General features: G+C 69.8%; 38 protein-coding genes and 2 tRNA genes (2 of these 40 cut by a window edge). 24 read left to right on the forward strand and 16 right to left on the reverse strand.

What is annotated here, in order from left to right; all coding sequences use genetic code 11:
- The 6 genes in view from AC1DQC_RS03750 to AC1DQC_RS03775 are tightly spaced (at most 2 nt apart) and all read right to left on the reverse strand, a layout consistent with a single transcriptional unit that may run on beyond the window.
- Positions 1 to 683 carry the 5' portion of an aldo/keto reductase gene (locus tag AC1DQC_RS03750; protein WP_477049876.1) on the reverse strand. It extends 304 nt beyond the left edge of the window, so 683 of the gene's 987 nt are visible here — the first part of the coding sequence; the start codon lies at positions 681 to 683; its stop codon lies off the left edge, out of view.
- A complete protein-coding gene (locus AC1DQC_RS03755) occupies positions 680 to 1,525 on the reverse strand; it encodes an amidohydrolase family protein (protein WP_477049877.1) in 846 nt (281 codons plus the stop codon). The genes AC1DQC_RS03750 and AC1DQC_RS03755 overlap by 4 nt, the downstream gene beginning before the upstream one ends.
- Positions 1,522 to 1,848 carry an L-rhamnose mutarotase gene (locus AC1DQC_RS03760; protein WP_477049878.1) on the reverse strand — a complete coding sequence of 109 codons (327 nt, stop codon included), beginning with the start codon at positions 1,846 to 1,848 and terminating at the stop codon, positions 1,522 to 1,524. Before AC1DQC_RS03760 ends, AC1DQC_RS03755 begins: the two co-directional genes overlap by 4 nt.
- Positions 1,849 to 1,850: 2 nt before the next feature.
- Positions 1,851 to 2,798, reverse strand: a complete 948-nt coding sequence (locus AC1DQC_RS03765) for a carbohydrate ABC transporter permease (protein WP_477049879.1) — start codon at positions 2,796 to 2,798, stop codon at positions 1,851 to 1,853.
- The gene (locus AC1DQC_RS03770; RefSeq protein WP_477049880.1) at positions 2,785 to 3,726 is read right to left on the reverse strand and encodes a carbohydrate ABC transporter permease; all 942 of its coding nucleotides are present in this window, start codon (positions 3,724 to 3,726) and stop codon (positions 2,785 to 2,787) included. Before AC1DQC_RS03770 ends, AC1DQC_RS03765 begins: the two co-directional genes overlap by 14 nt.
- Position 3,727: 1 nt before the next feature.
- On the reverse strand, positions 3,728 to 5,110 hold the full coding sequence (locus tag AC1DQC_RS03775; RefSeq protein ID WP_477049881.1) for an ABC transporter substrate-binding protein: 1,383 nt from the start codon (positions 5,108 to 5,110) through the stop codon (positions 3,728 to 3,730).
- Positions 5,111 to 5,330: 220 nt separating this feature from the next.
- Between AC1DQC_RS03775 and AC1DQC_RS03780 the strand changes: the two genes are divergently transcribed.
- From AC1DQC_RS03780 to AC1DQC_RS03800, 5 genes are all read left to right on the forward strand, one after another.
- Complete coding sequence (locus AC1DQC_RS03780) at positions 5,331 to 6,305, forward strand: zinc-dependent alcohol dehydrogenase (RefSeq protein ID WP_477049944.1); 975 nt, start codon at positions 5,331 to 5,333, stop codon at positions 6,303 to 6,305.
- A complete protein-coding gene (locus AC1DQC_RS03785; RefSeq protein WP_477049882.1) occupies positions 6,302 to 7,057 on the forward strand; it encodes an SDR family oxidoreductase in 756 nt (251 codons plus the stop codon). Before AC1DQC_RS03780 ends, AC1DQC_RS03785 begins: the two co-directional genes overlap by 4 nt.
- Before the next feature lie 765 nt (positions 7,058 to 7,822).
- The gene (locus AC1DQC_RS03790; protein WP_477049883.1) at positions 7,823 to 9,700 is read left to right on the forward strand and encodes a right-handed parallel beta-helix repeat-containing protein; all 1,878 of its coding nucleotides are present in this window, start codon (positions 7,823 to 7,825) and stop codon (positions 9,698 to 9,700) included.
- Positions 9,701 to 9,916: 216 nt separating this feature from the next.
- Positions 9,917 to 12,049, forward strand: a complete 2,133-nt coding sequence (locus AC1DQC_RS03795) for a beta-galactosidase (protein ID WP_477049945.1) — start codon at positions 9,917 to 9,919, stop codon at positions 12,047 to 12,049.
- Positions 12,050 to 12,466: 417 nt separating this feature from the next.
- A complete protein-coding gene (locus tag AC1DQC_RS03800; RefSeq protein ID WP_477049884.1) occupies positions 12,467 to 15,844 on the forward strand; it encodes a PxKF domain-containing protein in 3,378 nt (1,125 codons plus the stop codon).
- A gap of 407 nt (positions 15,845 to 16,251) precedes the next feature.
- Here the strand turns inward: AC1DQC_RS03800 and AC1DQC_RS03805 are convergent, their stop codons facing one another.
- The 5 genes from AC1DQC_RS03805 to AC1DQC_RS03825 form a co-directional block, all read right to left on the reverse strand.
- Positions 16,252 to 17,265 (reverse strand): LacI family DNA-binding transcriptional regulator, encoded by a 1,014-nt coding sequence (locus AC1DQC_RS03805; RefSeq protein ID WP_477049885.1) that lies wholly within the window; start codon positions 17,263 to 17,265, stop codon positions 16,252 to 16,254.
- A 40-nt stretch (positions 17,266 to 17,305) separates the two neighbouring features.
- The gene (locus AC1DQC_RS03810; protein WP_477049886.1) at positions 17,306 to 18,442 is read right to left on the reverse strand and encodes a LacI family DNA-binding transcriptional regulator; all 1,137 of its coding nucleotides are present in this window, start codon (positions 18,440 to 18,442) and stop codon (positions 17,306 to 17,308) included.
- 69 nt (positions 18,443 to 18,511) lie between these two features.
- A complete protein-coding gene (locus tag AC1DQC_RS03815; RefSeq protein WP_477049887.1) occupies positions 18,512 to 19,630 on the reverse strand; it encodes an ABC transporter substrate-binding protein in 1,119 nt (372 codons plus the stop codon).
- Positions 19,631 to 19,809: 179 nt separating this feature from the next.
- Positions 19,810 to 20,631 carry a carbohydrate ABC transporter permease gene (locus AC1DQC_RS03820; protein WP_477049888.1) on the reverse strand — a complete coding sequence of 274 codons (822 nt, stop codon included), beginning with the start codon at positions 20,629 to 20,631 and terminating at the stop codon, positions 19,810 to 19,812.
- A complete protein-coding gene (locus tag AC1DQC_RS03825) occupies positions 20,628 to 21,494 on the reverse strand; it encodes a carbohydrate ABC transporter permease (protein ID WP_477049889.1) in 867 nt (288 codons plus the stop codon). The genes AC1DQC_RS03820 and AC1DQC_RS03825 overlap by 4 nt, the downstream gene beginning before the upstream one ends.
- Positions 21,495 to 21,779: 285 nt before the next feature.
- Here AC1DQC_RS03825 and AC1DQC_RS03830 point away from each other — a divergent pair, with 285 nt between their 5' ends.
- The 7 genes from AC1DQC_RS03830 (at position 21,780) to AC1DQC_RS03860 (ending at position 33,502) form a co-directional block, all read left to right on the forward strand.
- Complete coding sequence (locus AC1DQC_RS03830) at positions 21,780 to 24,104, forward strand: beta-galactosidase (protein ID WP_477049890.1); 2,325 nt, start codon at positions 21,780 to 21,782, stop codon at positions 24,102 to 24,104.
- Positions 24,101 to 26,575, forward strand: coding sequence for a family 78 glycoside hydrolase catalytic domain (locus tag AC1DQC_RS03835; RefSeq protein WP_477049891.1), 2,475 nt, complete (start codon positions 24,101 to 24,103; stop codon positions 26,573 to 26,575). The genes AC1DQC_RS03830 and AC1DQC_RS03835 overlap by 4 nt, the downstream gene beginning before the upstream one ends.
- A 65-nt stretch (positions 26,576 to 26,640) precedes the next feature.
- Positions 26,641 to 27,750, forward strand: a complete 1,110-nt coding sequence (locus AC1DQC_RS03840; RefSeq protein WP_477049892.1) for a LacI family DNA-binding transcriptional regulator — start codon at positions 26,641 to 26,643, stop codon at positions 27,748 to 27,750.
- Positions 27,751 to 27,962: 212 nt separating this feature from the next.
- Positions 27,963 to 30,167: an alpha-galactosidase gene (locus AC1DQC_RS03845; RefSeq protein ID WP_477049893.1), complete on the forward strand. Its 2,205-nt coding sequence runs from the start codon at positions 27,963 to 27,965 to the stop codon at positions 30,165 to 30,167.
- The gene (locus tag AC1DQC_RS03850) at positions 30,164 to 31,099 is read left to right on the forward strand and encodes a carbohydrate ABC transporter permease (RefSeq protein ID WP_477049894.1); all 936 of its coding nucleotides are present in this window, start codon (positions 30,164 to 30,166) and stop codon (positions 31,097 to 31,099) included. The genes AC1DQC_RS03845 and AC1DQC_RS03850 overlap by 4 nt, the downstream gene beginning before the upstream one ends.
- Before the next feature lie 25 nt (positions 31,100 to 31,124).
- Positions 31,125 to 32,063, forward strand: coding sequence for a carbohydrate ABC transporter permease (locus tag AC1DQC_RS03855; RefSeq protein ID WP_477049895.1), 939 nt, complete (start codon positions 31,125 to 31,127; stop codon positions 32,061 to 32,063).
- A gap of 89 nt (positions 32,064 to 32,152) precedes the next feature.
- Positions 32,153 to 33,502: an ABC transporter substrate-binding protein gene (locus tag AC1DQC_RS03860; protein ID WP_477049896.1), complete on the forward strand. Its 1,350-nt coding sequence runs from the start codon at positions 32,153 to 32,155 to the stop codon at positions 33,500 to 33,502.
- Positions 33,503 to 33,589: 87 nt separating this feature from the next.
- On the opposite strand, the gene AC1DQC_RS03865 is transcribed toward AC1DQC_RS03860, so the two are convergent.
- Together AC1DQC_RS03865 and AC1DQC_RS03870 are read right to left on the reverse strand one after the other, a co-directional pair.
- A complete protein-coding gene (locus AC1DQC_RS03865) occupies positions 33,590 to 35,071 on the reverse strand; it encodes an arabinofuranosidase catalytic domain-containing protein (RefSeq protein ID WP_477049897.1) in 1,482 nt (493 codons plus the stop codon).
- A 180-nt stretch (positions 35,072 to 35,251) separates the two neighbouring features.
- Positions 35,252 to 36,580, reverse strand: coding sequence for a family 43 glycosylhydrolase (locus AC1DQC_RS03870; RefSeq protein WP_477049898.1), 1,329 nt, complete (start codon positions 36,578 to 36,580; stop codon positions 35,252 to 35,254).
- 599 nt (positions 36,581 to 37,179) lie between these two features.
- Between AC1DQC_RS03870 and AC1DQC_RS03875 the strand changes: the two genes are divergently transcribed.
- The gene (locus AC1DQC_RS03875) at positions 37,180 to 38,829 is read left to right on the forward strand and encodes a lectin (RefSeq protein ID WP_477049946.1); all 1,650 of its coding nucleotides are present in this window, start codon (positions 37,180 to 37,182) and stop codon (positions 38,827 to 38,829) included.
- A gap of 586 nt (positions 38,830 to 39,415) precedes the next feature.
- Here the strand turns inward: AC1DQC_RS03875 and AC1DQC_RS03880 are convergent.
- A tRNA-Gly gene (locus AC1DQC_RS03880) sits at positions 39,416 to 39,486 on the reverse strand.
- 107 nt (positions 39,487 to 39,593) lie between these two features.
- On the opposite strand from AC1DQC_RS03880, the gene AC1DQC_RS03885 reads away from it, so the two are divergent.
- The 9 genes from AC1DQC_RS03885 (at position 39,594) to AC1DQC_RS03925 (ending at position 48,408) form a co-directional block, all read left to right on the forward strand.
- Positions 39,594 to 39,667: transfer RNA gene (locus AC1DQC_RS03885), tRNA-Pro, on the forward strand.
- A 70-nt stretch (positions 39,668 to 39,737) separates the two neighbouring features.
- Positions 39,738 to 40,700, forward strand: a complete 963-nt coding sequence (locus AC1DQC_RS03890; RefSeq protein WP_477049899.1) for a DUF389 domain-containing protein — start codon at positions 39,738 to 39,740, stop codon at positions 40,698 to 40,700.
- Positions 40,701 to 40,773: 73 nt separating this feature from the next.
- Positions 40,774 to 42,063 carry a glycosyltransferase gene (locus AC1DQC_RS03895; protein ID WP_477049900.1) on the forward strand — a complete coding sequence of 430 codons (1,290 nt, stop codon included), beginning with the start codon at positions 40,774 to 40,776 and terminating at the stop codon, positions 42,061 to 42,063.
- A 197-nt stretch (positions 42,064 to 42,260) separates the two neighbouring features.
- The gene (gene tig, locus AC1DQC_RS03900; RefSeq protein WP_477049901.1) at positions 42,261 to 43,667 is read left to right on the forward strand and encodes a trigger factor; all 1,407 of its coding nucleotides are present in this window, start codon (positions 42,261 to 42,263) and stop codon (positions 43,665 to 43,667) included.
- 220 nt (positions 43,668 to 43,887) lie between these two features.
- Positions 43,888 to 44,505 (forward strand): ATP-dependent Clp protease proteolytic subunit, encoded by a 618-nt coding sequence (locus AC1DQC_RS03905; RefSeq protein ID WP_477049902.1) that lies wholly within the window; start codon positions 43,888 to 43,890, stop codon positions 44,503 to 44,505.
- Positions 44,506 to 44,547: 42 nt separating this feature from the next.
- Positions 44,548 to 45,252: an ATP-dependent Clp protease proteolytic subunit gene (locus AC1DQC_RS03910; RefSeq protein ID WP_477049903.1), complete on the forward strand. Its 705-nt coding sequence runs from the start codon at positions 44,548 to 44,550 to the stop codon at positions 45,250 to 45,252.
- A 210-nt stretch (positions 45,253 to 45,462) separates the two neighbouring features.
- Positions 45,463 to 46,743 (forward strand): ATP-dependent Clp protease ATP-binding subunit ClpX, encoded by a 1,281-nt coding sequence (gene clpX, locus AC1DQC_RS03915; protein ID WP_477049904.1) that lies wholly within the window; start codon positions 45,463 to 45,465, stop codon positions 46,741 to 46,743.
- Between the two features lie 31 nt (positions 46,744 to 46,774).
- Complete coding sequence (locus AC1DQC_RS03920) at positions 46,775 to 47,089, forward strand: chorismate mutase (RefSeq protein WP_477049905.1); 315 nt, start codon at positions 46,775 to 46,777, stop codon at positions 47,087 to 47,089.
- Positions 47,090 to 47,211: 122 nt separating this feature from the next.
- A complete protein-coding gene (locus AC1DQC_RS03925; protein WP_477049906.1) occupies positions 47,212 to 48,408 on the forward strand; it encodes a baeRF2 domain-containing protein in 1,197 nt (398 codons plus the stop codon).
- A gap of 121 nt (positions 48,409 to 48,529) precedes the next feature.
- On the opposite strand, the gene AC1DQC_RS03930 is transcribed toward AC1DQC_RS03925, so the two are convergent.
- Entirely contained in the window at positions 48,530 to 50,335 is a 1,806-nt protein-coding gene (locus AC1DQC_RS03930; protein ID WP_477049907.1) for an AMP-dependent synthetase/ligase, read from the reverse strand.
- 2 nt (positions 50,336 to 50,337) lie between these two features.
- A complete protein-coding gene (gene valS / locus AC1DQC_RS03935) occupies positions 50,338 to 52,977 on the reverse strand; it encodes a valine--tRNA ligase (RefSeq protein WP_477049908.1) in 2,640 nt (879 codons plus the stop codon).
- 172 nt (positions 52,978 to 53,149) lie between these two features.
- On the opposite strand from valS, the gene AC1DQC_RS03940 reads away from it, so the two are divergent.
- The gene (locus AC1DQC_RS03940) at positions 53,150 to 56,986 is read left to right on the forward strand and encodes a Pls/PosA family non-ribosomal peptide synthetase (protein ID WP_477049909.1); all 3,837 of its coding nucleotides are present in this window, start codon (positions 53,150 to 53,152) and stop codon (positions 56,984 to 56,986) included.
- On the forward strand, positions 56,983 to 57,671 hold the 5' portion of the coding sequence (locus tag AC1DQC_RS03945) for a M1 family metallopeptidase (RefSeq protein ID WP_477049910.1). Its footprint extends 613 nt past the window's final position; 689 of the gene's 1,302 nt are visible here — the first part of the coding sequence; it begins with the start codon at positions 56,983 to 56,985; its stop codon lies beyond the right edge, outside the window. The genes AC1DQC_RS03940 and AC1DQC_RS03945 overlap by 4 nt, the downstream gene beginning before the upstream one ends.

Consider the following 57,671-nt stretch of genomic DNA (forward strand, 5'->3'; position numbering starts at 1 on the left):
AACACGCCCGCCACGACAACTGCGACGCCATGCTCGCGTGCGGGCTCCAGCGCCGTGGCGAGTCCGCCCTGCTCGAGCAAGGTGTAGCGGCCGGCCACCATCACGACGTCAGCCAGGCCGCTGTCGAAGAGCCCCGGCACCTTGTCCGGCGCGTTGGTGCCGACACCGATGGCGCGCACGACGCCCTCCGCGCGGAGCTCGGCGAGCGCCTCGAGCGCCTGCCTACCGGTCGACGGGCTCACGAGGTCCGGGTCGTGGGCATACGCGATGTCGATCCGGTCCAGGCCGAGGCGCTCGAGGGACTCCTCGATCGACGTGCGCACACCCTCGACGCTGAAGTCCCACTCGCGTCTCAGGTCGCCGGGCACCGCGAACCCGTCGTCGTCGAGTTCTGTCGGCCGCGGGTTCGGACGGATCAGACGACCGACCTTGGTGGACACGACGAACTCGTCTCGCGGGAGTCCTCGCAGCGCCGCTCCCAACCGGCGCTCGGACAGGCCCAGGCCATAGTGCGGCGCGGTGTCGAAGTAGCGCACCCCCCGCTCCCACGCACGCTCGACGGCCCGGGAGGCCTCGTCCTCGGTCATCGGTCGGTGCAGGTTGCCCAGGGTCGACGCACCGAACCCGATCTCGGAGATGTGCAGACCGGTGCCGCCGAGCTGGCGAGCAGGGAGGGCCGTCACGACAGCCCGTAGACGCGGGTCGCGTTGACACCGTCGATCGCGTCGCGCTCGGTCTGCGACAGCTCGTCGGTGAGCTCGAGGTAGGCCGCGAGCCAGGGGCCGTAGCCGCCGGCCAGCTCGACGACCGGCCAGTCGGAGCCGAAGAGCAGCCGCTCGGGCCCGAAGGTGGCGAGCGCGTGGTCGACGACGGGCCGCAGCCTCGGTGTGGACCACCCGGACCAGTCGTCCTCGGTGACGATGCCGGACACCTTCACGACGACGTTCGGGCACTGCGCGAGCTCGGTGAGGTGGCGGGCCCACGAGGCCAGCTCGGTGCTCCTCATGGGCGTCTTGCCCAGGTGGTCCAGGACGAAGCTCGTGCCCGGGAGCGAACGGGCCACCTCGGCCGCCAACGGGAGCTGGTGGTGGGTGATCAGCAGGTCGAACACCAGCCCGGCGTCGCCGATCGCGGACAACCCTCGCCGGACGTCGTCGCGCGCGAGCCACCGCTCGTCCGTCTCCACGAACGTGACGTGGCGGATTCCCACGAGCAGGTCGCCGCCCGGCGACCCACGCAGCGTCCGGATCTGCTCCGGGACGTCGGCCGTGAGGTCGAGCCAGCCGACGACGCCGCGAATCGTTGCCGACTCGCGGGCCGCCTCGAGCAGGTCGACGGTCTCCGAGAGGTCGTTGACGGCCTGCACGACGACGCAGCCCTCGACCCCGTGGACCGAGAGCTCGGCGACGGCCGCGTCGGGCGGGAAGTCCCGGTCGATCGCGGCCATCGGCTGGGCGTCGAGCCACGGCTGCGGGTGCTTGGCCCGCTCCCACATGTGCAGGTGGGAATCGAGGAGGTGCCTCACGGGAGGTGCCAGAGCTCCTCGAGCCGGCGCCACCCGTCCGTCGGGGCGGCGGAGCGCCCGAACGGGGTCTGGCACGGGCCCGTGAGCGCGAGCCACTCGCGGGTGACGGGATCGTCGTCCACGACGGCCAGGTCGGCCTCGTGGTCGTCGCCGGTGTACTCGTAGTACCCGAACAGCGTGTTCTCGATCAGGAAGATCGAGTAGTTGGTCACGTGGTGGGCCGAGAGGAGCGCCTCGACGCCCGGCCATACGTCCGCGTGCAGCCGGACGTACTCGTCGCGCTTCTCGGGGACCACGTCGACCACGAAGGCGAATCGCTGCATGCTCACTCCTTCGTCCCGCCTGCCGTCAGCCCGGCAACGAGGAACCGCTGCGAGAACAGGAAGATGAGCAGGACCGGCAGGACGGACAGGACCGTCGCGACAGCGAGGGTCGGCAGCTGGATTGCGGTGACCCCTGCGGACGTCGGGTTGAACGACGGCACGTTCGAGAGCAGATCGGTCAGGCCGACCTGGATCGGCGACCGGGGGCCGGGGACGGTGAGGAACGGCAGGAAGAAGTTGTTCCAGTTCGCCACGAAGCTGAAGAAGCCCACCAGCGCGATCACCGGTGTCGCGAGCGGCATCGCGACGCGCAGGAAGACCGCGAGCTCGCCGCAGCCGTCGATGCGGGCAGCGTCGAGGAGGTCGCGCGGGACGCTCGTCGAGAAGTAGATGTAGGTCAGGTAGACCCCGAACGGGAAGAAGGAGAACGGCAGGATCGCGGCGAGCGGCTTGCCGATCAGGCCTACCGCGGACAGCTCGAGGAAGATCGGCAGGACGAGTGCCGTGTTCGGGATCAGCATGACCACCAGCGTCGTGGTGAGCAGCAGCTGTCGGCCCCGAAAGCTGCTCAGGGCGAGCGCGTAGCCGGCCGGGATCGTGGTCACCAGGGTGATCACCAGTGCCGCGACCGAGTAGTACGCCGAGTTTCCGAGCCACCGGAAGACGATGCCGTCCTGGAACGTGACCAGTTCGTGCCAGTTCGCCGAGAGGTCCGAGAACGTCCCGGCCGTGAACGGGCCGGTGGTGATCAGGTCGTGCGGTGACTTGGTCGAGGCCAGGAGCAGCCAGACGATCGGGATGACGAAGAAGAGGACGAAGAAGACCGCGATGACGATCTTCACCACATCGGCCAGCCAGGCACCGGGCGTCTTGTCGAGTCTCGCCTGCCGACGCCGTCCCTCCCGGGTGGCGGGCGTGCGGGCGTCGAGGGCGAGATCAGTCGCGCTCAAAGAGTCCTCCTCGGATGACGAAGAACACGCTCAGGCCGAGGGAGACGACGAGCAGCATCACCGCGATCGCGGCCGAGCCGTTCAGGTCCTGCTGCTTGAACGCGTACAGGTAGGCGAGCTGGTTGAGCGAGTAGTCGTTCGGCACGACGCCGTGGCTGGCTTGCGAGAGCACCTTCGGCTCGACGAACAGCTGCGTGCCGGCGGCGAGCGACATGATCGCCATGTACGAGATCCACTTGCGCAGCATCGGCAGCTGGATGTGCACCGCGGTCCGCACCACACCGGCGCCGTCGATGCGGGCGGCCTCCAGCACCTCGGTCGGGATGCTGTTCAGGGCGCCGTACATCACGACGATCCAGCCGCCGGCTCCCGTCCAGAACGCCATCACGGCGAAGATGACCGGCAGGTTCCCCGGCGAGATGGTCTCCACGAAGCTGTCGAAGCCGAAGGCGTGCAGGACGCCGGAGACGGGGCTCACGGTCGGGTCGAGGACGAACAGCCACAGCACCACGGCCGAGGCGCCGGCCAGAGCGCCGGGGATGTAGTAGACGAAGCGCACGCCGGAGCTGAGCCAGCGGGTGCCGATCTGGTGCACGAGCAGGGCGAGGATCGTCACGAAGATCAGGAGACCGACCAGCCAGATCACGACGAATGCCGCGACGTGCTGGACCGCAGGCCAGAAGCGGAAGTCGTCGATCACCCGCTGGAAGTTGTCGACCCCCGAGAACGTTCCCTCGGAGCTCGTGAACGACATCCGCAGCGCGTAGATGGTCGGGAACACGCCGAACGCGAGCGCKAGGAGCACGTATCCCGAGACGAAGGCGTAGGAGATCCGGTTCCAGCGGCCGGTCAACGAGCGGGGGCGGCCCGCCCGCCGGTCCCGTGTCGCGGGACCGGCGGGCGAGGTGGTCAGTTCCGAGATCGACACGTCAGCTGACCTTGTAGCCATTCGCCTGGGCCTCGTTCTTCAGAGCCTTCTCCCACGTGGGAAGGAGGTCGACGAGGCTCTTGCCGCCGGCGAGATCAGGCGTGACGGTCTTGGCCCAGACGGACTCCTGGCTGAACTTGGGGTAGCCCCAGCCGTCCCAGATCGTGGCGGCCGCGGCCGTGACGTTCCCCGCGAAGTCGTCGGCGAAGAACCCAGCCTCGGCCTGCTTGGCGAGCCACTTGTCGGCCGCAGCCTGGTACGCGGGCAGCCCGGACGCCAGATCCACCTGGTAGCGGTCGTCGCTCGTGACGAACGTCAGGAACTTCTTGGCCGCCTCGAGGTTCGCCGAGTGCTGCGAGATGAACCACGTCCCGCCGCCGACGTTGCCGGCAGCCGCGTCTTCACCGTCCCACGTCAGCGGCAACCCGGCAGCCACGGTGCCCGGCGCAGCGTTCAGGGAGTCCGGGTTGCTGAACAGCGCGCCCGAGAACCACACCGGCCCGGGGAGCATCAGCACCTTGCCGGTGTACTTCTGGATGAACTCGGGGCTGAAGACGCTCTCCTGCGCGAGGGCGCCGGCGTCGTTCAGGCTGTCGATGACCTTCGCCATCGCGACCGTCTTCGGGTCGGACGCGTCTGCGCTGAACTGGTCGGCACCCGTGATGGTGTTCATCGGCGCCTTGCCACCCCAGAAGTACACCTCAGGGGTCCAGGAGTCACCGATGTCGCCCACGATGTAGCCGGGGTGCTCAGCGGCGACCTTCTTGCCGAGCGCCTCGTACTCCTCCCACGTGGTCGGCGGCGTGTACCCGAACTGGTCCATCAGGGCCTTGTCGTACCAGGTCACCGTGGGGGCGAGGTCGTTGCGCAGGCCGTACACGGTGCCGTCGACCGTGAGCGGTGCGAGGGCGCCCTGGGTGAAGCCGTCCAGGAAGGTCTTGTCGAACAGACCCTTGTCCACCGGCGCGGCGAACGGGTCGGTGCCCTGGCTGGCCCACGCGGCATCGTTGTTCTGCGTCGAGAAGACGACGTCGGGCCAACCGCTGCCGGCCTGGTTGAACGCCTCGATCTTCGTCTGGAACGACCCCGAGCCGTCCGCGCCTCCGTCGTAGGTCTCCACCTTGAGCTTGACGTCGGGATAGGCCTTCTCGAAGGCGTCGACCGCAGGCTGGCGGGACGCATCCACCCAGACGGTGATCGGTGCCGACGGGTCCTGCTTGACCGCATCGAAGCCGTAGGCGCTCGACGCGCCGTCCGACGACCCGCCGTCGCCCGAGGAGCCGGAGCAGGCGCTGACGGTCAGGAGCGAGGCTGCTGCGACCACGGCCGCGAGCAGGACGTGACGTGGCCGCCTCAGCACGGCACGCGAGGGCTGTCTGGTCATGTGTCCTAGTTCCTTCTTCCTTGGAGAAACAGGCGCCTCAACGTTGAGCCGGGCGACGCCCAGTAGTAGATCATACATGTGACGTTTGCTCAATCCTCCGGTAGAGTCCGACACCGGATCGTGACCAACGACGGTCGCCGGCCGACACCGAAGGAGACGCGCTGTGCGCAGTGCTGCATATACAGGGAACGGGACGGTCGAGGTCCTCGCGGCGGAGCCTGTGCCACCGCCGAGCGGTCACGTGCAGGTCCGCGTGGCCTTCGTCGGTCTGTGCGGGACGGACCTGCACGTCGTCCACGGGGCCATGGATGCGCGCGTGACCACACCGCTGATCTTCGGTCACGAGATGAGCGGGACGATCGAGAGGGTGGGCGAGGGCGTCGACGGCTGGTCGACGGGTGATGCCGTGACGGTCATGCCGCTCGCCTGGGACGGGACCTGCCCGGCGTGCCTGGCCGGTCATCAGCACGTCTGCCAGAACCTGGAGTTCATCGGTATCGACTCCCCGGGTGCGCTGCAGACGCTGTGGAACGTGCCGGCCCAGACGCTCGTCGCGCTCCCCGCCGGCCTGGCCCTGGACGTCGCGGCGCTCGTCGAGCCCACCGCCGTTGCCGTCCACGACGTACGCCGCGGTGAGGTTGCACCCGGTGACCACGTGGTCGTGCTCGGGGGCGGGCCGATCGGGGTACTGATCGCCACCGTCGCGCGGCATGTCGGCGCGATCGTCGCGATCGTCGAGCCAGACCCCCACCGTCGCGCGCAGATCGAACAGCTCGGTCACGTAGCCGTCGACCCCGGCTCGACCGATCAGGCCGCCTGGGTCGCCGCATGGACCGACGGCGCAGGTGCCGACGTGGTCTTCGAGGTCTCCGGTGCTGCGGCTGCGGTCGCTGCCGCCACCGGGCTGGCCAAGGTTCGAGGGACGATCGTCGTCGTCGCGATCCACGGAGCCCCTAGAGAGGTCGACCTCAAGCAGGTCTTCTGGCGAGAGCTCCGGGTCCTGGGTGCCCGCGTCTACGAGCGGTCCGACTTCGAGACGGCGAGCTCCCTGCTCGCCGACGGGGTCGTGCCCAGCAAGCTGCTCATCTCGCAGGTGGTGCCCCTGACCGCGGTGCGAGCTGCTTTCGACGACCTCGAGAGAGGGCTTGCCATGAAGATCCTGGTGGACGTCGCCGCCGAGGAGAGCGCCCAGTGAACCCGTTCGACCTGACCGGACGGCTCGCCGTCGTCACCGGCGCGAAGCGCGGCATCGGATTCGCCTTCGCGGAAGCGCTCGCGGCCGCCGGTGCCGACGTGATCGGTGTGAGCGCCACTCTCGAGCGCGAAGGCAGTGCCGTGGCGAGGGCGGTCGAGTCGCACGGGCGCATGTTCCAGAGCTACGCGGTGGACTTCGGCGATCGTGAGGCGGTCACCACGCTCGGAGGAGAGCTCGCCGAGCGAGCGCCCGACATCCTCGTCAACAACGCAGGCACGATCGCCCGGATGCCGGCCGCGGAGCATCCCCTCGACTGGTGGGACCGCGTCCTGGAGGTCAACCTCACGAGCCACTTCGTGCTGACTCAGCTCGTCGCGCGGCCGATGCTCGAGCGTGGCTCCGGGAAGATCATCTTCACCGCGAGCCTGCTCAGCTACCAGGGCGGGATCAATGTCCCCGGGTACACCGCGTCGAAGTCCGCCGTGGCCGGACTCACCAAGGCCCTCGCGAACGAGTGGGCATCGCACGGGGTCAACGTCAACGCGCTCGCACCTGGCTATATCGCGACCGACAACACCCAGGCCCTGCAGGACGACCCCGAGCGGTCTCGGGCGATCCTTGAGCGAATCCCCGCCGGCCGTTGGGGCCGAGCCGCCGACCTCGGCGGGGCGGTCGTCTTCCTCGCGTCGTCCGCCTCCGACTACGTCGACGGTGTCACCCTTCCCGTCGACGGCGGATGGCTCGGGCGATGACCCAGCGGCCCTCCGACGGTGCCTGAGAGCAGAGGGGCGGCCACACGCTCGACCATCGAGCTGAGGCGTTGCACAGCACGCTGGAGCAGACGGACGTCCCTCGACGAGATCGCACGCTTCCAGACGGCCGAGGTCTCCTTCCCACGTTCCTGGCCAGCGAGGACGCGATGTGGGCCAGGAGGCCGTGAACGAGCTGTCGCACAGCCGCATGGCGGAGCGCCTCGCGCGGTCGCTGGTCGAGCGGGCACGGGAAGGCAGCCGGAACTCCGAAGACGTGCCCGCCGCGTTCCACGAGCAGACCCTCTGCCGCCATCGCGGCCGGGTCGGCCGACGAGGCGGCGTCGACCATGCCCAGGCACGTCGTGGACGGACGCCTGGACGCGCCGGGGGACCGGCCATCGACGCACGAGGGGCGCCGGGTGGGGCCGCTTGCGAGAGGTCGGACTCCCGCGGCGAGAACCTTGCGCATACATCATACGTATGATTTTGTGGAACGGGGCAAAGCGGCCCCGATCACCATCACGGAAGCGAACAGCCATGACATCGATGTCACGCACGGGGGAAGTTTCTGTTCGAAGGAAGGGCCGGTGGCGGGCGACTGCCGGAGCTGCCGGCGCGGGAGCCCTGCTCCTGAGTGGTCTGGGCGCATCGGTCGCCCAGGCGGCACCACCGGAGAAGGACAGCGTCTACTACGCGTCACCTGACGGTCGCGACCAAGGGGAGTGCCAGCAGCAGCACCCGTGCTCGCTCGAGCAGGTGCAGGGCGTGGTCCGACACGAGGCCGCCAAGGGGAAGGGCGACGTGACCGTCGTGCTCGCCGACGGCACCTATCGCATCGACCACCCGCTCGAGTTCCGTGCGCAGGACAGCGGCCGGGACGGGCACACCGTGCGCTGGACGGCTGCCCCCGGCGCCCACCCCGAGATCTCGGGCTCGACGCGGCTCAGGGGCTGGCAGCAGTACGACCAGGCCAAGAACATCTACGTCGCGGACACGCCGGCCGGTCTCGACACCCGGCAGCTCTACGTCAACGGCGTGGACGCTCCGCGGGCGTCGACCAGCGTGGCGCTGAGCGACCTGACGCTCACCCCGACGGGGATCACGATCAACAACCCTGCGCTCGCCTACCTGGCGGACCTGCCCCAGCAGAACCGGATCGAGTTCGAGTCTCTCGGCGACTTCACCGACCGCTACTCGCCGGTGCAGAGCATCGCGGGCAACACGATCACGATGGCCCAGCCCGCCTGGGACAACAACACGTGGGGCTGGGACACGGCGCAGTACTCGCTGCTCGCCAAGCCGCACTGGTACCTGGACAACTCTCTGAGCTTCCTGGACCAGGCGGGGGAGTGGTACGTCGACCCCGACGCGGGGAAGCTCTACTACAAGCCCGCGGACGGCGTGAACCCGCAGGACCTCGACATCGAGCTCCCGCGAGTGCAGGCCCTCATCAGCGTCGGCGGCACCTACGACGCCCCCGTGTCCCACCTCGAGTTCAGCGGTCTCACCTTCACCGGCACCTCCTGGCTCGGCCCCTCCTCGCCCGACGGTTACGCCAGCCAGCAGAACGGGGGCTACCTCAAGGGCGCGGTCGACTACCGCCCCGCCGACGCCTTCACCAGCTGCAGCCGCGGCTGCGAGCAGTACGAGCGGACGCGCAACACCTGGTTCCAGGAGCCTTCCGCCGTGCAGGTGTCCGCCGCCGACCACATCACGTTCGCGGGGAACACCTTCCGCAACCTTGGGTCGTCGGGCCTCGGCATCGGCAACGACGACAACGCGACGCTCACCGGTGTCGGGCTCGGCGCCAGCGACATCGACGTGACCGGCAACGTGTTCACCCAGGTCGGTGGCCACGCCCTGTTCGTGGGGGGGATTCGGGCGGACGCGCATCATCCCAGCGATCCCCGGATGACGAACCAGGACATCCTCATCGAGAACAACACCATCAGCCACGTCGCCGTGGAGTACAAGGACAACTCCGGCATCCTCAGCACGTACGTGACCCGGGCGAAGATCGTCCACAACGAGGTCGAGAACCTCGCCTACGCGATCGACACCGGTTACGGCTGGGGGATCAACGACGCCGGCGGCTCCCAGACGTACGTCAACCGCGGGTACTACAAGTACAACCCGCTCTACCAGACGCCGACCACGCTCAAGGACAACCTGGTCGCGGGCAACCTCGTGCACGACATCAAGGCCTCCTTCGCCGACTCCGGCAACATCTACAACCTCTCGGCGAGCCCGGGGACGGTGATCGAGAACAACTACATGTACAACGTCTCCGGCGTCGGCATCTATCTGGACGAGGGCAGCCGCTACACCCTGTCCCAGCACAACGTCCTGAGTGGCCTGAACACCTGGGTGTTCACCAACGCGTACGACGCGGGCAACGGCACGAACGACAACACGCTGCAGGAGAACTGGTACAACTCCGGCGGGGCCCAGATCCCGAACGCCGCGCAGCGCAACAACCGGCTCATCAACAACGTGAAGGTCAGCGGGAGCAACTGGCCCAGCGCTGCGTGGGACGTCATCTGCGCAGCGGGCGTCGCCCCCGAGTACCGCACGGAGCTCAACGTCAACCTCGGCGGTATCGACCCGCGGTGCGAGACCGTCGCCGCGACCGCGACCCCGTAGCACAGCTGCTGGCACCGCCTGGCGAGGCGCCCCCGCGATGTCCCTGGCGCGGGGGCGCCTTGCCGCCGGCGGAGCATCGACGGCCAGGGCACGCACCGTCACGTGCGGCATGTTCGGACCGGTTCGGCGATGACCGCGAGCGAAGAGTGACCACGATCGGCGACGTCGCCGGTCGCGCCTGCCCCAACAGATGAGGACCTCGTTGCCTTGACAGACATGGACGACCGCGTGCTCTTCGGCGCCGCGTACTACCACGAGTACCAGCCGTCCCCGCGGCTCGACCAGGACCTCGACCTCATGCAGGAAGCTGGGTTCAGCGTGATCCGGGTGGGCGAGTCCACGTGGGCCACCTGGGAGCCGGAGGACGGGGTGTTCGACCTGGACTGGCTGCAGCCGGTCCTCGACGGCGCGCATTCGCGAGGGATCGCCGTCGTGCTGGGTACGCCCACCTACGCCGTACCCCCGTGGTTGACGCGCAAGTACCCCGAGATCGCCGGAGAGCGACGCACCGGCGAGCGCATCGGGTGGGGGGCCCGTCAAGAGATGGACCTGACACACGCCGCCTACCGTTTCCATGCCGAGCGCGTGATCCGTGCCGTCGTCGGCCGCTACCACGACCATCCCGCAGTGGTCGGGTTCCAGGTGGACAACGAACCCGGTCTCGAGCTGCTGCACAACGAGGGTGTGTTCCAGGCCTTCGTCGACGACCTGCGCCGCACCTACGGCGACGTCGAGACCCTGAACCGGGAGTGGGGACTCGTCTACTGGTCGCACCGGCTCACGACCTGGGCGGATCTCTGGCGACCGGACAACAACGCCCAACCGCAGTACGACCTCGCCTGGCGGAAGTTCCAGGCCCGAATGGTCACCGAGTTCATCGGTTGGCAGGCCGAGATCGTCCGGGAGATCGCTGGCACCGAGAAGTTCGTGACCACCTGCATCGCCTACGACAGGCCAGGAGTGCAGGACCCAGAGCTGACGGCAGCGCTGGATGTGACCGCGGGCAACCCCTACTACGCGATGCAGGACGGTCTCGCTCTGCCAGCCACCGAACACGTCCCGCTGGGCTGGAGGGTGAACGGGGCCTGGGCGATATTCCACAGCGCAGACCGGATGTACTCCTCGAAGCAGGCGCGGTTCCTGGTCACCGAGACGAATGCCGGGGCCATCGGCGGCCCGGCCATGAACGCGCCCGCGTTCGATGGCCAGTGGCGACAGGCCGCCTGGGCAATGATCGCCCGGGGCGCACGAATGATCGAGTACTGGCACTGGCACACACTGCACTTCGGTGCGGAGACGTACTGGATCGGAATCCTTCCGCACGACCAGCGGCCCGGGCGGGTCTACGAGCAGCTGGCCGCGCTGGGTGCAGAGATCACGTCTGCCCAGGATCATCTGAGTGGACTCGTCCCGGACGCCGCCGTGGGGCTGCTGTGGTCCAACGAGTCGATGTGGGGGCTCGAAGGTCAGCCGGCGCTCGCCCGCGACGACGGCTCCGCGGACCCCGACAGCTACCAGCGGATAGTGCACGCCTTCTACCGGGGAGCGTTCGACGCCGGTGCGCCGGTGCGCATCGTCCACGACGTCCAGCTGGTCGAACAGGGCGACGGGACGCGGCTCCGCGAACCCGCCGAGATCGCCGCCGAGCTGCCCGTCCTGCTGGTGCCTGCGCTCTACGTGGCCAGCGACGCGCTGCTCGACTGGTTGCGCGACTACGCCGAGGCGGGCGGACACCTGGTGCTCGGACCGCGCACCGGATATGCGGACACCGAGGCCCGAGCGCGCGCGGAGGTCAAGCCGGCGCGGCTCGCCGCTACCGCGGGCGTCAGCTACCAGGAGTTCAGCAACCTGGCGACACCGGTGCGCGTGATGGGCTCCGACGGCGCGCTGGAGCTGCCCGACGCCGCCGCTGGCGCAGCATGGGTCGACTACGTGCGGGTCTCAGACGACTCGGTCCAGATCCTCGCCCGGTACCAGCACCCCGCGTTCGGTCTGTACCCCGCGATCACCACCGCCGAGGCGGGGCTGGGGCGCGTCACCGTCGTCGGTACCGTCCCCAATGCGGAACTGTCGGCTGCGCTGCTGTCCTGGGCGATGCCGGATGGCAGGGACGCCTGGAGCTCGCTGAACACCGGTTCGATCACGGCGACCTCAGCGACGACGGCCGCAGGTCGTCGGCTGCGAGTCCTGCACAACTGGTCGTGGGACGCCTGCTCGGTGCGGTTGCCGACCGACGTCACGGATCTGCTCTCCACCGAGCCCCTGGAGGCCGACACGCTGGTCGAGCTGGGGCCGTGCGACGTCCGCGTCCTTCTGGAGCAGGAGCGGGGCGCGGCACCGGCACCCTGAACGACGCGATCGCCACGGTCGACGGTGGCCGGCTCGGGTGCTGAGCCGACTGTGTCGACGGGGTGTGGACCACTCCGGACGTGACGCCGTAGAGCCCGGGCGCCGCGCCGGAGGTCGAGCAGGCCGTGCGTCCTCTGCGAGTGCGCGCGGCCTGCTCATGACGGGCAGGCGCGTCCGCCTCTCGTCGATCGCATTTCGGACGAATCGTTGTCATACGTCATACATGTGACTAACCTGGCGGCGTCAGGCATCGACGCCTTCACGAAGCGGGAAGATCACATGACATCGACGTCAGGAATTCTCCAGCCACCTCCCCGAGCCCGGCGGCGCAGAGCGCGCTCCGCGGCCGCAACACTCAGTGCCGTCGCCGTGGTCGCCTCAGCGCTGACCGCGACCAGTGCGCAGGCAGCGTCACCGGTGACGTTCTACGCCGCACCCGGCGGCGGCGCGTCAGCGTCGTGCACGCAACCCGACCCCTGCTCGATCGAGCAGGCCCTGGCTGTCGTCCAGGGGGCGCCGAAGGACGGCGACATCACGGTCCAGCTCGCCGACGGCACCTACCGCATCGGTTCGCCGCTGCGGTTCGATGCTGCCGCCGGCGGCGGCGACCACACCGTCGAGTGGAGCGCCGCCCCGGGCGCCCATCCGGTCATCACGGGAGCGAGCCGAGTCACCGGCTGGCAGCAGTCAGCCGCCGGAGCCGGCATCTGGGAGGCGCCGACGCCAGCCGGGCTCGACACCCGCCAGCTCGTGGTCAACGGGGTCCTCGCGCCCCGGGCAGGCATCAAGGTGACCAGCTCGGACGTCGCGCTCACGGCGACCGGCATCACGATCAAGAACGCTGCGCTCAACGACCTCGCGACGCTTCCCGACCAGGGCCGGATCGAGTTCGAGTCGATGGGCGACTTCACGGACCGGTACTCGCAGGTCGAGAGCATCACCGGCACCACCATCACGATGAAGCAGCCGGGCTGGGACAACAACACCTGGGGCTGGGACACGAACCAGAGCTCGTTGCTCGCCGCGCCGACCTGGTACCTCGAGAACTCGCTCCGTTTCCTGACCGATCCAGGGCAGTGGTACATCAGCCCCGGCGCAGGGAAGCTCTACTACAAGCCCGTCAGCGGCATCGACCCCAACGACCTGGACGTGGAGCTGCCTCGGCTGCAGTCCCTGCTGAGCATCGGCGGCACGTACGACGCGCCGGTCTCGGGCCTCGCCTTCACCGGCATCCAGTTCTCGGGCACCTCGTGGCTGGGGCCGTCCTCGGCCGAGGGCTACGCGGACCAGCAGAACGGGACGTTCCTGAGCGGCAGCTACCCCTACCGTCCGAGCGACGCGTTCACCAGCTGCGCCCGCGGGTGCGAGATGTTCGAGCGCGCGCGCACGACCTGGCACCAGGAGCCCGCCGCGGTGCAGGTCTCGGCCGCGAGCCGGATCACCTTCACGGGCAACGCGTTCACCGGGCTCGGCCAGTCCGCCCTCGGCATCGGCAACGATGCGAACGCAACGGCCACGGGGGTGGGCCTCGGGGCGAGCAACGTGCAGGTGATCGGGAACCGGTTCACCGAGGACGCCGGCCACGGCATCGCCGTCGGAGGTGTCCTGCCTGACGCCCACCACCCGAGCGACCCCCGCATGACCAACCAGGACATCCTGATCCGGGACAACACCGTGGATCGCGTCTCCGTCGACTACAAGGACAACGGCGGCATCCTCAGCACCTATGCGACGCGAGCCCAGATCCTGCACAACGAGGTGCAGAACGTGCCCTACGACGGCATCGACACCGGCTTCGGCTGGGGCATCAACGACGCCGGCGGCTCGAACGACTACGTCGACCGCGGGTACTACAAGTGGAACCCGCTCTACACGACGCCCACCACCCTGAAGGACAACCGCGTCGAGGCAAACCTGGTGCACAACACCAAGGGGCGCTTCGCGGACGGCGGCACGGTGTACAACCTGTCGGCCAGCCCCGGGACCGTCATCGACAAGAACTACCTCTTCAACATCTCCGGAGTGGCGTTGTACGCCGACGAGGGTTCGCGATACCTCACCTACGAGAACAACGTCTTGCAGGGTGGCGGTGCGTGGGTGTTCACCAACGGCTACAGCCTGCGCAACAACACCAGCGACAACGTGCTGCAGAACAACTGGTACAACTCCGGCGGTGCGTCGACACCGAACGCGGCCGCGCACCGCAACCTGCTCGTCAACAACGTCAAGGTGACCGGCGCCAGCTGGCCGGCGGCCGCCCTGGCCGTGATGTGCGACGCCGGCGTCGCGCCGCAGTATCGGACGCCACTGAACGCCAACCTCGTCGGGCTCAGCCAGTGCCCGACGAGCGCCCCGGTCGATCCGAGCTTCTCGACCTACGCCTCGGCCGCCACCTCGGTCTTCGGACAGTCGGGCTCCGGGTTCGGCATCGCGGCGAAGGGTGCAGACGTGTGGGGCGGTGGGGGCCAGCACGACGATCAGTACGGCTCCATCTATCGGGCCGCGGCCTTCACGCCCGATGCGAGTGTCGCTGCCCGGGTCGTCTCCGTGAACGACGCGAACGCCTGGGCGAAGTCGGGCGTCATGGTCCGCAACAGCATCTCGTCAGCCGGCTCGGCGGGTGGGTACGCGGTGGTCGCCGTGACCGGTCGCAACGGAGTCGAGTTCGAGTGGGACGCGAACGGAGACGGCTACCTCGAGAGCAGCGCGAACGTCAAGGTCGACAGCTATCGCCCGGTGTGGGTGAAGCTCACCCGCCTCGGGAAGGTCTACACGGCGTCCTACTCGCTGGACGGGACCAGCTACTCACGGATCGGCTCCCCGGTCACTCTCGGCTCGTCGGCACCGACGCAAGACGCGGGGATCTTCTCCACGTCGCACGACGCGGCGCAGTCGGCGATCAACGTGTTCGACTCGTTCAGCCTCCGTGCCGCGAACGTTCCTCAGGCGCCGAGCACGCCCACCGTCATCGCGACCCCGACCGGCGTGACGGTCTCGTGGACGGCACCCGACGACGGCGGGAGTCCCCTCACCGGCTACCGCGTCTACCAGGACGGGGTGGCGGACCCGGTGGCAACAACCGGGGCAGGGGTGACGTCTGCGACGATCACCGGGTGGCCCGGGGACGGTGCGCGCTTCTCGGTGTCGGCGGTCAACATCGTCGGCGAGAGCGCCCGCTCTGAGTCGGCATCCCCGACCGATGTCACGGCACCGGTCGTGGCACTCGAGTGCCCGAGCAGCCCGGTGCTCCTCGGTGCCTCAGCGGCCGCTTCGTGGTCCGCGACCGACGAGGAGCACGGCTCGGGCCTGGCGACACCGTCGAGCGGGACCCTCACCCTGGACACGTCGACCGTCGGCGCCAAGACCGCAGAAGCCCCTGCGGCGACTGCTGTCGACAACGCAGGCAATGCCTCCGTCGCCGTGAGCTGCAGCTACTCGGTCGTCTACGACTGGCACGGCTTCGCAGCCCCCGTCGACATGGGAGGCGTCGTGAACTCGGTGAAGGCCGGGAGCGCAGTCCCGATGAAGTTCAGCCTCCACGGCGATCAGGGCACGGGCGTCGTGTCGGCAGGTTCGCCGACCGTCGCGTTCGGATCGTGCTCTCCCACGGCGACGGTCGACGCGATCGAGGAGACCGCCAGCGCCGGTGCCAGCGGTCTGCAGTACGACCCCGCTTCGGACCAGTACGTCTACGTCTGGAAGACGGACAAGTCCTGGGCCGGGAAGTGCGCCACGTTCTCGTTGCAGCTCGATGACGGGACGACGCACAGCGCGCTGTTCACCTTCCGGAAGTAGCGCGAGGGATGCCGCGTGTCGCCGACGAACGGCGGCACGCGGCATCTGCGCGCCCAGGTGCGGCGGACCGGCACCCGGCTTCGGACCGGCGAAGCTGGGACCCATCGCCGGGAGGCGCCGCTGTCGCGGGTCGGCGGCCTGAGCCGCGAGCACATCGGGAGCGGACGACGGGAATCGAACCCGCGTAGCCAGTTTGGAAGACTAGACGCGACAACCCTGGGATCAGCGCCGATGGTCCCCTACATAGCCAGTAGGAACTGATTCAGCACTGAACGGGAGCGTTGAAGATCGGAGCCGCGACTTGGTCTCACCGGGACTGTGCGCCGACAATGCTGCGCTCGGCATGCCGATGCGGCCGCCGAGCAGACGGTGCGCAGGCCCGCGCACGAGCGCGTCGATCGAGGAGGCTACGTCGTCTCCCGCACGACGAGGACCCCGGGAAAGGTCACCGCTGCTGGTGCTTCGCCGGCGATCTGAGCCTGGAGCAGGCGCACCATCTCGCGGCTGCCACGGACGACGGGCAGCTGGATGGTCGTGAGCTGTGGGCGTTCGGACGTCGCGGGCGGGCTGTCGTCGAAGCCAGCGACGGCTAGCGTGCGCGGGATCTCGTGGCCCCGTTCGATCGCGGCGTCGATCGCCCCGCGCGCCATGATGTCGTTGCCGGCGAAGATGGCGTCGATCGCCGAATCGCGTTCGAGGAGATGGCGGGCCTGGCGCTCGCCGCTGGCTCGTGTCCAGTCGCCGTGCATCACCAGGCTCTCGTCGAAGTCGGCGGCCATCGCCGATCGATAGCCAGCGAGGCGCTGGTCGACTCGGTCCTCGTCCGCCGGTCCAGCGATGTAGGCGATGCGGCTTCGTCCCTGCTCGTGAAGGTGGGCAACGATCTGGCGTGCCCCGTCGAAGTCTCCTGCGCTCACACTGCCGATGCCCGGCAGATTCATCGGCGGCGGCCCGGAGCTGACGATCGGGAGCTGCGCCGCGACCAGCTGCGTCAGCGTGTCGTCGTGGTGATACCAGTGAGCGAGGATTACTCCGTCGACGTTCCCCGACAGGGCGATGCTTGCTGCTCGCTGGGCGTCGGCGGGGGTCTCCGCGAGCAGGACGATCATCGACAGGTCCGCGTCCGCGAGTGCCCCGGAGGTCACGCGCAACAGTGTCGCGAGGTTGGGGTCCGCGAAGAGGCGGTCGATATTCGACCCGAGGAGGAACGCGACCGTTCCGCTGCGTTGCGTCTTGAGGCTGCGGGCGTGCTGGTTCACTCGGTACCCAGTTGCCTCGACCGCTGCGGCTACGGCCCGCGCGGCCGCATCGCTGACCCAGCGGTCGCCGTTGAGCGCCCGAGACACCGTGGCGGTCGACACCCCGGCCGCGGCGGCGACGTCGGAGATCGTGGGCCGCCGTCGTGCGTTGACGTCGGTCATGGTGCCAACCTATCGACCCCGACGACCGCGATCGGCACGCTCAACGCCGACGCGCTGAGACGTCGAACCCGCCCCGTGCCAGCCCGGACTGTTCTCTGGACACGCCACTCCCGCCGGCCTGCGTCGCTTGGATGCTTTGGCGTTGGTGATTGCCCGTCGGTGCGTCGGTCGAAGCGCGGACGACAAGTTCGGTGGGGAGGGTGACGGTCGCTGGCGGATGCCCGTTGATCTGATCGATCAGCGCGCGTGTCATCTCGCGCGTGATGCGCAGGAATGGCTGTCGCATCGTGGTGAGGCCCGGGTCCGTGGAGGCCGCCGCTGTGCTGTCGTCGAATCCCGCGATCGCGACGTCGCCCGGGACCGTACGGCCTGCCTCTCGGACTTCTGCCATGGCGCCAGCGGCCATCAGGTCGTTTGCAGCGAAGATGGCGTCAAGATCGGGGCGACGCTCGAGGAGCTTGCGTGCCCCGGCAATCCCGCTTCCGTAGCTGTAGTCGCCGCGGGCGATCAGAGCGCCGTCGACCGGATGGGGGCTCGCCTCACGGAAGCCCTCCAGGCGAGCGTCGCTGCCGTTCATGTCGCCGGGCCCAGTGATAAACCCGATCCTCTGACGGCCAGTCGCGAGGAGGTGCCGAGTCATGACTCCTGCCCCGCCGTGGTCGTCGGACTGCACGCTGCCAATCGGTCCCCAACGCTCAGGTGCCGGTCCGGCACTGACCATCGGAACGCCGTGAGAGTGGAGCTCGCGCAGAAGCCCGTCCTCCCGATACCAGGAGACGACGAACGCGCCGTCGACCATTCCTGAGGTGACGAGCTGTGCCGTGCGTTCCTTCTCCGCGAGTGTCTCGCCGAGTAGCAGCATCATCGACAAACCCTCGGCCTCGAGCGAGGCCGAGATACCTCGGAGCAGCACGGAGAAGTTCGGGTCGGAGAAGAGTCGATCCACACCTTCGCCGAGCAGGAACGCTACCGAGCCTGAACGGCGAGTCTTCAAGGACCGAGCACTCGTGTTGACGCGGTAGCCGGTGCGTTCGACCGCGTCGTTCACGGAACGCATGGCGCTGGGGCTGACCCAACGGCCGCCGTTGAGTGCGCGAGAGACGGTTGCCGACGAGACACCGGCCGTCCGCGCGACGTCGCCGATCGTCGGGCGACGCCGCGGTGGTGTTTCGGTCATCACAATCCCTCGCGACGGTGTACCCGAGCGGGTACAGGTCCGCTCGGGCACGCCGTCATGTCGCCCTTGTCACTCGTTGAACGCGGCATCCATCTTGGACAGGACACCCGAGATGTCGTCCTGGCCCGTGAACAGGGCCTGCACACCGTCGAACATGGCGGGCTGCACTGTCGTCGTGGGCCACTGCTGGTCCGGCCAGCTCGCGGTGTTGCCGTCTGCGACGAAGGAGCCGACCATGCTCGCCACCTGGGTCCCCTGATCCTGGTCGCCGGGCATGGCGGCCGTGTCGCCGTATGTGTTCGCGTAGGCAACCTGGGTCTTCGGGTCGGCCAGCCAGTCGATGAACTTGCGCGCCAGATCCTCGTGCTTGGTGGCGGCATTGATGGCGAACGAGGGTCCCGTCGTCGCCGACAGGACCGTTTCGGCGGCGTTGTCGGTGGCTGGGAACGCCGCGAACGTGAGTTCGGTGTCTGCGGAGCCGAGGGACGCGATGCCCTTCGTCTCGGCTGCGACGGACACGGTCGCCAAGGTTGTCCCGTCGACTATGGCCTGCTGCACGGTCGAGTACGGGGTTCCCGACGGAGACTCGTTGAAGCAACCCGCTTCATCCATGTCGAGGTACTGCTGGAACGCGTCGCGCCACGCGGAGTCGGAGAACGTGGTGCTCCCGTCGAGCTGCTTCTGGACGAAGTCCGGGTCCGGTCCGTAGACCAGGCTCGCCGTGAGCGCGTACGGGATCAGCTGGGTGGTCCAGGTGTCGGACAGACCGAGGCCGTAGGCGACCTTGCCGGCGGCTGTGGCGGCAGAGCAAAAGTCGAGGACCTGGCTCCATGTGGTGGGCGGCTTCAGGCCGAGGGCGTCAAGCTCCTTCTGGTTGTAGATCCCGCCGATGGACGAGAACGTCATGGGCACGGCGAGGAGCTTGTCGTCCTTGCTCAGAAGCGTCAGCGCGCTGTCGGGGAGAGCGCCGGCCCAGCTCGCCCCGGTCAGGTCGGCGAGCTGGTCCTTTCCGCCGAGGACGTCGACGCTCATGTTGTTGCCGACGCCCGGCCAGATCTGGACAACATCCGGCGCGGTGCCCCCGGTGAGCTGTGTGGCAGTGACCTGCTGGTAGTTCTCCGGGCTGTCCTTCACGACCACCTTGACGCCGGGGTTCGCGTCCTCGAAGGCCGCGATGACGCTCTTCATCGCGTCGCCACCGTTGGTCCCGACTGTCAGCGTCGTCTCACCGGAGCCGCTGTCCCCTGTCGCGGTCGAGCAGGCGGTCAGAGTCAATGCACCGGCTGCGATCGCCGTCAGGGTCGCGATCGCCTTTCGAGGAACCGTCATCTTCGACATGGATTTCCCTTTCTTGGTGGGTGGATCGCTCAGCCCTTCAGGCCCGAGGCAAATCCCTTGATGATGAATCGCTGCATGAGGAAGTAGGCAACGAGGATGGGCAGGACGGAGATGATCAGGGCGGAGAAGACCAGGGGCCAGTTGGCTCCGTACTGACCGACGAACGCGTAGACGGACAGCGGGGCCGTTGACGATGCAGAGCCGCTCAGATAGAGCAACGGAGTGAAGAAGTCGTTCCAGATCGACAGGGCGCACAGGATCACGACCGTCCCTGTGATCGGCCGCAGCAACGGAAAGACGACGGTCAGGAAGGTCCGCTCGGGGCTGGCGCCATCGAGTTCCGCCGCTTCCTCGTAGTCGCGGGGCATGTCGCGCAGGAATGCGCAGTACAGAAAGATCGAGAACGGCAAGAAACCGGCGACGTTGATCAAGATCACCGGGACCGGTGAGCCCACGAGGCCCAGGTGCGCGAACGAGAGATACAGCGGGACCATCGCGAGCTGCCCGGGGAAGAGGAAGCCGGCAAGGAACAGGTAGAAGATTCCGCGCGACCAGTGAGCCGTCCGGCGCGTCAGCGTGTACGCGGCCGTGGAGGCAACTGCCACGATCACGATGACCGAGACGCCCGTGATGACGGCGCTGTTGACCAGGCTCGGACCCATCGCGGACTCGGTCCACGCCTTCGCGAGGTTGCCGAAGTTCAACGGCCACGTGAAGCCGAGGAAGCCGCGCACACCGTCGGGGTCCCGCAGGGCCACCGACAGCAGGACCACGAACGGGATCATGAAGACTGCGGCGACGAAGATCAGAACGAGCTCGAGCGCGAAGGTGCGGCGCGTGTACCGGTTCATGCCAGGGCCTTCCGCTGCGTGAGCCGGAACTGCCCGAAGGCCACAAGCCCGACGATGATGGTCATCAGGACTCCCTGGGCGAGCGCGGTCGGGTAGTCCAGAAGCGTGAAGGCGGTCTTGTAGACGATCGTCGCCATCGTCTCGGTGGATCCGGCGGGTCCGCCCTCGGTCATGGCGTAGACGGTGTCGAAGTGCTTCAGGCACGAGATCAGCGTGAGAAGCACGTTGACGACGATCGCGCCGTTGATCAGCGGAAGGACGACGCGCACCGTTCGCCGGACCGGTCCTGCGCCGTCCAGCTGCGCGGCCTCCAGGATCTCTTCGGGCACACCCTGCAGGCCGGCCAGGTAGATCACCATGGAGTAGCCGGCGCCTTGCCAGACGATCGCGACACACACCGACAAGAGCGCGATGTCCGGGTCGCCGAGCCAGTTCTGCTGGAAGCCGTCGAGGCCGACGGCGCCCAGGATCGTGTTGACCGTGCCCGTCGGCGACAGCAGGTACTTCCACAAGAAGCCCGCGACGATCGGGGTCAGCACGACCGGGAGGAAGAAAACCAGCCGGAGCACGTAGCGCGACCTGATGTTCGTGTTCAGCCCGAGAGCCAGGAGGAGGCCGATCACGTTCTGGCCGATCGTGACCACGATGGTCAGGATCACCGTGTTGACGATCGCCTGGATCGAGTTCGCATCGTGAAGGACCCGGCCGAAGTTCTCGAGCCCGACGAAGTTCTTCACGCCGCCGAAGCCGTCCCAGTCCGTGAGCGAGTAGCTCAGGCCCTGCAGATTCGGCCACAGCACGATCAGGGCGTAGAGCAGGAACGCCGGCACCACGAACCAGATGGGGGCACGGCTCGCCGCCATGCGACGTCGGCGGGGCGGGGCCGGGCGACCTGGCGCCGGGGGAGGCTGCACCAGAGTCACCGGGCCCGTCACGGCATCGCCTCTGAGGGTCATCGTCATCTCCTTTGAAGACACCAGCCTGTAATCGTTCCCAGGCCGCTGTTGGGGGAACCTACCCGCGTTTGACCCGCTTGCCAAGCCGCTGCATCGATTCAATCTGGTGCCGCGGACCGATTCGCCGGTCCGCTTGAAGGCCTAGACTGATATCGATTACAGTCCACTTCGATCCGTTCAAGGGAGATGTGGATGCTCGGGCAGTTGGAGACACAGGCCGCCGTTCGTCAACGATGGACCGACGACCTGGCGCCGGCCGGCGCGCGGGCGGCAGGCTCGATCGCGGGCCGGCTCGAGCTCGGCTCGACTCACGTCACGCGGGACGGGCGCCCGGTGACCCCCGTCTCCGGCGAGCTGCATTACTCCCGCGTGGCGCGCGCGGAATGGGACCAGCGACTGCGGCTCATGCGGGCAGGGGGAATCACCGCCGTTGCCACCTATGTCATCTGGATCCACCACCAACGCACGCACGGGGGCGAGCCGTCGTTCGACGGGAACCTCGACCTCGGGGCCTTCGTCGACCTGGCGGAGGCGATCGGTCTCGATGTCGTGCTGCGGGTCGGGCCGTGGTGCCACGGCGAGGTTCGGAACGGTGGCTTCCCCGACTGGGTGCAGCAGCTGGCGGTCGCGCACAGGACGAACGACCAGGATTACCTGCGCCTCGTGGCCGGCTGGTTTGGCGCTGTCGGCGACCACCTCGGCTCCCGCGTTCGCGTAGGTGGCCCGATTGTCGCCGTCCAGATCGAAAACGAGCTCTACGACCAGCCTGACCACATCGCTCGCCTCATCGCACTCGCCAAGGACGCCGGCATCCAGTCGCCGATCTGGACCTCGACAGGATGGGGGAGCGCACAGCTTCCCGACACCGTGCTGCCGCTGTTCGGCGGCTATGGGGACGGCTTCTGGGTTGATGCAGATGCACCGTGGGACTCCACGTTCCAGAGCCACTACTTCTTCAGCCACGTCTGGGACGACCCAGGCATCGGCGCAGACCTGCGCACGTCAGCCACTTCCAGCCCGCCAGCCGTCCGGCGACCGGCCGCCACATGCGAGCTCGGCGGGGGCATGGCGACCGCCTATCACCGGCGGCCGGTCCTGGCGGCACGGGACGTCGCCGCGATCGGCCAGGTCAAGCTGGGCAACGGCTCGGTGTGGCAGGGGTACTACATGTTCGCGGGCGGCAGCAATGCCTGGCAGGGGCCGGACCTGCAGGAGTCGTTGGCCACTGGCTACCCCAACGACCTGCCGCCGTTCGACTACGACTTCCACGCACCCATCGGCGCCTGCGGCACCCGGACGCCCGCGTTCGACCTGCTTCGCGACCAGCACACCTTCCTCGCTGCCTTTGGCGAGCGCTTGGCACCGATGTCGTCTTCGATCCCCGAGGTTCCGGGTTCCGATCTGGACGACGACACCAGCCTGCGCTGGGCGTGGCGCTGCGATGAGCGGTCCGGGTTCGTCTTCATCAGTCAGCACCAGCCCAATCGGCCCGTATCCGCCGCGGCACCGACACGCTTCGCGGTCGAAGCCGGTGGGGCGACCGTCGAGTTCCCCGACGCCCCGGTGATGATTCCGGCCGGCACCCAGGCGCGGTGGCCGGTCCGGCTGCAGCTCGAGCGCGCACCTCGGGTGCGTTGGGCGACCGGGACGGCGTTGACAACACTTGACGGGCCGACGACGACCTTCGTCCTGCGGAGCGACGCCGGCATCCCGACCAAGGTGCAGTTCGACGAGCCGGTCGTCGTCACCAGGAATGGGCAGCCGCTGACTGCTGAGGGGGAAGTGTGGAACTTGGAGGTCCAGGACTGGGGCCTGTTCACGGCTCGGTCAGCGACGGAGGAGCTCCACATTCTCGTTCTCGAGCACGAGCGCGCCTTGCGCACGTGGGCCATGGAGGCTCGAGACGGGGGTCGGCTGCTCGTCACCACGGCAGATGACCTGTGGGTGAGCGCGACGGGCGAGCTGGTCGCACGAACGACTGTCGACGGTGCCCTCGCCGAGGCATGGGATCCGCTCGCCGCCTCATTCGTCAGGACGTCACAGCCGCGACCGACCCCGCGCCTCGTCCGGTGCAACGCGAGCCGCGTCCAGGCGGCACCTCCCGCCCCGGTCGGCTACGGAGGCTCAGCGGCCCGACCAGCAGCCCCGAAGATCGAGGATATCCGCCTCCGAGGTGCCCGTTGGGAAGCCAAGCTGCCCGACTGGGCTACAGCTGAGGCAGCGGACGGCGTCATCGAGATTGTCTGGCAGGGCGACGTCGCGGCTCTGGAGGTGGGCGGAACGGTCGTCGCTGATCGGTTCTGGGACGGCACCCCATGGCGGGTCGATCTGCGGACCCTGCGCCTCGGCGAAGACCCGACGTCGGCAATCACCGTGACCATCGTGCCGCTGCACCCCGACAACCCGATCGGCCTGAGCCGCGACGCCCAGGCGACCCGCCGCGCCGTCGACGGTGATCTCCTCAGCCTCGACTCGATCACCTGTGAAGAACGACTGACATGGACCGTGATCCCGTGACCGGCCCGAGCCGCCTGAGGGCGTCGGGACTGCGAGACCCGGTCGGTGTGCCCGTCCCAGAACCGGATCTCAGCTGGTCACCGGCGGGCGTCGAGGCCGACGACTATGTGATCGAGCTGGTGTCGATCTCGATCGACGGGAGGGAGCGAGAGACCACCTTCGTCAGTCCAGGAACCAGCACTCGAATCGCCTGGCCGCTTCCGCCCATGGCAGCACGCGATCAGGTGAGCTGGCGGGTTGGCGCTCGCCGCGGCGCACTCACCACGTGGAGTCGCGAGGCCAGCATCGAGACGCCGCCATGGACGCTGGCAGACGACGCCACCTTCGTCTCCCACCCCGACTGGGTTGACTCCGGGGGCCAGCTGCCGGCCGGGGCGCCGGAGTTTCGGCACACCTTCGAATTCTGCGGCAACCCGCAGCGCGCCCGGCTTGCAGTCGCGACCCCAGGGATCGCCGTCGCCCACCTGAACGGCACGAGGGTCAGCGAGGAACACCTCGCGCCCGGTTACGCGCAGCTGGCCTCACAGACGCCGGCCGTCGTGTGGGACGTGTCCGACCTGCTGCGGCCGGGGAGCAACGAGCTGCACATCGAGGTCGGGACAGGAATCGGGTACGTCGCCGACCTGCCGGACCGCTACTCCAAGTTCACGACGTCAGCGCATCCGCCCGTCCTTCTCGCCGCGCTGTACACCGACTCGCCGACCCCCATCGCGGCGACCGGCCCCGGCTGGGGCACCCGGCTCGGGTTGACGGCGCTCAGCCACTGGTACGGCGGCGAGGACCGGCGAACCGAGACCGGGTCGTGGGTCGATGTAGTTCCGGTGGACCGTGCCGCCCCTCCGCGATGGCGCGGCACGCCGCCCATCCTGCAGATGGAGTCGCTCGAGCCGGTGGCTGTGGACCGGCGAGCGGACGGATCGCGAGTTGTCGACTTCGGCGTCAACAGCGCCGGTCGGCCGGTGGTCGACGTGGGCGACGTTCCGATGGGCGTGACGGTGCGGATGCACCCGTCGGAACTCCTCGACGAGCACGGTGCCGTCGACCAGCGCTCCACGGGCAGTCCGATCTTCGACTCGTTCGTCGCACATGGTCGTCCTGAGCACTTCGCACCGGAGTTCACCTATCACGGCGGTCGATACCTGCACGTCGAGGGTCTGGACCCGTCCGCGCCCGACGGCACGACAACCTTCGACGTTCTTCGCGTCGCCAACGAGCGGGTCGGGTCGTTCGCCTCGAGCGACCCGTTCCTCGGCCGGCTGCACCAGATCATCGACCGCGCGGTCCAGTCGAACATGTACAGCGTGTTCACCGACTGCCCTCACCGCGAGAAGCTGGGATGGCTCGACCAGCTGTACCTCTGTTTCGAGACGCTGGCCATGAACTGGGACGTCGAAGCTCACCTCGCCGACACCGTCGAGCACTTGATCCACGCCCAAGAATCCTCGGGGCTGGTCCCGAGCACGGTTCCTGAGCTCGTCGTCTTCGATACCTTCCCGTGGAAGGGCGACCGGCTCGCGTTCCGGGACGACCCCAACTGGGGCCGCGCGATCGTCGAGCTGCCTTGGCAGCTGTACCGCCACTACGGCGCCGTCGCTCCGCTGCGACGTGCGTATCCGGCTGCGCTCCGGTACCTGGACTATCTGCGCAGCCGAAGCAAGGACGGCCTCCTCAACTTCGGCCTCGGAGACTGGATCGAGCTCGACGACACCACTCCGCGGTCCCTGGTCGCGACACACGGGCTGGCCGCCGCCTTCCTGACTGCAAGTCGGTCAGCCGCTGCGCTCGGCGATCACGCGCGAGCCGCGGCGTTTGGTCAAGATGCCCAACGCACGTGGACTGCGATGCGATCGGCGTTCATGCACAAGGATGGGACGTGGGGGTCGGGCAGTCAGGGCAGCTGGGCGCTCGGGTGGTCCGACCCGTTCGCATCGGCCGAAGAACGTGAGCACTGCGTGGCTGGTCTGCGGGCTGCCATCGACGCGGCCGATGGCGCCATCACCGTCGGTGAGATCGCGCTGCCGTGGTTCATTCGCGCTTTGACCGACCACGGCGACGCCGATCTTCTCCTCCGGACCCTCAGCCGCAGCGACGCTGCCGGATACGGCTATCAGATCGCGTCCGGAGCGACCGCACTCACGGAGTCCTGGGCCGGGCCCGACGCCTCTCACGGGGTCGCGTCGCAGAACCACTTCATGCTGGGCATGATCGACGCGTGGCTCATCGGTGACGTGGCCGGATTGCGACAGGCGCCCGATGGTGTCGGCTGGAATCGTGTCGTCGTCGCTCCGGTCCCAGTGACTGGCGTCAACGACGCGTCCGTGACGTTCGAGTCTCCGCGGGGCCGGCTAGAGGTCGCTTGGCACCGAGTCGCCGGGACTCACGGGACCGTGACGTTGAGCGCCCCGAGGGGCGTCGAGGTCGACGTGCGAGTTCCACCGGGGTGGCACCTTGACGAGACGCGCGAAGGGTAGAAGCGGGCGTGCTGGCACGTCGCGTTCCATCTGGACAGCCATTGCGTGCCCGGACCTGGTGTCTCATGCAGGACCTCCTGGTTGGGGGACCTCGCTCGGCCTTGCCGAGTTCGATGCGCAATCAGCGATCATGGTCGAGATACTCTCCGGACGTGGAGCCACCCCTTCGTCGACCCGCGCTGCTCTCGGATGTCGCGCGAGAGGCCGGCGTGTCAGTTCCGACGGTCTCGCGTGTTCTCAGCGGCAACGTGCCGGTCAGCACCGCCAAGCGGGAGCGGGTACACGCGGCGATCGAGCGACTGGGCTACCGACCGAACGCCGCCGCACGAGCACTGAAGCTGGGACAGCGGTCGATGATCGGTGTCATCACCTTCAACACCGTGCGGTACGGGTACTCGCGAACGCTTCAAGGCATCCAGGAGGCGGCCCGCGAGTCTGGGTACCTCGTGCTGATCGCGGTCGTCGAGTCCGGTGAGCAGGCGGACATCGACGCCGCCGTCGACCTCCTGCTGGGCCAGACCGTGGCGGGGCTCGTCGTGATCGAGTTCGACCCGGTCGGCGTGGCGATCTCACGGTCCCTGTCGCCGGGTGTGCCGATCGTCGCGGCGGCAGCGGCCGGCCAGACGCGCAGCCCGCACCCACACGCGTACCTCGACGACAGGGTGGCTGCACGCGAGGCCACGGAGTATCTGCTCGGCCTGGGACACGAGACGGTGCACTACCTGGCGATCCCGCAGACCGATGCCCGCACGGGGCGTGCCTTGGGCTGGCGGCAGGCGATCGTCGACGCCGGGGCGCCGCTGAACGAGCCGGTTGCCGCGGCCTATGACCCGGTGTCTGGGTACGAGGTCGGTCGGGTGCTGGCGGAGGACGAGACGGTCACGGCGGTCCTGTGCGGCAACGACGAGCTCGCCATCGGTTTGGTGCGGGCACTCAACGAGGTGGGCCGACGGGTGCCCGAGGACGTCAGCGTCGTCGGATTCGACGATCAGCCGCTGGCGGCGATGTGGATGCCCGCGCTGACGACGGTGCATCAAGACTTCGTCGATCTGGGCCGCCGGGTGTTCGGGCTGCTCGACACCCTCGTCTCGACAGGGTCGGCACCGCGGACCTCGTCGGCCCGACCACGGCTCGTCGTCCGCGAGAGTTCCGGTCCTCCGCGCGGCGCCCGCTGACGCCCGGCACCTGTGTTGCGCGACGAGGCGTCTCGGCGGACCTGGGTTCAAGAGTGTGCCGCGGGCAAACCGGCGCAAGGCGGGCCGCCGTTACGCACTCGTTATGCAAACGATGATCAGAATGCTTGCTTTCCGCTCTGATCATCGTTTTCATAGTCCTGCCCGCACGGGAACGGACCCGGGTCGGGCACACAGAGACGAGGGAGTGTCGTGTGTCCGAAGTAAGCGCTCGCGCTGCGGTCCATCTGCGGGCGGAGGGCGTCAGCCTGGTCCTGTGCAACGAGGACGGCCGGCTCCCGGTCGTGTGGCACTGGGGCGCGGACCTGGGCCCGGTGAGCTCGGGCGAGCTTGACGAGATCATCCACGCGGCCGGTGCCCCGAACGCGAGCAACGGTGTCGACAGCCCGTCGCCGGTCGCGATCGTTCCCGAACCGTGGACCGGGTGGACCGGCACCCCGGGTGTGAGCGGGCACAGGGAGGGTCGGTCCTGGTCTCCGCGGTTCACCGTGGTTGCGGTGAGCGCGTCGGTCGCCGAGGGGTCGATGGCCGTGGGCACCTGCGCCCTCGCGGACAGCAGCGCCAACCGCCTGGCCGGCGGGGTCGTCGTCGTCGATGCGCGAGACGAGGACGAGAACCTGCACCTGCGCCTCGAGGTCGAGCTGTCCGAGCAGGGCGTCCTGCGCGCACGCGCCGCCGTGACCAACATGCTCGACGAGCCCTACGTGGTGGACGAGGTGTCGCTGGCGCTCCCCGTTCCCCCCGTCGCGACCGAGGTCCTCGACCTGGCTGGCCGGTGGGCCACGGAGCGGATGCCGCAGCGCCGCCCGTTCGGCGTCGGCACCCACCTGCGCGAGGGCCGCCACGGGCGCACTGGCGCCGATGCCGCGCTCGTCATGGTGGCCGGGCCGCAAGGCTTCGGCTTCCGCGCGGGCCAGGTCTGGGGCGTGCACGTGGCGTGGAGCGGGAACCACCGGACCTTCGCCGAGCGGGTGTTCACCGGCGAGCGACTGCTCGGTGGCGGCGAGCTCCTGCTGCCTGGCGAGGTGCAGCTGGGCCTGGGCGAGACCTACACGAGCCCGTGGCTCTACGGGTCGTACGGCGACGGGATGGATGAGCTCGCTCACCGCTTCCACGCCCTTCTGCGAGACCGTCCGGCGCACCCGCGTACGCCGCGGCCCGTGACCTTCAACGTCTGGGAGGCCGTGTACTTCGACCACGACCCCCAGCGCGTGCACATCCTCGCCGAGCTGAGCGCCAAGGTGGGCGTCGAGCGGTTCGTGCTGGACGACGGCTGGTTCCGCGGACGACGGCACGACCGCACCGGGTTGGGGGACTGGTTCGTCGACGAGCAGCAGTGGCCCGAGGGGCTCTCGGCGCTCTCGGAGCACGTGCACTCCCTGGGCATGGAGTTCGGCCTGTGGTTCGAGCCGGAGATGGTCAACCCCGACTCCGACCTGTTCAGAGCGCACCCAGACTGGGTTCTCCGCGTGCCGGGGCGCCTCCCCGTGCCGGCTCGGCACCAGCAGGTCCTCGACGTCGCCAACCCCGAGGCGGCCGCCTACCTGCGCGAGCGCCTCGTGGCACTCGTGCGCGAGTGCGGCGTGGACTACATCAAGTGGGACCACAACCGCGACCTCGTCGATGCCGGCAGCACCAGGACCGGTCGGGCGAGCGTGCACGACCAGACGCTGGCCGTGTACGCGTTGCTCGATCAGGTCCGGGTCGAGTGCCCTGGGCTCGAGATCGAGTCGTGCTCGTCAGGCGGGTCTCGGGTCGACCTCGAGATCCTGCAGCGGACCGACCGGGTGTGGGCCAGCGACTGCATCGACGCGCACGAGCGTCAGCGCATTCAGCGGTGGACCGCGCAACTGGTCCCTCCCGAGCTGGTCGGCGCGCACGTGGGCGCACCCAGGGCGCACACCACCGGCCGGACCCACGACCTGTCCTTCCGGGCCGCGACCGCCGTGTTCGGGCACCTAGGCATCGAGTGGGACCTGACTGCTGCGAGCGAGGACGAGCTCGCGGAGCTGGCCGCGTGGATCGAGTTCGGCAAGCAGATCCGGCCACTCGTCCACAGCGGCACGACCGTGCGGGCCGACCTCGCCGAGGACGTCTGGCTGCACGGGGTGGTCGCGCCGTCTCGCGCGGAGGCTCTCTACGCGGTCGTCGTCCTGGGGCGCCCCGCGACCTGGCCCCCTGGACGGCTGGTGCTTCCGGGACTCGACCCGGGTCGCACCTACGACGTGTCGTCGGCCGGACCCGAGGACGGCGCCTGGCAAGACCCCAAGATCTACCCGGCCTGGTGGGCGACGGGCCTGCGGATGACGGGAGCCGCACTCATGGCCGTGGGGCTGCAGATGCCGGCCTTGGATCCCGACCACGCTGCGCTGCTGCACGTCACGGAGGTGATCTCATGAGCGTCCTGCCTTCTGTACGCCTGACCGACGCGGGCACGTCGGCGCCGGGGCCGCGGCGGCGGCGGAACATGCGCGACCTGCCGCTCGCCATCGCGTTCATCCTTCCCGCCACGATCGGGTTCGGCGTGTTCCTTGTCTGGCCGGCACTGCGCGGCATCTGGCTGAGCTTCACCGACTACTCGGTGTTCCAACCCGGCAGCTTCATCGGTCTGGACAACTACCGGCGGATGTTCGCCGACCCCGTGTTCTGGTCGTCGATGCGGATCACCGTCTACTACGTCGTCGTCAACATCACGGTGCAGACCGTCGTCGCCCTGCTGCTCGCCGTCCTGCTCAACCGGCTCACGAAGTCGCTCTGGGTCCGTGGGGTGGTCCTAACCCCGTACCTCGTCTCCAACGTGGTGACCGCGCTGCTGTGGCTGCTGTTGCTGGACTACCAGCTCGGCATCGTCAACGAGCTGCTCGAGTGGCTGGGCATCGGCCGGCAGTCGTTCTGGGGGAACCCCGACCTGGTCGTGCCCACGATCGCGCTGGTGAACGTCTGGCGTCACGTCGGGTACACCGCGCTGCTGGTGTTCGCCGGGCTCCAGACGATCAGTCCTCAGGTGTACGAGGCCGCGAAGGTCGACGGCGCGAGCGAGGCGGCGATGTTCTGGCGCATCACGCTCCCGCTGCTCCGTCCGTACCTCGCGATGGTCCTCATCGTCACGAGCATCGGCTCGTTCCAGGTGTTCGACACCGTCTCGGTCGCCACCCAGGGCGGCCCGGCGAACGCCTCCAACGTCATCCAGTACTACATCTACAACGTCGCGTTCAGCCACTACGACTTCGGCTACGCGTCGGCGATGTCGGTCGCACTGCTCGTGGTGCTGTCCGTCATCACCGTCGTGCAGTACCGACTGTCGCGCGCCGGCGACACCGACACGAACTGAGGTGCGTACCGTGACCACCGGCACCATGTCACCCCGGACTGACGCCGCTGCGCCGGCCGCCGACGCCGCTGTCCCCGCCCGGCGACGCCGCCAGGTCCCGTTCGGCCGGATCGTCGGCTGGACCGTGCTGGCCGTCCTCGGCCTCGTGACGCTGTTCCCCTTCTACTGGATGCTCCGTACCGCACTGTCGACGAACGCCGGCCTGCTCGCCGACCCCACGAGCCTGCTGCCGGCACACCTGAACCTCGACGGATTTCGCCGCGCTCTCGGCCTGACCAGCCGCGAGGATGCTCTCGCCGCCGGCGGCTCGGGCGCGACGATGGACTTCTGGCTCTACCTGTGGCACTCGGTGGTGGTCGCCACGATGGTGACGGTCGGTCAGGTGTTCTTCTCCGCCATGGCTGCCTACGCCTTCTCCCGGTTGCGCTGGCCCGGACGCCAGCTGGTGTTCGGCGCGTTCCTGATCGGCCTGATGATCCCTGGCGTGTTCACGCTGCTGCCGAACTTCGTGCTCATGCGTGACCTCGGCCTGCTGGACACCCTCCCCGGGATCGCGCTGCCGACGATGCTGATGACGCCGTTCGCGGTGTTCTTCCTGCGGCAGTTCTTCCTCGGCATCCCCACCGAGATCGAGGAGGCCGCGATGATCGACGGCGCGGGACGAGTGCGGACGTTCTTCCGGATCATCCTGCCGATGGCGGCTCCCGCCGTGACGACCCTGGCCGTCCTGACGTACATCACCAGCTGGAACGACTACCTGTGGCCGCTGCTGGTCAGCCAGACCGACCGCTCCAGGGTGCTCACGCTTGCCCTCGGCGTCTTCCGCTCCCAGACACCCGCGTCTGCACCTGACTGGCCGGGGCTCATGGCCGCCACGCTCCTGGCCGCCCTGCCGATGCTCGTCCTCTTCCTCGTCTTCGCCCGCAAGATCGTGAACTCCGTGGGCTTCACCGGGATCAAGTAGATCCGACCAGCACCACCACGCGCCGCGGCACCCCCGCCCAGGCGTCCATCTCGGCGTCAGTGCCGATGTCAAGAGAAGGCGGTTCCACCATGCGCAAGCGCAGGTTCTTTGCGGCCGGAATGGTTCCGGTCCTGCTCGTCCTTGGGGCGTGCAGCAACGGAAGCAGCGGCGACGACACGACCAGCTCGGGGGCCGTCAAGCTCAGCTACTGGCTCTGGGACGCGAACCAGCAGCCCGGCTACGAGCAGTGCGCGGCCGACTTCACGGCGGCCAACCCCAACATCACCATCGAGTTCCAGCAGTTCGCGTGGGACGACTACTGGACCAAGCTGACGGCGTCGTTCGTCGGCAACTCGGCCCCCGACGTGTTCACCGACCACCTCTCGAAGTACGCCGACTTCGCGGGGCAGAAGCAGATCGTCCCGCTCGACGACCTCATCGCCAAGGACAACTTCGACACCTCCGTCTTCGCCGAGGGCCTGATCGACCCGTGGAAGTTCACGGACGGCCAGACCTACGGGATGCCCAAGGACTGGGACACCACCGCCTTCTTCTACAACGCCGACATGATCAAGGACGCCGGCTACAGCGCCGAGGACCTGGCCGCCCTGACGTGGAACCCGGACGACGGCGGCACGTTCGAGCAGCTGGTGGCGCACCTGACGGTCGACAAGAACGGTGTGCGCGGTGACGAGCCAGGCTTCGACAAGGACGCGGTCGACGTGTACGGCATCGGCATCAACCCGGAGTACGACGTGACCGGTCAGATGCAATGGGCCAACTTCACCGGCTCCCTGGGCTGGGACTACCTCGACAAGAACCCGTGGGGTACCCACTACAACCTCGACGACCCCGAGTTCCAGAAGACCATCGCCTGGTACTACGGCCTGTCCGACAAGGGCTTCATGCCCAAGAGCGGGGAGTTCACGGACGAGACGCCGGCCCAGATCGGCTCCAAGAAGGTCGCGATCGGCACGAACGGCGACTGGGCGACCAGCCAGTTCTTCGGCCTCGAGGGCATCAACATCGGCGTCTTCGCGGCGCCCGTCGGGCCCAGCGGCAAGCGAGCCTCCATCTTCAACGGTCTGGCGGACTCGATCAGCGCGAGCTCCAAGCACCAGGCCGAGGCCTGGAAGTGGGTGCAGTACCTCGGCTCGACCGACTGCCAGGACGTCATCGCGGCCACTGCCACCGTCTTCCCGGCCATCCCGTCGTCCACGGGCAAGGCTATGACCGCCTTCACGGACAAGGGTTGGCCGATCGACGCCTTCTACAGCTACGTCACGGAGGGCCGGACGTTCCTGCCGCCGATCACGGTGAACGCTGGCGAGGTCGGGGACATCGTGACTCCCGCCCTGCAGGCGATCCACCTCGGTCAGCAGCCCGCGTCGTCGCTGACCGGCGTCAACGACCAGATCAACTCGATCCTGGCGAAGTAGTGCCGTCGTGAGCACGCGCTCACGGGGCTAGAGAACGGCGAAGGCCCGGACCAGACGGTCCGGGCCTTCGCCGTTCGTCCGGGTCTCTCAGGGAGCGATCGACCAGAGCTGGCACGTGTTGTTGAGCCAAGCCCACAGGTCCGCCTTCGTCCCGTTCGCGGTCCCGCAGTTCACGTCGTCCAGCACCATCCCACTGTTCTCGACGACGAGCTCGTAGCGGCCGTTCCCTGCCGGGATGACCGCCCACTGCTGGCAGGTGTTGCCCAGCGACTGCCAGAGGTTGACGGCGGTCCCCAGACCGGTACCGCGGCCGACCGCGTCGAGGACCTTGCCCGCGTTGACGTTGGTGATCGTCCACTTGTTGGCGCCAACGTTGCTGAACCGCCACTGCTGGCACGTGTTGCCGAGCGACGTCCACTGGTCGACGGCGGTGCCGTTCGCCGTGCCGCAGTTCACCGCGTCAAGAACCTTGCCACTGGCGAGGTTCGTGATCCGGTACGTGCCGCCGTTCGAAGGGAACGTGACGTTCTTGGAGTAGCCGGCGGCGACGATGTTGGCCTGCACGGCGTTCTCGGTGGTGTCGCTCGGGTACCCGCTTGTCATGACTCCCTCGAAGAACGAACCCACCGAGCCGTTGCTGTTGTCGCCGCCGATTCCCAGGATGATCGCCCCCTGCTTGGTCATCGGCCGGTAGCCGGCCTGGGTGGGTAGCGCTCCGTCGTATCTGGTCGCGAGCCCTCCTGACTGCCCGTTCCCGTCCTTGATGGCGTACGTCGTCGTCCCGTTGTTCTTGAGCATCGCGGTCACGAACGCCGTCGACCGGCCCGTGTTCGCCGTCCAGGACCCGTTCCCGCCGGCGAACAGCCCGTTCTCGAGGTCGGCCGCCACGCGTGGGCCGCCGGCGCAGGGGGAGAACCAGCACAGGGTGCCGAAGTAGATGGCGTCCATGTCGCCGTTGCCGGTGTCGAGGTTGTTGGTCTCGGCGTTGCCGTAGTCGAAGCAGCACCTGTTGTTGACGTGGGTTCCTTCCGTGACCATGTACATGCCCTCGGGCTGGCTGCCGGTGGCGACGCCGTTGGTGGCGTTGTTGCGGTACCCGTTTCCGGCGGAGATGTAGACGCCGTAGACCTTGTGGCCTCCCGCCGTCACGGGTAGTGCCGCGGCGTTGGAGCCCTGGTCTGCGGTCGGGTTGGCGCCGCCTCCGGGGGCGATCGTCAGGTCGTTGTGCCGCGTCGTCTGGTCGTAGATGCGCACGATCGTGCAGTACGTGCCGGAACAGAACGAGTCCTGGGCGGCCGCGTTTGCGTAGCCGCCGGCGCTCAGCACGCCGACGTTCGTCGTGGCCCCGTCCGACCAACGACGCACCTGGTAGAGCGAGCCGTTGTAGGAGCCGAAGAGCGCTCGGGTGGTGCTGTGCGCGGCGACGCACGGGGTGCCGCCGCTCGCGTAGATGTCGCAGGCTTGCGTGCCTGCGGCGTCAGCCCTGCTCGGCATGGCGACCAGGGCGAAGGCCAGCAGCGTGAACGCGAGCAGGGCTCGCCACGGGAGATGGATCGATGAAGGGTGCATGGTGCTCCTCGTCGTCGAGTGTGCAGCGGTCCGACACGGTCGTGTCGAAGATTCGGTTGGGGCCGATGCGGTCCGGTCCGGACGACGCGCGCCGCGGACGTGCTCGCGTGCGCGACCTGGTTCGGCGGACAGCGAGGCGACCCGTCTCCCGGGGGGAGCGGGCGCCTCGCCGGCCGATGGTCAGCTCACGGTGGGCCAACCGGCGGCGTCCCAGCTCAGCCGGTTGATGCCGAGGCGGGAGTCTCCGGCGTCGGTGTAGTAGTGGTAGAAGAGGATCGACTCACCGTTGTCCGTCAGGGTCGCGGAGTGCCCGGGTCCGTGAATCGAACCGTGCCCAGCCAGGATCTCGGTGCCACCCCCGCTGGTCATCGCCGTGCCGTTCCGGTCGACGTACGGACCGCTGACCGAAGTCGAGCGCCCGACCGCGATCCGGTAGGTGCTCTGCGCGCCCTTGCAGCACAGGTCGAACGAGGCGAACAGGTAGTAGTAGCCGCCGTGGAAGTAGATGTCGGGGGCTTCGATGCCTCCGCTGCGCGAGGCGAGCGACGTCATGGAGGTCCCGGACCGCAGACCGGTCGCGGGATCGATCGCGATGAGCTTGAGTCCCGACCAGAACGATCCGAAGCTCAGGTACCAACGGCCTTGCTGATCGACGACCAGGTCGGGGTCGATGGCGTTGTAGTTGCTCGAGCCGGTGGTGCTCACCACCAGGCCGCGGTTGGTCCAGGTGCCGGCGTTGCCGCTGGTGCTCGTGGCCAGGTAGATGCCGGAGTTGGTGCTGCCGAAGGCTGAGGCGGCGTAATACAGGTAGTACTGGCCGTTTCGGTAGGACAGGTCAGGCGCCCACAGGTCGCCGGTGGTGTAGGCCACGGTCCACGGTGCGCCGTTCGGGAACGCCGCTCCGGCGTCGCTCCACGACGTGCGGTTCGACGACGTCTTGAGGGGGATTCCACGCCCCGTGGTGGCGACGAGGTAGGTGCCGTCGGGACGCTTGACGACGGTGGGATCGTGCGCCCACGTGGAGCCCGTGATGTTCCCAGGGGACGGGTAGCCGGACGCGGTCGACGCCGCGGACCAGCGTTGGTTGTCGCGGCCGTTGCAGGTCCACAGCGCAACGGCCGTGCCGTTGACGGTGCGCGAGCCGGTCACGTCGACGCACAGGCCCGACTGCTGATGGACCAGGGAGCCGTTCGATCCCCGGGCGAATCGCTGGTTGGCGCCGCCGGTGCAGTTCCACGAGATGAGTGCGGTGCCGGCGGTCGTGCCCCAGTTGAGCGCGTCGAGGCAGCGGGTGCCGTCGAAAGTACGGAGCTCCCCGGCAGAGGTCAGGGTCCAGCCTTGGCCGGCAGTGCCGTTGCAGTCCCAGATCTGGATGCCGGCGCCCGGCGTCGTGTCGTTCCCGTTCACATCCAGACACCGGCCGGACTGCCCGGACACGAGAGGCGGGGCGGCGGCCTGCGCGGCCGGTGCGAGCGCCGTCATCGCCGCGCCCATCACTATCGTGGTCACCGCCGCGAGGGCGGCGAATCGGCTGCGCCGCCCGGTTCGAGTGCGTGCAGGGGTCATGGTTGTGCCTCCGTAACATCGTTGTAACGGGTGGGTTCTTCAGGCGCCGGCCAGCCGTGTTAGCGCTCACATTCGCCAGGTCGACAAGCTGCTGTACAGGTGTGAATCGTTTTGTCGCCGAGGGGAGATCGACCTCGGCGCACTCGCGAGTTCGTTCGCGGTGCCCTGCGCGCGCGCCGGGTGAGGCGTCGCTGAAAACGATAGTCACGGCTTCGTCCTGATTGCGCGAGTGGTCCGGTTAGTTAGACCTACGCCTGTCTGCGCTGTGCACCGGACGGCGTCGCGCTGTAGCGGCTGGGACGGCTCTCGCATTTTTGACCATCGTTTGCAGAGTGGGCACTTCGAGCCCTAGCATCCGATGACCAACGTTTGCAGGATCGTCCTGCCTGGCGACGAGCAATGGAGCTCACATGTCATCACGTTCAGTGGATCGGCCACGTCGACTAGCCGCTGTCCTCACCCGCGAGGCGCCTGAGGGCCACGGGAGCCGGGGGACAGCCAAGGGAAATCGCGACAGGTCGCGACGATCCCGGTTGGCCGCGATGGTCCTCGCGGCACTCATGGGGGCGACGGTCGTCTCGCAGGTCGCCGCAGGGCCGGCGTTCGCCGCCGACCCGACTCTGGTCAGCGCTGCCTCGGGGAGGTGTCTCGACGTCACAGGGAACGTCAGCACCGCCGGGACTGCGGTCGACATCTGGGACTGCAACGGTCAGAGCAACCAGGGGTGGGTGCTGACGTCGGCCGGTGAGCTCCGGACGTTCGGCGGCACGATGTGCCTCGACGTCGACCACAGCGGGACCACGGCGGGGACGGCGGTCCTCATCTGGACGTGCAACGGTCAGGCGAACCAGAAGTGGTCGTGGGGGTCCAACGGATCGCTCGTCGGCCAGCAGTCGGGGCTGTGCCTCGACGTCAATCTCGGGGCGACCGCCAACGGGACCAAGGCGATCCTCTGGACCTGCAACGGCCAATCGAACCAGCGCTGGACCCAGAACGGCACGCCGAGCGCGGGCTCGACCCTCGTCATCGATGCCGCCACCACGGTTCGGCCCGTGACCCGGGTCGGCACCAACTTCCTCTACGGCCTGAGCGATTCCAGCACGCCTGCGGCATCACTCGTCGCACCACTGAAGCCGACCTGGTTCCGGCAGCCGCCGCCGGGATCGCAGCACCGGCCGAACGGGGTGCCGAACCCGGTCGGCGACACCATCAAGGTCGCGTCGACGGTGCAGTCGGTCAACGGCAAGATCCTCGTCGACATGGCGGACAGCTTCGACGGCTTCCCGTACAACTGGACGAGCTGGAACGACTGGAACAGCCGCATCGACTTCATGTTCTCGACGCTCCGCGCGCACCCCGAGGTCACCAGCGCCGCGGCCTGGGAGCCTTGGAACGAACCCAACTGGACCTGGCCCGCATCGGCGGGGAGTTGGACGGACGGCTGGGCCCGCACGGTCCAGCGCGTGAAGCAGAACTCCCCGAGCGCCGTGATTCTCGGCCCCAGTGAGTCTGAGTGGAACGTCTCGCGCATGCGGACCTTCCTGATGGCAGCGAAGGCGTCCGGCACGGTGCCGGACGTCATCTGCTGGCACGAGCTCTCGGGTTGGCAGCGGGTCGCCGGCGACATCGCCGCCTACCGCGCGCTGGAGAGGGAGCTCGGGATCTCGGCGCGGCCGATCTCGATCGACGAGTACGCCACCCCCGACGAGATCGACGTGCCCGCCCAGGCGAACCACTACGTGGCTGCCTTCGAGCGTGGCGGGGTTCGCGACGCGGAGCGCGCCTTCTGGTTCGAGCCGGGAACGCTCAACGGATTGCTCCACAACGGTTCGCCGACCGCGTCGTACTGGATGTACAAGTGGTACGCCGACCAGTCAGGCAGCGTCGTCAAGGTCACGCCGACCGCCGCGCAGGACGGTGTCGCGTCATACGACTCGAGCGCCAGGCGGTTCAGCGTGGTGTTCGGCGGTGAGGCGGGCAACAACACCCTGCGGGTCACGGGTCTTGGCGGACTCGGTGCCAACGCCAGGGTGGTCATCACGTCGGTGCCTGGCTCGGGTCGGACGACGAACGTGTCCGGACCGACGACGGTGTCCAGCCAGACTGTCGCGGTGACGAACGGGACGGTGTCCGTCACGGTCAACGGGCAGAATGCCGCCGGCGCGTACAACCTTGTGATCACGGCGGCTTGACGGCACGGCAGCCGCCGAGACCTGGGAGCCAAGAAGGAGGGGGAGACCGCGCCGGTCTCCCCCTCCTGTTTGGTGGACGCGGTCCGGCGGAAACCTCCGCGCGTACCGGCCGTCACCTCTCACCCGCTCCTCCGGCGGGTACCGCTCGACTACCAGGCCTTCGTTGCGCACGAGGTCGACCTTGAACAGCGAGTTGAGCGCCTCGGCCGAACGCGTTGTCGTAGCTGTCGAGCGTCCGTTGCGAGCCTCACTGAACCCGGGACGAGAACCATGGGTCGTTCGGCGTCGCTGCCGACGAACGGAATGGCCATGACTCTGCTGGTACCAGCGCTGGGCCGTGTTACTTGGCCGTCGCATGTTGAGGAGCCGGGGCGCGCTCCTGCTCCTGCGGGGGAGTGCGTGCCTCCGGACCGTATGGCACAGGTCCCACGCGGCCGCCGATAGCCAGTCACAGACCGGTCGGAACCGGACAGGAACTGAAGCGGTGCGAAATGCGCGTAAGTCGGCCTCATCGGAACCGAGAATGAGTTGGTCGAAGCGGCGGCCACGACCCGGTAAGCACGGTCTGATCTGCGGGGTCTAGGGGAGCGGACGACGGGAATCGAACCCGCGTAGCCAGTTTGGAAGACTGGGGCTCTACCATTGAGCTACGTCCGCACTGGTCCCGGCTCTCGTCGAGCCCGGACCGCGGCACCCAGGGTACCGGGTGCAGGAGGGCGTCTCGTGCACCCGGGTCGCCCGTGAGGGCCGCTGCCGGGTGCGCACGGGGTGTGGCGCAGGTTGGTAGCGCGTCCGCTTTGGGAGCGGAAGGTCGTGGGTTCGAATCCCGCCACCCCGACACTTTTCCCGACCGCAGGGTCACGGAGCGGCTCCCGGGATCTCGGCCGCGCCGACCACACACTGGCCGTGTGCTCCACCTGCGGATCTCGAGCCCGGCACACCTCACGGAGGACGTCGTCGCGACGCTCGAGCGCGCGCCCGCCGTGAGCAGCCTGGCGGTGCTCGACGGCGCGTCGCGCATCCCCCCGGGCGACCTCGTGCTGGCCGACGTGGCGCGCGAGGCGGCCAACGACATCCTCGACGAGCTCCTCGAGCTCGGCGTGCACCGCGAGGGCACCCTGAAGATCGAGCCTGCAGACACGTGGGTGTCTCAGCGCGGGTACGACGCCGAGCAGCTCGCCCCGGGCAGCAGCGCGGACGCCGTGGTCTGGATCGACGTCACCCGACGCGCCTACGCCGACTCGGAGCTCAACTGGACCTACCTGAGCTTCATGTGCTTCGCGACCCTCATCGCGAGCATCGCGATCATCGTCGACTCGCAGATCCTCGTCATCGGCGCCATGGTCCTCGGGCCGGAGTTCGGGCCCATCGCGGCGCTGGGCGTGGCGCTGGTCCGGCGTCGGTTCAATCTGCTGCGGATCGCGCTGTGGACCCTGGTCGCCGGCTTCGTGATCGCCATCGCCGTGACGTGCGCCGCGGCGCTCGTGGCCAAGCAGCTGGGCTGGGCGACGGTCGAGCAGGTCACCGCGCCGCGTCCCCAGACGGAGTTCATCTACACCCCCGACAAGTGGTCGTTCATCGTGGCCGTCATCGCCGGAGCGGCCGGGGTGCTGTCCCTGACGTCCGCCCGGGTGGGCGGGCTGGCCGGCGTCTTCATCTCGGTGACCACCGTGCCGGCCGCGGGCAACGTCGCGCTCGGCCTGGCGTTCGGGCAGATGGCCGAGGTCCGGGGGAGCGCCCTGCAGCTCGGGGTCAACGTCGTCGGCATGGCGCTGGCGGGCTGGCTCACGCTGGTCTTCCAGAAGACGGTGTGGAACCGGTTTGCCGAGCGGCGCGAGCGCCTGCGGGACAGGTTGCTCAGGCGGTCCTGACGGGGGATGTATCAGGGCGAATCGCCCAGGGTCTTGTTCGGGACATGCCCCGACACCCTGGGAGACCCCCACCATGAGCAGGATCTTGTTCACCCTCTCGCCCGTCACCGGACACGTGCGACCCGCGCTGCCCCTGGCTCGTGCCCTCGTCGACGAGGGCCACGAGGTCGTCGTCTACACCGGCCGCAAGTTCGCGCAGGCGGTCGCGGCGACCGGCGCCAAGCACGCACCGATCGTGCAGGGCCGAGACCTCGACGACGCCGAGCTCGACGCGTGGTCTATGGAGCACGGCGCCCCGGCCCCCGGCATCAAGCGGCTGCAGTGGGACGTGCTGCACCACTTCGTCGCGACCGTGCCCGGCTTCCTGGCCGACATCGACGGCCTCGTCGCCGCCGAGCGGCCCGACGTCATCGTCATGGACAACGCGTTCCTGGCCGGCGGGATCGCGGCCCGCAAGCACGACGTGCCGTCCGTGCTCTTCTCCGTGTCGCCGCTGGCGATCTCGAGCAAGGACACCGCGCCCTTCGGCCTCGGCCTCCAGCCGCCGCGCACCGGGCTCGACGGCCTCCGGTACGCCCTGCTCGACTGGTTCACGCGCAGGGTGGTGTTCCGCGAGGTGCAGAAGGCCGCGGAGCGCGTCGTCACCGAGTACGGCGAGCCGGTGCCCGAGGGCTTCTTCTTCAACTGGTCCCAGACGGCCGTCACGCGCGTCCTGCACACATCGGTGCCGTCCTTCGAGTACCCCCGCAGCGACCTGCCCGCCAACGTCGAGCTCGTCGGGCCGTACCTGCCCGCGGGCATCGACCGGTTCACCCCGCCGGCCTGGTGGGACGACGTGCTCGAGGCGCGCGCCGTCGGTCGCCCGGTCGTGCTCGTCACGCAGGGCACGGTCGCCACCGACCCCGAGCGGCTGCTGTGGCCCGCGATCGACGCGCTGGCCGACGAGGACGTGCTCGTCGTCGCGACGACCGAGGACGTCGGCTACGCCGCGAACGTCCGGGCGACGCCCTTCGTCCCGTTCGACCGGCTGCTGCCGCTCGTGGATGTCATGGTCACCAACGGCGGGTTCGGCGGGGTGCAGCAGGCGCTCGCGGCCGGGGTCCCGCTCGTCGTCGCGGGGCGCACCGAGGACAAGGCCGAGGTGGGCGCCCGGGTGACCTGGTCCGGCGTCGGGGTCACGATCCCGACCGACAAGGTCACCGACGCCACCACGTCGCAGGCGGTGCGCGACGGCGTCCGCCGGGTCCTGACCGACCCCTCGTTCGCGCGTCGGGCCGGTGAGCTGGCGGCCGAGTACGCCGAGCACGACGGCGTGGCCCGCACCGTCTCCGTGATCACGGAGCTGGCGGGCGCGCGTCGGTGAGCAGGGGGTGACGGCGTGGGCGGTCCCACAGCCTGCGGGCTTGGGACCGCCGCCCGCCGTGGCGTAAGGTCGAGGGTCGCCAGCGTGCGGTCGTCGGCCCCCTGCCCCAGGGTGGCGGTGCGACGGTGCGCGGCCCTGACACCACGGAGATCGCCGGAGTCGCCGGCGCCCGCCCCGATCAGTTGGAGACCATCGAAGTGAAGAGCGCCGTCGAGACCCTGGAGCCCACCAAGGTCAAGCTGACCGTCGAGGTGACGTACGACGAGCTCAAGCCGAGCATCGAGCACGCGTACGAGCACATCGCCCAGGACGTCGTGGTCCCGGGCTTCCGCAAGGGCAAGGTGCCGCCTCGCATCATCGACCAGCGCATCGGCCGCCCGGCCGTCCTCGAGCACGCGATCAACGAGGGGCTGTCCGGCTTCTACGCCGAGGCCGTCCGCGAGAACAAGCTGCGTCCGCTGGGTCAGCCCGAGGTCGAGGTCACGCAGGTCCCCGGCCTGACCGCCACGCCGAAGGGCGAGGAGGGCGAGCTCCACTTCACCGCCGAGGTCGAGGTCCGTCCCGAGATCACCGTCCCCGCGCTCGACGGCCTGGCCGTCACGGTCGACGACGTCGAGGTCTCCGACGAGGACGTCCAGGGCCGTCTCGACGCGCTGCGCGAGCGCTTCGGCACGCTGGTCGGCGTCGACCGCCCGGCCGCCGAGGGCGACTTCGTCGTCATCGACCTCACCGCCACGATCGGCGACGAGCAGGTCGACAACGTCTCCGGCGTGAGCTACCAGATCGGCTCCGGCAACATGCTCGAGGGTCTCGACGAGGCGCTCACGGGCCTGTCGGCCGGCGAGTCCACCACGTTCGAGACCGCGCTCGCGGGCGGCGACCACGCCGGCGAGACCGCGCTCGTCGCCGTCACCGCCACGACCGTCAAGGAGCGCCAGCTCCCCGACGCCGACGACGACTTCGCGCAGCTGGCCAGCGAGTTCGACACGCTGGAGGAGCTGACGGCGGACCTGCGCGAGCAGGCGTCGCGCATCAAGATCTCGAACCAGGCGGTCCAGGCCCGCGACCTGCTGCTCGAGCAGCTGCTGGCCGGCACCGAGATCCCGGTCCCGAGCGGCGTCGTCGAGGCCGAGGTGCACCGTCACCTCGAGGGCGAGGGCCGGCTCGAGGACGACGAGCACCGCGCCGAGGTGGGCGAGCAGGCCACCACCGCGCTGCGCAACCAGATCCTCCTGGACACGCTCGCCGAGCAGCTCGAGATCAAGGTCAGCCAGAACGAGCTGCTCGACTACCTGGTGAACGCGTCGCGCCAGTACGGCATGGACCCGAACACCTTCATCCAGACCATCGACCAGCAGGGCCAGATCCCCACCATGGTCGCCGAGGTCGCTCGCTCGAAGGCGCTCGCCGTCGCGCTGCGTCGCGTGGCCGTCACCGACAACGCCGGCCAGGCCGTCGACCTGAGCGAGTTCATCGGCTCGGACGCCGAGGACGAGGCGGACGCAGCGGAGGCCGCCGACGCCGCTTCCGCGACCACCGGCGACGCCGCCGCGGACATCTCGGTGCTCGACGACGCCGAGACGGTCGAGGACGCGAAGGCCTGACCCGCCGAGCTCGTCGCGAAGGCCCCGCACCCACCCGTGGTGCGGGGCCTTCGCCGTCCTGGCGGGTCGGCGGCGCCCGGCTCTGCCGTCAGCGAAAACGCACGGCGGCGGGACATGGGCGGGTGTGGCTGCGCGTTAGGGTCACTGCATCGCACGGGACCCCGACAGGGAAGGTCCGTGCGGTGCAGGACAGACGTCACCGTCAGACGAGGGAGCCTTCGTGAACGAGCTAGTGCCGATGATGGCCCGGGCAGACGGCCCGGCCTTCGGCCTCAATGACTCCATCTACAACCGACTGCTCCGCGAGCGCATCATCTGGCTCGGCTCCGAGGTGCGCGACGAGAACGCCAACGCCATCTGCGCGCAGATGATGCTGCTGGCCGCGGAGGACCCGGACAAGGACATCTGGCTCTACATCAACTCACCCGGTGGCTCGATCACCGCGGGCATGGCGATCTACGACACCATGCAGTACATCCAGCCGGACGTCGCCACGATCGCGATGGGCATGGCCGCCTCGATGGGGCAGTTCCTGCTCTCGTCGGGCGCGCAGGGCAAGCGGTACGCGCTGCCCCACGCCCGCGTGATGATGCACCAGCCCTCGGGCGGCATCGGCGGCACCGCGACGGACGTGCGGATCAACGCCCAGCTGATCCTCCACATGAAGACCGTGCTGGCTGAGCTGACCGCTGCGCAGACCGGCAAGTCCGTGGACCAGATCAACGCCGACGCCGACCGCGACCGGTGGTTCACCGCCCCGGAGGCGCTGGAGTACGGGTTCGTGGACAAGGTCGTCACCAAGGCGGACTCGGTCGCCGGCGGCGGCGGCACGGCCTGACGGCAGCGCCGGTCGACCACCCTTCATCTTGAGGAGAAGCTCGTGAGCATCGAATCCCAGTTCATGGCCCGTGCCGGGATGCTGGCCGGCCCCGGCGGACTCGCTCCGTCGTCGCCCGCCAGCCGGTACGTGCTGCCCCAGTTCGAGGAGCGCACGGCCTACGGCTTCAAGCGCCAGGACCCGTACACCAAGCTGTTCGAGGACCGCATCATCTTCCTCGGCGTGCAGGTGGACGACGCCTCGGCCGACGACGTCATGGCCCAGCTGCTGGTGCTGGAGAGCACCGACCCGGACCGCGACATCATCCTGTACATCAACTCGCCCGGCGGCTCGTTCACGGCGCTCACGGCGATCTACGACACGATGCAGTACATCAAGCCGCACATCCAGACGGTCTGCCTCGGGCAGGCGGCGTCGGCAGCGGCGGTGCTGCTCGCAGCGGGCTCGCCGGGCAAGCGCCTGGCGCTGCCCAACGCGCGCGTGCTCATCCACCAGCCGGCGATGGAGGGTGGCGGCTACGCTCAGGCGTCCGACATCGAGATCCACGCCAACGAGCTGATCCGGATGCGCGAGTGGCTCGAGCTGACCATCGCGCACCACACCGGGCGGGACATCGAGCTGGTCCGCAAGGACATCGAGCGCGACAAGATCCTCACGGCCCAGCAGGCGCTGGAGTACGGGATCGTCGACCAGGTGCTGGCCAGCCGCAAGGGCGTCGTCCCGACGACGGTCCAGCCCAAGCCGTAAGGACGCCGAGGCCGGGTCCGCGCGAGCGGACCCGGCCGACGGACGCCGAACAGGTGACGCCCGTGACACTGGGTGCTGACGCTCGGCGTGTGTACGGCTGACATCACGCCCGCGGTGGTGTGCAATGGGGGAGGACGCGCGCCCCACGGGTGACGCACGAACGACGCACCGCCCGACGGGCGGAGGGCGACACTGAGGAAGGGGACCGACGTGGCTCGTATCGGGGACGGGGCCGATCTCCTCAAGTGTTCGTTCTGCGGCAAGTCGCAGAAGCAGGTCAAGAAGCTCATCGCCGGGCCTGGCGTCTACATCTGCGACGAGTGCATCGAGCTCTGCAACGAGATCATCGAGGAAGAGCTGGCGGAGGCCACCGAGGTCGGGCTGGTCGAGCTGCCCAAGCCCAAGGAGATCTTCGAGTTCCTGGAGCAGTACATCATCGGCCAGGAGTCCGCGAAGCGGGCCCTCGCGGTCGCGGTGTACAACCACTACAAGCGTGTCCAGGCCGGTGAGACGCGGACGTCCACGACGGACGACCACATCGAGATCGCGAAGTCGAACATCCTGCTGGTCGGCCCGACGGGCACCGGCAAGACGTACCTCGCGCAGACCCTGGCACGCATGCTCAACGTCCCGTTCGCCATCGCGGACGCCACGGCCCTCACCGAGGCGGGCTACGTGGGCGAGGACGTGGAGAACATCCTCCTCAAGCTCATCCAGGCCGCCGACTACGACGTCAAGAAGGCCGAGTCGGGCATCATCTACATCGACGAGATCGACAAGATCGCCCGCAAGAGCGAGAACCCGTCGATCACGCGCGACGTCTCCGGTGAGGGCGTGCAGCAGGCGCTGCTGAAGATCATCGAGGGCACCACCGCCTCGGTCCCGCCGCAGGGTGGGCGCAAGCACCCGCACCAGGAGTTCATCCAGATCGACACGACGAATGTGCTGTTCATCGTGGCGGGCGCCTTCTCCGGCCTGGACGACATCATCGCGGCCCGCGCGCGCAAGCGTGTCGTCGGCTTCGGGGCCCCGCTGCTCGACACCGTCGACGAGGGCGACCTGTTCTCCGAGGTGCGCCCCGAGGACCTGCAGAAGTACGGCCTGATCCCCGAGTTCATCGGCCGGCTCCCCGTCGTCGCCGCGGTCTCCCGGCTCGACCAGGACGCGCTCGTGCGGATCCTCACGGAGCCCAAGAACGCGCTGGTCAAGCAGTACCAGCGGATGTTCCAGATCGACGGCGTCGAGCTCGAGTTCGACGACGAGGCGGTCGCCTCCATCGCCGACCAGGCGCTGCTGCGCGGCACCGGCGCGCGCGGCCTGCGGGCCATCATGGAGGAGGTCCTCCAGCAGGTGATGTTCGAGGTGCCCAGCCGCGACGACGTCGCCCGGGTGGTCATCACGCGCGAGGTCGTGCTCGAGAACGTCAACCCGACGCTGATCCCGCGCGACACGGTGCAGGAGAAGCGCCCGCCCCGCGAGAAGAGCGCCTGACCCCTGCGAGTCGCGGCCTAGGATCGCGTCCGTGAGCGACCTGCCGACCCCGATCCCCGCCGAGCTGGCCCGCCTGCGCGGCAGCATCGACAACATCGACGCGGCCCTGGTGTACCTGCTGGCGGAGCGGTTCAAGGCCACCCAGCAGGTCGGCGTGCTCAAGGCCGAGCGCGGCCTGCCGCCGTCGGACCCGGGGCGCGAGGAGCAGCAGGTCGCGCGGCTGCGCGAGCTGGCGCACACGGCCGAGCTCGACCCGGTGTTCGCCGAGAAGTTCCTCGCGTTCATCGTCGAGGAGGTCATCCGGCACCACGAGGAGATCGCGCAGGACCGCGCCCGCAAGGACTGACCGTGGGGGGTGGCGCGCCGTCCCCGAGGGGCGGAAGGTAGGAGGGTCAGCTCCGGCGGGCTGCACGGGGGGCTCAGCGCGCCCGCGGTCGCCGGGGATCGTCGATCCCGGAGGTGCTGCCCATGGACCTGCACTGGCTCAAGCCGCTGCTCGGCCGTCCGTCGCCGTTCACGACCGTCTACCTCGACGCCACGCGCGCCGGGGCGACGGGGGATGCGGAGGCTCTGGAGCGGTGGAAGGCCGTCCGCCGCGCCCTCGAGCGCGACGGTGCGCCCGCGGGGGTGCTGGACGACATCGCCGACGTCGTCTCCGTCCCCACCGGCGTGCGGGGTCCGCACGGCCGGGTCGTCGTCGCCGATGCCCAGGGCGTGGTCGTCGACCGCGTGCTGTCCGAGCCGCCGGCGCAGTCCCACGCCGTGTTCGGGCCGGCGCCGGCGCTCCTGCCGGCGGTKCGGGCCGCCGACGAGACCGTGACCTACCTGCTCGTGCGGGTGGACCGCAACGGCGCGGACCTGATCTGGGCGGCAGGAGGCACCGTCCGGACGGAGGGGGGACCGGAGACCGAGACGGTCGAGGGCGGGCACGACGACGTGCACAAGACGCGCGAGGGAGGACTGGACCGGCGCAGCCAGACGCGCGCGGAGGACTCCTGGGAGCGGAACGCCGAGGCCGTCGCCGCGGTGCTGGACAAGCGCGTGGCCGAGCGCAGCCCCGACCTGGTGCTCATCACCGGGGACATGCGCGCGACCAAGATGGTGTGCGAGGAGCTCGGGCAGCAGGCGCGCGAGCTCGTCGTGGAGGTGCCCGGGGGGGCGCGGGGCGAGGGCGTCAACCAGGGCGCGTTCGACGCCCGCGTGGTCGACACGCTGGCGCAGTTCCGTGCCCGCCGTCGAGAGTCCGTGCTCGACCGGTTCCGCGAGGCGCAGGGCCGCGGCGACGGTGCCGTGACCGCCCTCGACGACGTGATCGAGGTGCTGCGGCGGGGCCAGGTGGCCGAGCTGGTGCTGCACGTCGACGGCTCGACGACCGGGCTGGCCGACCGGACCCTGTGGGTCGGGCCGGAGCCCCTGCAGATCGCGTCGAGCAAGGCGGACCTCATCGCCATCGGCGTGACGGGCGAGGCGCGCGAGATGGAGGCCAACGTGGCGCTCGTCCGCGCCGCCCTCGGGCAGGACGCGGGTCTGACGTTCGCCGAGGACGGCACCGTCGACCTGGTGGACGGCATCGGCGCGCTCCTGCGCTGGACCGACGACTCCACGCCGAGCGAGGCGGTCCCCACCCAGTCTGCCGACCAGGCCCGCCTGCGCACGGTGGTGTGACGACCCGCAACGTCCGCGCAACTACGTCCTCGGGGGCGTAGCTGCGCGGACGTTGCGCAGTGGGGAGCCGCGACGTCCGCGCAGGTACGGGTGGGAGCGCGTAGTTGCGCGGACGTTGGGGTCAGTCGGTGGGGCGGGTGTCCTCGTAGAGGGTGTCGATGTCCGCGGCGAAGTCCTTGAGCACCTGGGCGCGCTTCACCTTGAGGGAGGGCGTGAGGTAGCCGTTCGCCTCGGTGAGGTCGGTGGTGAGCACGCGGAGCTTGCGGATGGACTCGGCGCGCGAGACGGCCTCGTTGGCGCGGTCGGCGGCGCGGTCGAGGGCCTCGAGCACGGCCGGGTCGGCGGCGGCCTCGTCGACGGACATCGCCGGCATCCCGTGGTTCGCCAGCCACCCCGGGAGCATCTCGGCGTCGAGGGTGACCAGGGCGCCGATGAACGGCCGCTGGTCGCCGACGACGACGACCTGGCTGACGAGCGGGTGGCCGCGCAGCCGGTCCTCGAGCACCGCGGGCGCGACGTTCTTGCCGCCGGCGGTGACGATGATCTCCTTGGTGCGGCCGGTGATCTTGAGGTAGCCGTCGTCGTCGAGCGTGCCGACGTCGCCGGTGCGGAACCAGCCGTCGACCAGGGCCTCYGCCGTGGCCTCGGCGTCGTGCCGGTAGCCGCGGAACACGTGGGGGCCGGAGACGAAGACCTGGCCCTCGTCGTCCACCCGCAGCGCCGTACCGGGGAACGCCGGGCCGACGGTGCCCACCTTGGTGGCACCGGGCCGGTTGACGGCGGTGGGCGCGGTGGTCTCGGTGAGGCCGTAGCCCTCGAGCACCTCGACGCCGATGCCCCGGTAGAAGTGCCCGAGCCGCTCACCCAGCGGGGCACCGCCCGAGATGGCGTACTGCGCCCGGCCGCCCAGCGCGGCGCGCAGCTTCTTGTGCACGAGCCGTCCGGCGAGCGCGTGCCGGGCGCGCAGGGCCGGGCCCGGGCCGGAGCCGTCGAGGGCGCGCGACCAGTCCTCGGCGGCCTTGGCGGCCCACCGGAAGACCTTCAGCGTCGTGCCCGAGCCGGCCTTCTGCTCGGCCGAGTTGTAGACCTTCTCGAACACCCGGGGCACCGCGAGGATGAACGTCGGCTGGAACGCCGCCAGGTCCTCCAGCAGGTGCTTGGCGTCGGGCGTGTGGCCGAGCACGGCGCCCGACGGGACGCAGAGCACCTCGATGAACCGCGCGAACACGTGCGCGAGCGGCATGAACAGCAGCGTGCGCGAGCCGGGGGCCGCGCAGACGTCGCCGAGCCCGGCGACGCCGTTGCGGGTGAGCGCGACGAAGTTGCCGTGCGTGAGCTCGACGCCCTTGGGGCGGCCGGTCGTGCCCGAGGTGTAGATGATCGTGGCCAGGTCGTCGGCCCGGGCGAGCCCGCTGCGCCGGGCGATCTCCTCGTCGGGGACCGCGGACCCCGCCTCGACGAGCGTCGCGACCGCGCCCTCGTCGATGACCAGCACCTCGGCCAGGCCGGGCAGGTCGTCGTGGACCTCGGCGACGACCGCGGCGTGCTTGGCCGTCTCCACGAGCGCGAGCCGGACGCCGGCGTCGGCGGCGATCCACCGCACCTGCTCCGCCGACGACGTCTCGTACACGGGCACGCCGAGCGCGCCGGCCGCCCAGCAGGCGAAGTCGAGCAGCGTCCACTCGTAGCGGGTGCGGGACATGAGCGCCACGCGGTCGCCCGGCTCGATGCCCCGCGCGACGAGCCCCTTGGCCACCGCGGTGACCTCGGCCGCGAACGCGGACACGGTGACGGAGGTCCAGGCGCCGTCGACGAGCCGCTCGGCGAACACCCCGGACGGGTCGCGCGCGAGCCGCTCGGCCAGCAGGCCGGGGATGCTCGCTCCCGGGTCGAGCTCGACCAGTGCCTCCGAGCGGAACTCGCGCAACGTCAGGCCTTCGGCTCGGGCGGGGCCAGGACGGCGTCGCGCGCCACGCAGGACTCGCCGTCGCCGTCGACCAGGGTGAGGGTGCCGACGACGCGACCGGCCGCGCGGACGTCGTCGAGCGCGACCTCGACGCCGGGCCGCAGGGCGGCGGGGACGGCCAGCTCGACCGCGGTGATCTCGGTGCGCATGGACACCTTGGCCTCGGACTTGACCTTGCGCAGCGCGGCCAGCGCCGACCCCGCGGCGGTGACCACCCGGGGGTCGGCCGCGGTGCGCAAGGGCTCGGCGGTCGGCCAGGGCGCGCGGTGCACCGAACCCTCGCGCCACCACGACCAGACCTCCTCGGTGGCGAACGGCAGCACCGGGGCGAACAGGCGCAGCATGACGTCGAGGGCGATCGCCAGCGCGGCGCGGGCGGAGACGGTCTCGGGGGACGGGTCGCCGTACGCGCGGTCCTTGACCAGCTCGAGGTAGTCGTCGCAGAACGTCCAGAAGAACGTCTCGGTCAGCTCGAGCGCGCGGGTGTGGTCGTACGTGGCGAGGGCGGCGGTGGCCTTGTCGACGACGTCGGCCAGCCCCGCCAGCATCGCGCGGTCGATCTCGACGGTGACGAGCGCCGGGTCGAGTGCGAGCGGCTCGTCGGCCGCGCCGAACGAGAGCGCGAACTTCGACGCGTTGAGCACCTTGATGGCGAGGCGGCGGCCGATCTTCATCTGCCCGACCTCGAACGCGGCGTCCGTGCCCAGGCGCGCCGAGGCGGCCCAGTACCGGACGGCGTCGGACCCGTGCTCCTCGAGCAGGCTCAGGGGCGTGACCACGTTGCCCTTGGACTTCGACATCTTCTTGCGGTCCGGGTCCAGGATCCAGCCGCTGATGGCCGCGTCCGACCACGGCAGCGAGTCGTGCTCGAGGTGCGAGCGGACCACCGTCGAGAACAGCCACGTCCGGATGATGTCCTGGCCCTGGGGGCGCAGGTCCATGGGGAAGACGCGGCTGAACAGGTCGGGGTCGGTGCGCCAGCCGCCGACGATCTGCGGGGTCAGCGAGCTGGTGGCCCAGGTGTCCATGATGTCGGGGTCGGCCGCGAAGCCGCCGGGCACGCCGCGCTGGTCGGCCGTGTAGCCGGCGGGCACGTCGGACGACGGGTCGATCGGGAGCTGGTCCTCGGTCGGCAGGAGGGGCTTGTCGTGCACCGGCTCCCCGGACTCGTCGAGCGGGTACCAGACGGGGAACGGCACGCCGAAGAACCGCTGCCGCGACACCAGCCAGTCGCCGTTGAGGCCGCTGACCCAGTTCTCGTACCGCACCCGCATGAACTCGGGGTTGAACCCGAGCTCGGCGCCGCGGGCGAGCAGGGCCGCGCGCAGGTCCTCGTCGCGACCGCCGTTGCGGATGTACCACTGGCGGCTGGTGACGATCTCGAGGGGCTTGTCGCCCTTCTCGTAGAAGTTCGCCTTGCGCTGCGTGGGCACCGGCTCGCCGTCGAGGTCGCCCGTCTCGCGCAGGCCGGCGACGACCGCCTCGCGCGCCGAGAAGGTGGTCTTGCCCGCGAGCTCCTCGTAGCGGGCGCGGGCCGCGTCGGACGCCAGCCACTCGGGCGTCTCGCGCAGGATCCGGCCATCGCGGCCCACCACGGACCGCGTCGGCAGCTGGAGCTCGCGCCACCACTGCACGTCGGTCAGGTCACCGAACGTGCAGCACATCGCGATGCCGGCACCCTTGTCGGGCTCGGCCATCGGGTGGGCGAGGACGGGGATCTCGACGTCGAACAGCGGCGAGCGGACCGTGGTGCCGAACAGGTGCTGGTAGCGCTCGTCGTCGGGGTGCGCGATGAGGGCGACGCACGCCGGCAGCAGCTCCGGGCGGGTGGTCTCGATGAAGACGGGCGTGCCGTCCGGCCGGTGGAAGGCGACCTTGTGGAACGCGCCGGGGTAGTCGCGCGCCTCCAGCTCGGCCTGCGCGACCGCGGTCTGGAAGGTCACGTCCCACAGCCCGGGCGCCTCGGCCTGGTACGCCTCGCCGCGCGCGAGGTTGCGCAGGAACGCCTGCTGGGCCACGGCCTGCGACTCGGGCGACACCGTCTGGTACGTCCGCGACCAGTCCACGGACAGCCCGAGCCGCCGCCACACCGTCTCGAACTGCCGCTCGTCCTCGACCGTCAGGCGCACGCACAGCTCGACGAAGTTCTTGCGGCTCACCGGCACCTGCGGCCCGGACTTGCCCTCGCCGCCCTCGAACGGGGGCGTGAACTCCCCGTCGTAGGGCAGCGACGGGTCGCACCGGACGCCGTAGTAGTTCTGCACGCGGCGCTCGGTGGGCAGGCCGTTGTCGTCCCAGCCCATCGGGTAGAACACCTCGCGACCGCGCATGCGCTGGAAGCGGGCGACGACGTCGGTGTGCGTGTAGGAGAAGACGTGGCCCACGTGCAGCGAGCCCGACACGGTGGGCGGGGGCGTGTCGATCGAGTAGACCTGCTCGCGGGTCGCCGTCCGGTCGAACGCGTACAGGTCCTGCGCGGTCCACGCCTCGTCCCAGCGGGTCTCGACGCCGTCGAGCGAGACCCGGTCCGGTACCTGCCGCGTGCCGGTGGTGGGCGCGGTGGCGGCAGGGTCGACGGACGCAGCGGGGTGCTCGGAGCTCATGGGCAGACATCTTCCCAGATCGGTGGGCCGGCCGAGGTCGGGCGACCATCCGGCGAACACTCGGTGAACAGGGTCGGCCCGGCCCCGCGGTGGGTGCGAGGATCGCCCTTCGCCGGTCGGGAGCGCATGATCGGTGGACCAACGGCACACGGAGCGACGGGGAGGCTTGGCGATGGCCCCCGAGGGCTTCCTCCGGTCGCACCTCGCTGCGCCCCCGCGCACGCTGCTGGACGTGCTCGACGCGACGGTCGCGGCGCACCCGGACGCCCCAGCGATCGACGACGGCAGCGCGACCCTGAGCTACCGCGAGCTGGCGGAGGCGGTGGCCGCCGGTGCGGCCGGCCTGACGGCGGCAGGGATCGGCCCGGGCGACCGGGTCGGGGTGCGGATCCCGTCGGGGACGGCCGAGCTCTACACGGCGATCCTGGCGGTGCTGGCCGCCGGCGCGGCGTACGTGCCGGTGGACGTGGACGATCCCGACGAGCGCGCGCGGACGGTGTTCCGCGAGGCCAGCGTGGCGCGCGTGCTGACGGAGGGCGACCTCGAGACGACGAGGTCGGCGTCCCCGCGACGTCCGGGGCTCGAGGACGACGCCTGGATCATCTTCACCAGCGGCTCGACGGGTGCGCCCAAGGGAGTGGCCGTCACGCACCGCTCGGCCGCGGCGTTCGTCGACGCCGAGGCCCGGTTGTTCCTGCGCGACGCGCCGCTCGGCCCGGGCGACCGGGTGCTCGCCGGCCTGTCCGTGGCGTTCGACGCGAGCTGCGAGGAGATGTGGCTGGCCTGGGCGCACGGCGCCTGCCTGGTGCCCGCGCCGCGCGCCCTGGTGCGCACCGGCATGGACCTCGGGCCGTGGCTCGTGGCGCAGGGCATCACCGTCATCTCGACCGTCCCCACCCTCGCGGGCCTGTGGCGCGGCGAAGAGCTGAGCGGCGTGCGCCTGCTCATCTTCGGCGGCGAGGCGTGCCCGCCCGAGCTCGCGGCGCGCCTGGTGGGGGACGGGCGCGAGGTCTGGAACACCTACGGCCCGACCGAGGCCACCGTCGTGGCGTGCGCCGCGCTGCTCACCGGCGAGGGGCCCGTGCGCATCGGGCACGCGCTCGACGGCTGGGACCTGGCCGTCGTCGGGCCCGACGGGCAGCAGGTCGAGGAGGGCGGCGTCGGCGAGCTGATCATCGGTGGCGTCGGGCTCGCGCGGTACCTGGACCCCGTCAAGGACGCGGAGAAGTACGCGGCCGCCGAGGAGCTGGGCTGGGCACGGGCCTACCGCAGCGGCGACCTGGTCCGCTACGAGGCCGACGGCCTGCTGTTCGTCGGACGGGCCGACGACCAGGTCAAGGTGGGCGGCCGCCGGATCGAGCTGGGCGAGGTCGACTCCGCGCTGCTCGGCCTGCCGGGCGTGGCCGGTGCGGCGGCGGCGGTCCGACGCACGCCCGCCGGCACCGCGGTGCTCGTCGGGTACGTGGTGCCGGAGCAGGGCGTCGTGCTGGACCTGGCCGAGTCTCGGCGACGCCTCACCGCGAGCCTGCCGGCGGCCCTGGTCCCGCTCCTCGCGCCGGTCGATGCGATCCCCACGCGCGGGTCCGGCAAGGTCGACCGCGACGCGCTGCCCTGGCCCCTCGAGCGGCCCGACGAGGAGGCCGCACCGGCGGTCGGGCTCACCCCGACCGGCGCGTGGGTGGCCGAACGCTGGACCGCCGCGCTCGGCGTCGCGGTGGCCGGACCCGACGAGGACTTCTTCGCGTCCGGCGGCGGCAGCCTCGTGGCCGCGCAGCTGGTCAGCGCGCTGCGCGCCCGGTTCCCCACGGTGACGGTCGCCGACGTGTACGACTACCCGCGCCTCGGCGACCTGGCGGCGCGGCTCGACGAGTTCGACGCGCCGGTCGCGGCCGACGAGCGCGTCGTCACCCCGACGCCGCTGCGGGCACAGGTGCTGCAGACGGTGCTCGCGATCCCGCTGGCGACGCTCGTCGGGCTGCGCTGGCTCACGTGGCTGCTCGCGGCCGACGCCGTGCTCGTCGCGACGACCGCGGCGCCGTGGGTGCCCGTCGTGCCGGGCGTGTGGTGGTGGGTCGCGCTCGGCTGGCTGGTGCTCATCAGTCCGCTCGGCCGGATGGGGACCACCGTTCTGGTCGCGCGGGCGCTGCTGGGCGGGATCGCGCCCGGTCGGTACCCGCGGGGCGGGTCGATGCACCTGCGGCTCTGGTTCACCGAGTCGTGGGCCGCGGCGGCCGGCGCCGAGAACCTGTCGTGCGCGCCGTGGGTCGCCGAGTACGCGCGGGCGCTCGGCGCGACGGTGGGCAAGAACGTCGACCTGCACGCGGTGCCGCCGGTCACGGGTCTGCTCACGCTGGGCAACGGGTGCGCGGTCGAGCCCGAGGTGGACCTCCGCGGGCACTGGATCGACGGCGACGTGCTGCGCGTGGGGCGCGTGCGCATCGACAAGCGCGCGACCGTCGGGACGCGCAGCACGCTGGCGCCGGGCACGCGCGTCGGCGCCTGGTCGGAGGTGGCGCCGGGCTCGGCCGTGCTGACCTCGGTGCCGCCGGGGGAGCTGTGGGTGGGCTCGCCGGCGACGTTCGACGGACCTGCGCGCCGGCACTGGCCGCGCGACCGCGCCCCGCGCAGCCGGCGCTGGGTCGCCATGTACGGGGCGACCGCCGCCGCGCTCGCGGCCCTGCCGGTGGTCGCCGCCGCGTGCGGGCTGCTCGTGGTCGGTCTCGGGCTGCGGGACTCGGCCACCTGGCAGGACGCGGCCGTCGACGCCCTGCGCGCGGTGCCGGCGGGCGCGATCACGATGGTCGTCGTCCTCGCGGTCGTCACCCTGGTCGCGGTGCGGCTGCTCGCCATCGGCATGCGCGAGGGCTACCACGCGGTGCGCAGCCGGACCGGCTGGCAGATCTGGGCGACCCTGCGGCTCATGGACGACGCCCGTACGACGCTGTTCCCGCTGTACTCGAGCACGGCCACGCCGGCGTGGCTCCGGGCGCTCGGCGCGGACATCGGTCGCGACGTCGAGGCGTCCACCGCGCTGATGATCCCGTCGATGACCTCCGTGGGCGACGGCGCGTTCCTCGCCGACGACACCCTCATCGGCTCGTACGAGCTGGGGCACGGGTGGCTGCGCGTCGAGCGGAGCAAGGTGGGCAAGCGGGCGTTCCTGGGCAACTCGGGGATGATCGCGCCGGGCCGAGCGGTGCCGAAGCGGGGGCTCGTGGCGGTGCTGTCCGCGACGCCCGAGGACGCCCGCGCCGGCACCAGCTGGCTGGGCTCGCCCCCGGTGAGGCTGCGGCGGGTGTCGGGCGAGGCCGACGACGCCCGCACGTTCGAGCCGTCGACGCGCCTGCGCGTGGCCCGCGCACTGGTCGAGCTGTGCAGGATCGTGCCCGTGATCTGCACGTTCGGGCTCGGGGTGCTCGTGCTGCTCGCCCTGCAGGCGGCGTTGGACCGCTGGGGCCTCGGCGCGGCGGCGCTCGTCTCACCCCTCGTCGTCCTGCTGGCAGCCGCCCTGGCCTGCGCGCTGGCGACCGCGGCCAAGTGGCTGCTGGTCGGGCGGCTCCGCGCGGGCGACCACCCTCTGTGGAGCTCGTTCGTCTGGCGCAACGAGCTGGCGGACACGTTCCTCGAGTCCGTCGCCGTGCCGTGGATGGGGCCCGCGACCATCGGGTCGCCCGCCCTCACCGTGTGGCTGCGGAGCCTGGGCGCGCACATCGGCCGCGGGGTGTGGTGCGAGACGTACTGGCTKCCGGAGGCCGACCTGGTCACGCTGGGCGACTCCGCAACGGTCAACCGCGGCTGCGTCCTGCAGACGCACCTGTTCCATGATCGGGTGATGAGCATGGACACGGTGGTGCTGGGACGCGGGGCGAGCCTCGGTCCGCACGGGGTGGTGCTGCCCGCGGCGAGCCTGGACGACGGGTCGCGCGTGGGGCCGGCGTCGCTCGTGCTGCGCGGCGACGCGATCCCCGCCGGCTCGCGGTGGACCGGTAATCCGGTGGCCCCCGCGTGAGCAGCCCGCCGGAGGACCCGTACCTGCCGGGGAGGCCCGACGGTGGCATCGCCGTCGACCGGTACGAGCTCGAGCTCGAGTACCGGGTGGCCACCAACCGGCTGGCAGGCCGCGCGCTCGTGCACGCGCGCGCCCTGCGGCCCCTCGACAAGGTGCTGCTCGAGCTGCGCGGGCTGCGGGTGTCCCACGTGCTCGTCGGCGGACGACGGCCCGACCGGTGGACGCACCGCAACGGTCACCTGGTCGTCCGCCTGGGGCGGGAGGTGCCCGCGGGCACGGCCCTCGTGGTCGAGGTGCAGTACGCCGGGCAGCCCGGACCCGTGCGCGGGCCGTGGGGGGAGGTCGGGTGGGAGGAGCTGGAGGACGGCGTCATCGTGGCCGGCCAGCCCGACGGCGCACCCAGCTGGTTCCCCTGCCACGACAGCCCCGCCGACAAGGCGACGTTCGGCATCGCGATCAGCGCCGAGGCCGGCTACGAGGTCGTCGCCAACGGCCGGCTGGTCTCGCGCACCCCGCGCGCCGGACGGGTCCGGTGGGTCTACGAGCAACCCGAGCCCATGGCGCCCTACCTGGCCACGGTGCAGATCGGGCGGTACGCGCGGGCGTTCTCCGGCGGTGACGTGCTCGTCCCGCCCCGGCTCCGCGCTGCCGCCCTGCACGACCTGGCGCGCCAGCCCCAGATGCT

Source organism: Cellulomonas sp. P4_H12 (assembly GCF_056400905.1).

Bases quoted from the DNA above. Each gene is read 5' to 3' on its own strand.
- AC1DQC_RS03760 (WP_477049878.1), bottom strand. From the start codon at position 1,848: ATGCAGCGATTCGCCTTCGTGGTCGACGTGGTCCCCGAGAAGCGCGAC.
- AC1DQC_RS03775 (WP_477049881.1), bottom strand. From the start codon at position 5,110: ATGACCAGACAGCCCTCGCGTGCCGTGCTGAGGCGGCCACGTCACGTC.
- AC1DQC_RS03795 (WP_477049945.1), top strand. From the start codon at position 9,917: ATGGACGACCGCGTGCTCTTCGGCGCCGCGTACTACCACGAGTACCAG.
- AC1DQC_RS03805 (WP_477049885.1), bottom strand. From the start codon at position 17,265: ATGACCGACGTCAACGCACGACGGCGGCCCACGATCTCCGACGTCGCC.
- AC1DQC_RS03810 (WP_477049886.1), bottom strand. From the start codon at position 18,442: ATGACCGAAACACCACCGCGGCGTCGCCCGACGATCGGCGACGTCGCG.
- AC1DQC_RS03815 (WP_477049887.1), bottom strand. From the start codon at position 19,630: ATGAAGAGCGTCATCGCGGCCTTCGAGGACGCGAACCCCGGCGTCAAG.
- AC1DQC_RS03820 (WP_477049888.1), bottom strand. From the start codon at position 20,631: ATGAACCGGTACACGCGCCGCACCTTCGCGCTCGAGCTCGTTCTGATC.
- AC1DQC_RS03825 (WP_477049889.1), bottom strand. From the start codon at position 21,494: ATGGCGGCGAGCCGTGCCCCCATCTGGTTCGTGGTGCCGGCGTTCCTG.
- AC1DQC_RS03830 (WP_477049890.1), top strand. From the start codon at position 21,780: ATGCTCGGGCAGTTGGAGACACAGGCCGCCGTTCGTCAACGATGGACC.
- AC1DQC_RS03840 (WP_477049892.1), top strand. From the start codon at position 26,641: ATGCAGGACCTCCTGGTTGGGGGACCTCGCTCGGCCTTGCCGAGTTCG.
- AC1DQC_RS03850 (WP_477049894.1), top strand. From the start codon at position 30,164: ATGAGCGTCCTGCCTTCTGTACGCCTGACCGACGCGGGCACGTCGGCG.
- AC1DQC_RS03855 (WP_477049895.1), top strand. From the start codon at position 31,125: ATGTCACCCCGGACTGACGCCGCTGCGCCGGCCGCCGACGCCGCTGTC.
- AC1DQC_RS03860 (WP_477049896.1), top strand. From the start codon at position 32,153: ATGCGCAAGCGCAGGTTCTTTGCGGCCGGAATGGTTCCGGTCCTGCTC.
- AC1DQC_RS03865 (WP_477049897.1), bottom strand. From the start codon at position 35,071: ATGCACCCTTCATCGATCCATCTCCCGTGGCGAGCCCTGCTCGCGTTC.
- AC1DQC_RS03875 (WP_477049946.1), top strand. From the start codon at position 37,180: ATGGTCCTCGCGGCACTCATGGGGGCGACGGTCGTCTCGCAGGTCGCC.
- AC1DQC_RS03895 (WP_477049900.1), top strand. From the start codon at position 40,774: ATGAGCAGGATCTTGTTCACCCTCTCGCCCGTCACCGGACACGTGCGA.
- valS (WP_477049908.1), bottom strand. From the start codon at position 52,977: ATGAGCTCCGAGCACCCCGCTGCGTCCGTCGACCCTGCCGCCACCGCG.